Consider the following 56,080-nt stretch of genomic DNA (forward strand, 5'->3'; position numbering starts at 1 on the left):
AGATTCCTTAAGAATACCTTAAGAAATTCGCATTGAATGCTAATTGTCGATCATTCACAGGAGTTATGATCGCAAAACAGTCACAATACAGAACATCGCGCTTATGAAACTGAATACCCAAATTACATTCCCCACACTTATTCTAGGACTGGTCATTGTGGCGATCCCGTTCACTGCGAACTGGAATCTTCCGCTGCTTAACGGCACTGTCGTCAGATGGATCGAAAATGGGCAGGCGCTATGGCTACTGTTTGGTGCCGTATTTACCCTTGGCTATATCCGGCCTTTATCACGCCCTGAAGGCGAGAAGCAATTTTGGCTTTGGGCAGCCGTGTGGTGGTTGGTATTGCTGGGGAGAAGCACCAGTTGGGGCCGTGACTATTTCCCGGAGCAGCCTAAACTTCTGTTCAGAGCTATCTCTGTTGTAATGATTTCCATGATTATTCTGCCGGTGCTGTTGTCGAAGCGCTTACGCCTGGATATTGTCCGACGCGTGCGTAATGAACCGCTACCGCTCTGGCTGCTGGCGATCACCGCCTGCGCATTTTTGATTTCCGATACGGTAGAGCATCATCGTCTGCTGGCTCCCATCTTCCTGCACAATGTCCAATATGGCGATATGATTGAAGAATTGTACGAACTGCCGTTTATGGCTGGCCTGTTTCTGATGAACCTCGGTTTTATGCAGCGGGATATGCAGGAGGAATCTGCCTCCATCCGCTTCAGTGAACCACACCTGGTAAAGTAATGAGATAAAACCTGAGTCTGGGTATCCAGACTCAGGTGGCGATGCTGGGGAATTACGCAATGGCCTCACATAAGCGCGATTTCATGTCGCTATACGATTGAGCGGCATACTTTTCAGCCCATCTCTGATCGCTAATGTGCTCGATATTTACGGCACAATATTTGGTTTCCGGCGTTTTCGAGATTGGATCGAGGTTATCCTGGGTCAACTCGTTGCATGCACCAATCCACCATTGATAGGTCATATACACCGTTCCGGAATTGATACGCTCGGATACATCCGCACGGCTGATGACCTTACCCCGACGCGAGCTGACCCACACCAGATCACGATGACGGATACCGAGTTTTTCGGCATCATGGGTATTGATTTGCACATATCCTGGTTCATCAGCCAACGCTTGTAACGCTGCGCAGTTACCGGTCATCGAGCGACAGGAGTAATGCCCAACTTCACGCACGGTACACAGTACCAGCGGATAATTGTCATCCGGAACTTCTGCGGGCGCTCGCCACGGTGCGGCAAACAGTTTGCCTTTGCCGTTGGCGGTATCAAACTGGCTGTGCGCGTAAAGGTACGGCGTACCAGGACTATCGAGATCGGGGCACGGCCACTGAACATGCCCCATTTCCCCCATTTTCTCATAGGTCACGCCGTAGAACAGCGGGCACAGCTCGCGCATCTCATCCCAGATTTGCTGGTTATTTTGATACTGCATTGGATAGCCCATTTCGCTGGCCAAAAGGCTGATGATCTCCCAGTCACGTTTCACATCAGCGGTGGGCTCAATCGCTTTCTCAAAACGCTGGAAGCCGCGATCGGCGCAGGTAAATACGCCGCCATGTTCGCCCCATGAGGTGGCGGGCAGGAGGACGTCGGCCATTTCCGCTGTCTTAGTCATGAAGATGTCTTGCACGACGATAAAATCGAGCGCGTTAAACCCTTCCCGAACCAGGCCCAGGTCGGCCTCGGTTTGCAGCGGATCCTCTCCCATGATGTAGTAGGCTTTTATTTTGCCTTCGAGAGCCAGATGCGGAACTTCAGTGATGCGCGTTCCAACCTTGTCATCCATCTGATTAACGTCAATGCCCCATGCGCTGGCGAATTTTTCCCTGACGGCGGAATCGGTCACGTCCTGATACCCCGGGAACTGGTTAGGTAGTACCCCCATATCGCACGCACCCTGCACGTTATTTTGCCCGCGCACCGGACCAACGCCGACGTTAGGGCGACCCAGATTCCCGGTCAACAACGCCAGGCTCGACAAACCGCGAACCACATCAACGGCCTGACCAAACTGGGTGACGCCCATCCCCCACATTACGGTTGCCGATGGTGCTGCGGCAAATGTACGCATTGCCTGACGAACCTGCTGTGCGGGAACGCCGGTCAAATGTTCAACGGCTTCAGGCGCATAGTCCTTAACGGTTTCCCAGTATGTTTCCAGCCCTTCCGCATGCTTTTGCACATACTCGCGATCGTAGAGTTGCTCTTCGATAAGAACATGACCGAAGGCATTAACCAGCGCCATGTTGCAACCGTTTTTCAACTGCAAATGTTGGTCAGCAATACGGGCGGTTTCAATACGACGTGGGTCGCAGACAATGATTTTTGCGCCGTTCTGGCGAGCTTTAATTACCCGGCGGGCTACGATTGGGTGCGAGTCGGCGCAGTTATAACCAAAGATCAGCAGGCATTTTGAGTTTTCAATGTCGCTGATGGAATTGCTCATGGCGCCATTGCCTAACGTTTCTTGTAACCCGGCAACGGAAGGACCGTGACAGACGCGGGCGCAACAATCGACATTATTGGTATGAAGTACGCCACGTGCGAATTTTTGCATCACGTAGTTAGTTTCATTTCCGGTTCCCCGGGAGGAGCCGGTGGTCATGATGGCGCGAGGACCATAGGCTTTTTTGATTTCAGACAGGCGTTTTGCGGTGTAACGAATGGCTTCATCCCAGCTAACGGGCGTGAATTTGCCACCTTTTTCATAACGGATCATAGGGCGAGTCAGACGGGGAGTCAGGAGGCGAGTGTCGTTAAGAAAGTCCCAACCATAATAGCCTTTCAGGCATAACTGATTTTGGTTCGTTACACCCTCTGCGGCTTCGGCGCGGATGATTTTGTTATTTTCGACAACAAGCTTGAGCTTGCACCCGGCCCCACAGTATGGGCAAACACTGGTGATTTTTTTCATCAATAACAGACCTGTTAAATGCTGAAATAGCGCGAATTGTAGACGCAGCCGCGCGATAAGCACCGCGGACTACGATTTGTCGTAGCGACGGGTTGTTTAAGCATAAAGTGTGCCAGAAGTGAAAACCCAGCAATAACGGGGCTGACGGCAAAAGAGTTAAGCATAATGACTGACGATTCGACATTAATGACGAGGAGCGGCAAAAATTTAGCCTGCCGGTCAGCAGTCATAACCTTATGAAACATCGGAAAAAGATGAAAATATGAAGTGATGACGATCACAAATTTTAATTTTTCAGCGCTATGCTATGCTTTTATACAACGAGTGAATCGTTAATTTAAAAACATAAGTGAGGAAAATTATGGGCATTATTTCATGGGTGGTTTTCGGTCTTATCGCTGGGATTTTGGCAAAATGGATTATGCCGGGTAAAGATGGCGGTGGATTCTTTATGACCATTATCTTAGGGGTTGTCGGTGCGGTAGTGGGTGGCTGGATCAGTACCTTCTTTGGATTTGGTAAAGTTGATGGTTTCAACTTCGGCAGTTTCGTCGTAGCGGTTATCGGTGCGATTGTGGTGTTGTTTATCTACAGAAAAATCAAAAGCTAAGTAAACATACAGACAATAGGGGCCACTGATAAGTGGCCTTTATTTTGGTTACCACCACCCCAGTTCCGTGCCCAGAACCACGATGATCGCCACGCCAATCATAATAATCGTTGTTTTTTTCATCGTTATGCTCCCGGCGCAGCGTAGCCGCCAATAAAAAACCAGGATAAGAAAACGACAGCGGAAATGAAAATAATGACAGGGAAAATAATACCGAGTCGCATACGATTATCTACCAGAGTTATTTAAAGACGAGCCAGCATAGCAGGGCTTAATGTACGACAAAAGGGGTTTTATCCTGACGCTTTTTATCCTGATACATTGCGCTGTCTGCAAGATGAAGCGCACAGTTTACATCAGTCTCCAGCGGATCAATTTCCACCACACCCAGACTGGCACCAGGATAATACAGATGAATGTCACCCAGGTGGTAGTCACCGCAAATCTGCTGTTGCAGCTGATTTTTCACCTGCTGCAGACGCATAAGCTGATCAAGTTCATCTTCCGCTGACAGGCGAACGACTAAAAATTCGTCGCCGCCCAGTCGACCGAGAATGTCATTATCACTACATTCACGGAGCAGGCGCTGCCCAATCTGGATCAGGAACTGGTCACCAACCTCATGACCAAAACGGTCATTAATCAGTTTAAAATCATCCAAATCAATATAGGCAACGACGACCTTCTGCCGAAGATGTCGGGCAAGCGAAAATAGGGTTTCAACATTTTCAAAAATCGAGCGCCGGTTCGGTAACCCGGTCAGCGCATCGGTGTAGGAATGAGCAATCAGCGCGGCGTTAGCTTCGCGTAACTGAGCGACCAGCGACTCTTTTTGAATCGACTGGGCGATCAGACCGGCAAACAGATGTAATACTTGTTCTCCACGTTGGCTCAATGCCTGCTGCTGGCGACTGGTAGCGCAGAGCGTTCCGTAAAACGTTCCGTCGGGAAGATGAACGGGAGTGCTCAGAAAGGTGGTGATGTCCAGTGCGCGAGCGGCGGTACATTCCGGCCAGCGTGCGGGCACGTTGTCACTGTACAGACAGTTTTCCTCAATAGCGCGTTTGCACAGCGTTTCATCCCACGGCACGGATAGCCCTTCGGGGATCTGCATTTGGCGGCTATTACGCGCATACAGAATATGCTGCAGACGGGCATCCAGATCGACCTTGGTCAGGTAGGTCGATTCCATCTCAGTCACCATCTCCAGCATCTCCAGAAGTTGCCGAACCAGACTTTCAACAGACTGCTCCGTGGCTAAGGATTGTGAGACTCTGGCAAGGATCATGTCCGACATGAGATGTAAATGCTCCTGAGTAATGACTGGGCTGACGTTGCCCGCATGATAGAACATCGAGGTGAAAGATGAAACACGCCATCCAGCTCAGAATGTAAACATAAAATGGATAGCTGGCAGGAAAATATGGAGATAGATGGAAAGTCGGGGTAACCTGCCAGGATAAGGTTTTAAACAGGAGTAAATATGAAACTGGCATTTATTGTTTTGCCCGGCTTGCTGGTGCTGGCGGGGTGTACCACGGAATCGGAAGCGCCTGTGCCACCGAAAGTTGGCATGGCGAATCCAGCATCGGTGTATTGCGAACAAAAGGGCGGCTCGCTGATTGCGGTGCAGACTCCGCAAGGTGTTAAGTCTGACTGCAAACTACCCAACGGGGAAGTAATTGATGAATGGTCACTCTGGCGTAGAGATCATCCGGCAACGGCCAAGTAATACGCGGTCAGCATTGACGTAGCCACTCAGCGAGCACCAGTGCGTGGTTTTGCTGGGTATTTTTCGCTGCATACAGTAGCGTTAAGGTTTGCTGCTGGGCAATCTCTGCGAGGCGCTTTCCTTCCTGCTGCTGTTGGGCCAGCTCTGCGCGATATTGCTCGGAAAAGTGTGAAAAATCGATCAGTTCTGCGTGGAATGCTTTGCGCAATTCAGAAGATGGCGTCAGCGTTTTATTCCATTCGTTGAAAGCAAGGTCAGTCTTTTTTATCCCGCGTGGCCACAACCGGTCGACTAACACGCGATAACCATCGCTTTTTTCTGCCGGGTCATACACACGTTTACACTGAATCTTCATCTCTTCATCCGCTCCTTTCAGCTACCGCTCAGGTATTGCTCATCGATTTTATTATGGTTAAATAAGATCGTAAAACGTGACCATTATAGCATTTTGCCCACCCTGACTCCCAATTTAAGGGATTGTGATACCACTAAAAAGTCGGTAGGCTGAGGCTCCTTATGCTGTCCCTTATTGTCAGGACACAAGGAAAGCTTAATGGAAATTTCCCCAATTAAAGATACGCTTCGCATTGCGCTGGTGGGCGATTACAGCCCCGATATTGTGGCGCACCAGGCTATTCCCCTTGCTATCGATGATGCTGCCGCCGTCCTGGAATTGGTGGCTGATTATGACTGGCTAACTACATCTGATATCAACAGCAGTGAGGACTTGATTGGCTATGATGCCATCTGGGTCGTTCCAGGCAGTCCGTATCGCCATCTTGAAGGGGCGCTGATAGCGATACGCTACGCGCGTGAAAACAGCATCCCGTTCCTGGGGACCTGCGGCGGCTTTCAACATGCGATTCTGGAGTACGCCCGCAACGTGCTGGGCTGGAGAGATGCCGCCCACGCCGAGACGTACACCACGGGTCGGATGGTGATAGCACCATTGACCTGCTCGCTGGTAGAAAAAACGGATGATATTGAGCTGCGGGCCAATACGCTGATTGCCAAAGCCTACGGGCGGGATGTTATCACCGAGGGATATCACTGCAACTATGGCGTATCGGAGGATTTTGCCGCCGAGCTTGAAAGCGGCGATCTTCGGGTGACCGGTTGGGATGAGGCTGGTGATATTCGTGCCATTGAGCTGGTGACGCATCCATTTTATGTTGGCACGCTCTTTCAGCATGAACACGGAGCGCTGGCGGGAAAACCCGTACCGTTAGTTCAGGCGATGCTGCGCGCCGCGCGCGGATAAAAAAACGGGCAGGTTGTTCACGAACCTGCCCTGTGCATTATGCGCTCGCGATCTCCCGATTACGCCCCGCGCACAGACCAAATACCGCCATCAGCATCGCTAACACGGCGACCCCGCCAAGAGGAATCAGCCAGCTATCGTTGAGGTCGTGAATTTTCCCCATCAGCGGTGGCCCGCAGGCGGCCAGTAAATACCCAACAGATTGTGCCATGCCGGACAGGGCAGCAGCCTGATGCGCTGAGCTTGCGCGCAGGCCAATAAAGGTCAAGCCGAGGATCATCGTCGCGCCTGAGCCAAAGCCAAACAGGATGGTCCATAGCAATGCCTGGTCGGGCATTATGGCGAATCCCGCCGCGCCGACGGCGCACATTAATGAAACCAGAGCGGCGATGGCGCGCTGATCCTTAAATCTGTTCAGGACGAGAGGAATCAATAATCCCGGCGCGGCGGTCGCCAGCTGCAGTAAACCATGCAGCGAACCGGCCTGCGCCTCGCTGTAGCCATGGCTGATCAAAATGGCGGGCAGCCAGCCGATGATGACGTAGTAGATAAGCGAATTGATCCCCAGAAACAGCGTCACCTGCCAGGCGAGGCTGGAGCGCCAGATCGCGCGGGAATGCAGAGCGCGCGAGCTGCTCAAGCTGGCATTGGCCATCTGGCGGCATTGGGGTAACCAGATAATCAGTGCCAGTAGCGGAAAGGCCATCAGTACCATCAGCGCACCGCGCCAGCCAAACCCGTTCAACGCCAGCGGTACCACAATGGCGGAACCCAGTGCCGCTGCTGCGCCCATGGTCAGCGAGTATGCGCCAGTGAGTTTCGCCACATGCTGAGCAAAATCACGCTTAATCAGTCCGGGTAAAAGCACATTTCCCAATGCGATTCCGCAACCAATGATAGCGGTGCCGCTAAACAGGAACCCTGGTGAGGGCAGCGAACGTATCGCAATACCCACGCAAATCAGTAGCATAGCAACAAACAGGCTGCGTTCGATACCCCAACGGCGCGCAACGGCGGCAGCCAGAGGTGAAACCAGTGCGAAAGCCAGCAGTGGCAGGGTGGTCAGAAGCCCCGTCTGGGCGGTGCTCAGACCGTAGTCGGCGCGAATTGCATCCAGCAACGGGGCAGCACCGGTAAAGGTGACGCGCAATGTGGTGGCAATCATCAGGATCCCCGCGATCAGCAACGCTGCGTTCTTGCCACGGGAGGAAGGTGTATTTGTCATTTTTTTCTCATATCGTCAGGCGAGGCGATACCTTAGCGTTTTTACTCAATGGATGAATCAAGCTAAAATGACAGTTTATCGCTTAAATCGGACATTTTTATGTTAGGACTGAGGCTGGATGGATACGAACCCGATCTTCACCACGATGCAGCGGTGGCGTTTTGTATTCAGGCCCGGGAAGATGAACTTTTCAGTCCGTTGCATCAGCACCGTAAAGGCCAGTTGATTCTGGCGTTGCATGGCGCGATCACCTGTGAGGTTGAGAATGCTATGTGGATGGTGCCCCCGCAATACGCGGTGTGGATCCCCGGTGAAATTCCACACAGCAACCACGTTACCGTTGGCGCACAATTGTGCTTTTTGTTTATTGAGCCGCAGGCCGTCGTGATGCCCGATCGTTGCTGCACGCTGAAAATTGCTCCGTTGTGCCGGGAGCTTATTCTGTCGCTGGCATCCAAAACGGATGCCCAACGGCTGGAGCCGGCAATCCAGCGGCTGACGCAAGTGTTGTTTGATGAACTGCCGCAGCAACCCCAGGAGCAAATGCAGTTGCCGGTTTCCGATCACCCGAAAATTCGCAGAATGGTCGCAACGATGGCGAGAGAGCCTGCACAATGGCAGACGTTGGGGCAATGGGCCAGCGTATTTGCGATGAGTGAACGTAACCTTGCTCGCCTGGTCGTCAAAGAAACGGGGTTAAGTTTTCGCCGCTGGCGTCACCAGCTCCAGCTGATTCTGGCGCTGCAGGCGTTAATTGATGGTCGCAATGTACAACAGGTCGCGCAAATGCTCGGGTACGATTCGACCACGGCATTTATCACTATGTTCAAAAAAGGCCTGGGACAGACGCCAGGCCGTTATCTGAACGGGCTGGCTACTGCTTCCCAACAATCAATGAGACCAGACCTGCCGCAATAAGCGGCCCCACTGGCACACCGCGAAACAGCGCCACGCCCAGTACCGTGCCCACCAGTAAACCAGCAACAAGCTGAGGCTGGCTACCCATTAGCGTAACGCCGCGTCCGCCAAGCCAGGAGACAAATACCCCAACGGCAATAGCAACCAGTGATTTCCAGTTCACAAAGGAGTGGATGAGCGTGGAGGGCGGTAGCGTTCCGCTGGCGATCGGCGCCATGACGCCAATGGTCAGAATTATAATCCCGACGGTCAGGCCCTGTTTTTCAATCCAGGGAAAGAAGGTATTCAGTGGGGTAACACGGACTATTATCAGCACCAGAATTGAAACAGCGACAGTGGTGTTGTGGCTGACAAAGCCCAGAGCTGCCAGTCCGAGCAGGATCAGCAGAGTGACATCAAACATCGTAGTTTCCTTGCCAAAAGAAAAAATAAGCCTGCTTACTGTACGCGTAAATGCGTGACGGAACAGGCTTTTTTTAATGATTATGATTTTTTTTGGGCTAACGCACGAAGCGATGTTTTTTACTGCTAACTTGTGCAGTTATTGTTCTCTGCGGAACGGGATTAATTCCGGTTGCGCGATGCGCAGGTAATCTGCGGTATCCATGATCACAGATTTTTCCAGCATTCCGGCATTGAACGCAATTTCATTAAAACGCTCAAACAACAGTGGGTCGGCGACCAGCTTGAGGTTCGGATGAAAACTGAACGGTGGGATAGCGCCAAATACGCAGCCAGTCAGTTCATCCACCTCCGCCGGGCTGGCAAGTGACGCTCTCAACCCGCCAATATGGCTGGCCAACAGGCTCAGGTCGGCCTGCTGATCGGCAGAGAGGATCGCCAGAACATGCTGATTGACGCCGTTGCCTTTTACTTTGCAGACCAGCGCTTTTGCACCCTGACCCAGTGCGGTACCGCGAATTTCAGAGACAGCTTCACATTTGCCTACGGCTTCATGGCTGACTACGCGGTAGGTCGCACCGTGTTCTGACAACAGGGAGATTAAACGCTGGTGCGTTGCGTTACCTTTGTTTACTTCCGTCATGACTTACTCCTGGTACAACAATGAAAATCCTGTCAGAAAAATAATTACGCATCGGTGCGTTTTTTCTGTTTGTTCAGGTAGAGCTGTGCATCAGATGCTTTGTAGGCATCATCAATGGTGTCGTTTGGCTGCATATTATAAATCCCGACAGAGAAGCTGATTGATCTATCTTGCGCAATAATTTGTAAGTTATAGCGAATCCTCTCCAGCAGGCGGGGCGTTAATTCACTGGGGTGATCGATGAGGATAATGCAAAACTCATCGCCGCCGAGGCGGATGGCATAGTCGCTTTTGCGAATGGACGTTTGAATAGCTTTGGCCAAAATGGTGATAATGCGATCGCCTTCCTTATGCCCCAACGTATCATTAATAACTTTTAGTTTGTCGCAATCAATGGCGATAAAGGTCACGAGCGTTCCTGTGTTCACCAACTGTTGCAAACGCTGCTCAAGCGCTGGCGTTAAAATTTTACGGTTGTAGAGCCCTGTCATCGCATCACTGACATTTTCCCGTGTGACGTTGTGATACAAGCGAAAATGCGTTCTGACCATATTCAGCAGCAATATCGTTGCCAGTAGATAGAAGGCGAATATCTTCCAGGACGAGACAATAAAGTACATAACATCAAGTGAGAGGGTGATACGTATACCGCCAGGTATGTCCTTCTCATAGTGAACATAGCGGAACAGATCGGTTTCACTTTTGTGAACGAGGATCTCTTTACCTGAACTGGTGTCAGAGACCGTTACGTTAAGATAACGCCAGACGAGAGGGCGGTCGCTGGTATAGAAAATATTCTGTAAATTCTCTTTATTAATATCCACCATCACCACGCCTTTTAGCTTATTGGCGTAGTAAACCGGTGTTAAAAAGCTCATCACCTTTTTCTCGGTCAGGTTATCTTCATAAATACTGGAGATCACCGTGCGGCCAGTAAAAATACCGTCAATATCATTCTGGTCGATTCCCAACGTACCTTTTTGCAAAAACGACCAGTTGTGTATCGCAAATTTCCGCGAGTCGATCACATCATAGAAATAAACGTAGTTATTTTTGAGATCGACGTAATATCGAAATTTATACTCCAGCGTCCCTAATCCCTGACCGTAATCTTTCTGCTGGCGATTAACATTGACCGCCCGGTCAAAAGAGGGCAGCAGAAAAATGTCATCAAGCTGTTCGCTACATTTTGTTGAGGTGGTCTGCAACGTACCGTGTAATGGCAGATAGTTGCGCTTAGTGAGATTGAGCCCATGAGTGCCGTTAACGCTGTCGAAAGCGTTGCAAAGTACTTTTTGCTGTTCGAGAGAAGCAGGCCCCTGAGGGGACGAAAATGTGCGCATCAGATGGGCTGCGATGCTCTGATTTGTGTACTTATCATAGAGAAACGAGGAGTCGGCTTTCTCATTGATATAGCGCATGTACGCATTCATTGCTTTATCACTAGCAATGAGCTCATAAACCAAAAAAGAAGATGTCAAAACAATTACGCTGACGGAGATAAAGATCCTGAGCGCTTTATGATGCAATTTCATAATGATTTACAGCCCTGTAAGTCTGATGCTTCAGTCTATCACACGGCATACATCCGCTCTAACGCTACGGAAAAGGACATTTTGAAATAAAAATCATTCGCGTACTTCACCTTTAACTCTCAATGTTGTATTTATAATGCAACTTATAGAAAGGAGACAGGCCAATGAGCGCGACTGAAAAAGCGGGTCATACATTTTTAGCCAGCCTGGGCAAAACCCGTCTGCGTCCGGGCGGCGTTGAAGCAACAGAATGGTTGTTTAGCCAGTCACAGCTGACGCCCGGCAGCCAGGTACTTGAAGTGGCGTGCAACATGGCCACGACGGCGATAGAGTTAGTTCAACGCTATGGCTGTACCGTATACGCCATTGATATGGATAAAACCGCACTGTCAAATGCAAGGAATAACGTAGCGGCAAATGGTCTGGAAAATCATATTCATGTGATGGCTGCTAACGCCAACACTCTTCCTTTTGCGGATAACAGTTTCGATGTTGTGATTAACGAAGCCATGCTGACAATGTATGCCGATAAAGCGAAGGCGAAGTTAATTGCCGAATATTATCGCGTGTTGAAGCCCGGTGGGCGTCTGCTCACCCACGATATTATGTTCACCGCCCAAAAACTGGGCGCGGGCGATCAGGGCCAGCTTGTCGATGTGGTGAAATCAAACGTTAGCCCAATGACCAGACAAGGCTGGCGTGATTTGTTTCTTAACTGCGGGTTCGAACAGGTCCTGCAGCAGAATGGCAACATGTCGCTGATGTCGCCACGCGGATTAGTTCGTGATGAAGGGCTTACGGGGGCGGTAAAAATTGTGTTTAACGGCTTACGCACGAGCGAAAATCGTCGTCGTTTCCTGAAAATGTTTCGCTTCTTCCGTTCGCAACGTCATCAACTCAATTACATTGCCTGCTGCTCTGTAAAGGGAAAATAAAAAGGATAAACGGATGAATATTGATAAGATGAAAAAACAGCACCCGTAAAAAATCAGCCAGAGAAGATAACCTCTGGCTGATTTGTTTAGGTGGTTAACTATTGCTGGTCGTACTTTGTTTATGAAACAGTTCGCGGAATACCGGGTAAATATCATCCTGGTCGCGAATATGTTGCATCGCAAAGTTATCAAAAGTTGATTGCAGATGTTCGTATTCACGCCACAAGGTTTGGTGAGCGCGGCGAGTGATTTCGATATAGCTGTAATAGCGGACCACTGGCAGCAGTTTTTTCGCCAAAATCTCATGACACAGCGGTGAATCATCAGCCCAGTTATCACCGTCCGATGCCTGTGCAGCATAGATGTTCCACTGGGCAGGGTTGTAGCGCTCTTTCACCACTTCATCCATTAACTTCAGCGCACTGGAGACAATGGTTCCCCCGGTTTCCTGAGAGTAGAAGAACTCATGCTCATCCACTTCCTTCGCCTGGGTATGGTGGCGAATATAAACCACCTCCACGTTCTTATAGGTCCGGCTTAAGAACAGATACAGCAGGATATAAAAACGTTTAGCCATATCTTTGGTCGACTGATCCATTGAACCAGAAACGTCCATCAGGCAGAACATTACCGCCTGGCTGGAAGGGTCGGGGCGTTTTTCATAATTCTTGTAGCGTAAATCAAAGGTGTCGATAAATGGCACGCGTTCGATTTTTGCCCGTAGTTCGGCAATCTCTTTGCGTAACCGTTCCTCTTCCAGCAACTGTGCTGGTTCGCTTTTCGCGATGGTTTCCAGATCCGCTTCGAGAGCATGCAGTTCGCGACGCTTACCCGCTGTCATCGCCGTGCGGCGCGCCAGTGAGTTTTGCAGGGATCGCACCACGCTGATGTTGGCAGGCACACCGTTAGAGGTAAAACCTGCCCGGTGCGTTTTGTACTCCGTTAGCTGACGCTGCTGATTCTGCTTCAGGTTAGGAAGTGCTAAATCTTCGAACAACAGATCGAGATATTCATCTTTAGAGATCTGAAAGACGAACTCATCCTGACCCTCACCATCCTGGCTGGCCTGGCCTTGTCCGCTTCCTGAACCGCCACCGCCGCCCTGTGGGCGTTCAATGCGGTCATTCTGCACAAAATGGTCGTTACCCGGATGCACGCGATGGCGCAGGCCACCACGTCCCTGATGAAACATTGGTTCGCTAATATCATCAGTCGGAATAGAGACAGATTCGCCGCTATCCACATCAGTCACCGAACGCTTGTTAATGGCCTCGGAGATCGACTGTTTAATTTGCGATTTATAACGGCGTAAGAAGCGCTGGCGGTTTACCGTGCTCTTGTTTTTGCCGTTAAGACGCCGGTCAATAAACCAGGTCATAAGCCCCCCGTACTGCCAACTGTTCGCCATGTCTGTAAGTGCCGGATGGCGCTAGCGCTATCCGGCCTACGGAACATTGTTTTGCAAGCCCGGTAAGCGCATGCGCCACCGGGCACTTATGTTAAGACGATTTACGTACGCGCAAATACCATTCGCACAGTAAACGCACCTGTTTACGCGTGTAGCCTTTTTCCATCATACGGTCGACAAAATCGTCGTGTTTTTTCTGCTCGTCAGTCGAGGTTTTAGCATTGAACGAAATGACCGGCAGCAGCTCCTCGGTATTGGAGAACATTTTCTTCTCAATGACCGTGCGCAGTTTTTCGTAACTGGTCCAGTTTGGATTGCGACCGCTGTTATTCGCTCTGGCACGCAGAACAAAGTTGACGATCTCGTTACGAAAATCTTTCGGGTTACTGATACCCGCCGGTTTCTCAATTTTCTCCAGTTCTGAGTTCAGTGACTCGCGGTCAAACAGCTGACCGGTATCCGGGTCGCGATACTCCTGATCCTGAATCCAGAAATCCGCATAAGTGACATAACGGTCGAAAATGTTCTGTCCGTACTCGGAATAGGATTCGAGATAAGCCGTCTGGATCTCTTTGCCGATGAATTCAGCATATTTCGGGATCAAATAGCCTTTCAGGAACTCAAGATAACGCTCAGCTTGCTCCTGCGGGAACTGTTCACGTTCGATTTGCTGCTCCAGTACGTAAAACAGATGTACCGGGTTAGCTGCCACTTCGGCATGGTCAAAGTTAAAGACGCGAGAGAGGATCTTAAACGCGAAACGCGTGGAAAGACCGTTCATTCCCTCATCAACCCCGGCGTAATCCCGATACTCCTGATAGGATTTCGCTTTCGGATCGGTATCTTTCAGGCTTTCGCCATCGTAAACGCGCATCTTCGAGTAAATGCTCGAGTTCTCAGGTTCTTTCAGGCGAGAAAGAATGGTAAAGCGAGAGAGCGTTTCCAGTGTGCCCGGTGCGCAAGGCGCATGGGTCAGCTCACTGTGGTTAAGCAGTTTTTCGTAAATTTTGATCTCTTCAGAGATACGCAGGCAATAAGGCACTTTGACGATGTAAACACGGTCAAGGAACGCCTCATTGTTTTTGTTATTACGGAACGTTACCCATTCGGACTCGTTCGAGTGGGCAAGAATAATCCCGTTAAACGGCAGGGCAGAGATACCTTCTGTCCCGTTGTAGTTTCCTTCCTGGGTGGCGGTCAGCAGAGGATGCAGCACTTTAATCGGTGCTTTAAACATCTCAACGAACTCCATAATCCCTTGGTTTGAGCGGCACAGTGCACCCGAATAACCGTAGGCATCAGGATCGTTCTGGGCGTGGTGTTCGAGTTTACGAATATCCACTTTCCCGACCAGCGCAGAAATATCCTGGTTGTTTTCATCACCAGGCTCCGTTTTGGCGATTGCGATCTGCTCCAGAATAGACGGCCAGACTTTGACGACGCGGAATTTTGTAATGTCCCCGCCGAAATCGTGCAGACGTTTCGCAGCCCAGGGCGACATGATCGTACCGAGATAGCGACGCGGGATCCCATACTCTTTTTCCAGGATCTGCGCGTCTTCCTGCGGATTAAACAGGCATAACGGATGATCGTTGACCGGGCTACGTTCGCCATTGGCACTCAGGACATAAATCGGTACTCTCTGCATCAGCGACTTCAGTCGCTCAGCAAGAGATGATTTCCCCCCTCCCACAGGCCCCAGCAGATACAGGATCTGCTTCTTCTCTTCCAGACCCTGAGCCGCATGTTTCAAATAAGAAACAATTTGCTCAATGGCATCTTCCATGCCGTAAAACTCTTCAAAGGCGGGATAGCGTGCAATTACCCGATTCGAAAAGAGTCGAGAAAGTCGAGGTTCGTGGGCAGTGTCGACCATGACAGGCTCACCAATAGCCATTAATAGCCGCTCTGCCGCGTTGGCATAAGCACTGCGATCTTGCCGACAAGTGGTAAGAAACTCCTGCAGCGTGAACTCTTCGTCCTTGGCAGCTTCATAACGCTGGCGATAGTGATCGAATATATTCATGGTATGCCGTCCTTTCGTTTTTTAGCACATGTTAAGAGCCGTTCATATGAATAGTAGAGGCCCCTGAAGAGGTAAACTGAACGACGTCGCTGCTGAAGAAATAAGCAACTCTCATGCCATTTTGGTGGTCAGGAGATCAACGTATTCGGTGATACACCTTCTAAAATTAAGCGTAGATGGCATTTGCAAAACTTGCCTGTGTGCGCAAATGAATTTCAATGGCATATCAATAACTCATCAGCAAAAAAAGCACATCTTATGTAAAGAATTGGAGCGGGATTCATGCGGTGTTCACCGTCCTGCAAGCAAAATGTCATCACTCGCTGAGAAATTAGGGGGTTACATTCTGGGGCGAATACGTAAAATAGTTGGGCTGAAGCGTATTGGCGGTTACACTTTGACCGCTACACATTTGAATAAGGAATTATGGATTGTGACCAAACTCAAACTTCTGGCACTTGGCGTCCTTGCCGCAACCGCAGTTAGCACCGCACAGGCGGAAAGTCAGTGGACTGTTGGCGCGGGTGTCGGCGTGATTAACAGCCCGTACAAACAGTATGACCGCGATGTTTACCCTGTTCCGGTTGTCACCTATGAAGGCGATAATGTCTGGTTCCACGGCTTGGGTGGCGGCTACTATCTGTGGAATGACACGGCAGATAAGCTTTCCATCATGGCGTACTATGATCCGACGCATTTCAAGCCGGGTGATAGCGATAGCCATGCTTTGCGCCAACTCGACAAGCGTAAAAGCAGCTTGATGGCTGGCCTCTCGTATGTACATAACACCCAGTATGGTTTCCTGCGTACTGCACTGGCGGGTGATACTCTGGATAACAGCAACGGCTTTATCTGGGATCTGGCCTGGCTCTACCGTTACACTAATGGTGGGCTGACTCTGACGCCGGGTATCGGTGTGCAGTACAGCAGCGAAAACTACAACGACTATTATTATGGCGTGTCCAATCACGAGTCTCGCCGCAGTGGTCTGAAAAGCTACAACGCTGACGATGGATGGGATCCGTACCTGGAGTTGACCGCGAGCTATAACTTCATTGGAAACTGGAACGTATACGGAACTGGCCGTTATGTGCGCTTGAGTGATGAAGTGAAGGACAGTCCGATGGTCGATAAGTCCTGGTCTGGCATCTTCTCGGTGGGTGTAACCTACAAGTTCTGATGCTACTGCGCGTCAAACACTAGCCCGCATCAGTGCGGGCTTTTTAGTGCGCTACCGATATGAATATTGATCTAAAACATGAGATTTCATCTTTTGTGCTGATTTGACATTCTGTCAGGCTACAACGAATTTTTAACGTATTATTCCTGTCGCTGTTACTAAAAATAAACCTGCTATTTTATTAGCCTGTTATCTATTCATTTTTGAATGAAATAAAGTCGTGAAGGTTTAGCAAGTCATTGTCATGAGGTAATGGTTTTTAGCTATACAATGCGTTGATAATACTAGGGCTTACGATCGAGGTAAGTGTTATTTTCTTATTGTTAAGCACAATGAAAATTATTGATAACTCTTTTAGCATGTTTATCTCATGGTGAAAGTTAACTTTCATGTGAAAAAAACAAAAATTAATCGATTGATTTTAATTTTACATCTTTAGGTATTTATCTGAAAAAATTAAAATTGACATTAAATATCCCATTGCAGATATTAATTAAACTTTAAAGTATCGACAGCAACTCTTCATGGCATTAAATATAATTCGCCATGTGGATTTTTTGAGAATAAACCTGGTATATATAATGAAAAAGTTAATCATGATAGCTGTGATGGGCGGGATTCTGGCTGGTTGTTCCACCGAGGCTTCACGCATGAATGCTTGCGAAAGCAAGGGTGTGAGCCGTGATGCCTGTTATGTTGCGGAGCAAAACCGTCAGGCGACAATCAATGCTGCCGCTGAAAAACAGGCTATGGAAAACGCGCAAAACTTGTATGGCACAAATGATACAAATTCCAGTCACCACCACAAACACGATAAATATTAAGGTTTAACTAATGAAGAAATTAATTATTATCGCTGCGTTGGTGGCTTTCTCTGCTGCGCCTGCGTATGCCATCAGTGAGGCTTATCGTCAACAGTTACAGCATGAACATAAAACCATGGTCAGTGACACGAATGCCCCGGTACACGCCAGTAAAATCATGCCCGTGCATGTGAATAAACTTGGAGTGGACTTTAAACGTGGTGCTGATGGCATTGCTTATATTAATGGCAAACCTGCGGCAAATGATGAGAATAGTGCTGAAGCTCAGTCTTATAGCGCAGGTTTGATTTCCGTCATCGTCTATAAAAACGGAAAAATCAACGCTATGAAAGAGGGAAAATATTTGGGTCGGTTGAAATAACCACTTCGTAGATAAGATTTTGTATTTTTTCGGCCCGGGAACATCTGCTGTTCCCGGGCTTTTTATTTCGCTCGCCTTAACGATCGGTTTCCAATCCATGATGGTGCAATTTGTGCACCCTAACAGGACACATGCACGTTGTTTTGCTTTACTGTGGTGCATTAACACAGGAGGGTGCGATGACAGCGAAACAGGTGACGTTTACAAACCAGGTATCGCTTCCTGCTATTGGGCAGGGAACATGGTACATGGGCGAGGATCCAAGCCGACGCCGGGATGAAGTGTCTGCGCTGCAGGCCGGACTGGATCTCGGCCTGCGATTGATTGATACAGCAGAAATGTACGCTGATGGTGCAGCGGAAGAGGTGGTGGGTGAAGCATTAACGGGACGGCGTGATAGCGCTTTTTTAGTCTCGAAAGTTTACCCATGGAATGCCGGTGGACAGAAAGCCATTGCCGCCTGCGAAGCGAGTCTGCGTCGACTGAAAACTGATTATCTGGATCTCTATTTGCTGCACTGGATGGGCGATTTTTCATTTGCAGAGACCATCGATGCCATGGAAACACTGATTGCGCAGGGGAAAATCCGCCGTTGGGGCGTCTCAAATCTCGATTATGATGATATGCAGGCGTTATGGCAGGTACCCGGTGGACGAGAGTGTGCGACTAACCAGGTGCTTTATCATTTAGCCTCGCGCGGTATTGAATATGATTTACTGCCGTGGTGCCAGCAGCAGCAGATGCCGGTCATGGCTTACAGTCCGTTGGCCCAGGCGGGACGACTGCGTGGCGATTTGCTTTCTAACTCTGTGGTGAGTGACATCGCGCGCGCGCACAATGTTAGCGCTGCGCAGATTTTGCTGGCGTGGGTGATTCGTCAGTCGGGTGTAATAGCCATTCCGAAAGCCGCAAGCGTAGCGCATGTCGAACAAAATGCCGCCGCGCTGGAGATAACGCTCTCTGTAGATGAGTTGAAGCAGTTAGATAAGGCGTATCCGGCGCCAAACGGTAAAACCGCGCTGGATATGGCCTGATTTGCCAAATGCCGATGTTCCCGCAGCTTATCAGGCCTACGGCTGTATGTAGTTTGTAGGCCGGATGAGGCATTAGCCGCATCCGGCACGGTGCGCGGAACTGCCTGATGGCGCTGTGCTTATCAGGCCTATGGCTGCATGTAGTGTGTAGGCCGGATAAGGCGTCAGCCGCATCCGGCACGGTGCGCGGAACTGCCTGATGGCGCTGTGCTAATCAGGCCTACGGCTGCATGTAGTTTGTAGGCCGGATAAGGCGTCAGCCGCATCCGGCACGGTGCGCGGAACTGCCTGATGCGCTGTGCTTATCAGGCCTACGGCTGCGTGTAGTTTGTAGGCCGGATAAGGCGTTGGCAGCATCCAGGCACGGTGCGCGGAACTGCCTGATGGCGCTGCCCTTATCAGGCCTACGGCTGTATGTAATTTGTCGGCCGGATAAGGCGTTGGCAGCATCCAGGCACGGTGCGCGGAACTGCCTGATGGCGCTGTGCTTATCAGGCCTGCGGCTGTATGTAATTTGTCGGCCGGATAAGGCGTTGGCAGCATCCAGGCACGGTGCGCGGAACTGCCTGATGGCGCTGTGCTTATCAGGCCTGCGGCAGCGTGTAGTTTGTAGGCCGGATAAGGCGTCAGCCGCATCCGGCACGGTGCGCGGAACTGCCTGACGCGCTGTGCTTATCAGGCCTATGGCTGCGTGTAGTTTGTAGGCCGGATAAGGCGTTAGCCGCATCCGGCATGGTGCGCAGAGCTGTGTTAGCGTTTAGCTACACGAATAGTTTGCGCGAGGCGAGATGGTTTTTCTTCGGTGGTTTTCTGCGGAGCGGTCGCGTAAGCCGTTTCTACACAAACAAACGTTTTGTAGCCATCATCCGGCATGTCGCCCATGCTGACGGACAGCGCCGGGCCAGGGTTCCAGCCCACGACATTCAGGTGGTGGTGATGGACAACATCTATATTGCGATTCAACGCATCATCATGAATCACACTGCACGCTTCCGGATTCAGATAAACGCGATCGGTGCGGTCTGGGAAGGTCTGGATACCATCAGCCAGCACATCTTCTTTAGCATCATTCACTTTATCGATCAGGCGATCGCCAAGACCACTGACTTTCACTGCCGCAATGTCACCAACGTTGAAATAGGTATGCAGTGCCGAGGTGGTTTCAAACTCACCATGAGCTTCCAGCTCCATCTCACAGGTGGCTCCCACTTTGAAGCGGGCCAGCAGGCAGAACTCGTGTGGCCATAGCTGACGCGTTTCAGCGTTGCTCTGCAGTTCAAACGTCAGCACCACGCCATTGTCGTCTTCGTTGTGCGCTTTCAGCGTCCATGGCAGGTTGCGGGCAAAACCATGCGGAGGCAGGCCCTGCTTAGCAGCCGGACCAAACCACGGCCAGCAAATTGGTACGCCGCCACGCAGCGCTACGCCGGTTTTAAACGGGGTATTATTACTTAACCACAGGACTTCCTCTTCACCATTTGGTTTCCAGGAAAGAAGATGTGCGCCCTGCAGTGCGAAAGAAGCTTTAACCTGTGGGTGATCGACAACAAGAACCTCAAGCTCATCAAGCTGACGGCGGGAGAGGACAGGGGTAATTTGTTCGATTACCGGAAGTGCAAAAATTTTATTAATCATTACGCAATCCTTTCTTCAGGCAAAAAAAAGAGCGACCTGAGTCGCTCTTACAGATTACTGTTTCATCTCAACTTATTTGGAGATGTGAGCAATCAGGTCCAGAACTTTGTTGGAGTAGCCGGTTTCGTTGTCGTACCAGGATACCAGTTTCACGAAGTTGTCGTTCAGTGCGATACCAGCTTTAGCATCGAACACGGAAGTGCAAACTTCACCGTTGAAATCGGTAGATACTACGTCGTCTTCGGTGTAACCCAGAACGCCTTTCATCGGGCCTTCGGAAGCAGCTTTGATTGCTTTCTTAATTTCTTCGTAAGAAGCAGCTTTTTCCAGACGAACGGTCAGGTCAACAACGGATACGTTCGGGGTAGGAACGCGGAACGCCATACCAGTCAGTTTGCCGTTCAGTTCTGGCAGTACTTTACCTACAGCTTTAGCTGCACCGGTAGAGGACGGGATGATGTTCTGGGATGCGCCGCGGCCGCCGCGCCAGTCTTTGTGAGACGGGCCATCAACGGTTTTCTGAGTAGCGGTGGTCGCGTGAACAGTAGTCATCAGACCTTCGATGATGCCGAAGTTGTCGTTGATAACTTTAGCCAGCGGAGCCAGGCAGTTAGTGGTGCAGGAAGCGTTAGAAACGATGTCCTGACCTTCGTATTTGTCAAAGTTAGCGCCTTTAACAAACATCGGAGTGTTATCTTTGGACGGACCAGTCAGAACCACTTTTTTCGCGCCAGCAGTGATGTGCTTACGAGCGGTTTCATCTGTCAGGAACAGGCCAGTAGCTTCAGCTACTACGTCAACACCAACTTCGTCCCATTTCAGGTTAGCCGGATCACGTTCAGCGGTAACACGGATTTTTTTACCGTTTACGATCAGATGACCGTCTTTCACTTCAACGGTACCGTTGAAACGGCCGTGAGTGGAGTCATATTTCAGCATGTAAGCCATGTAGTCAGCGTCTAACAGGTCGTTGATTGCAACGATCTCGATGTCAGAGCGTTCTTGAGCAGCACGGAAAACAATGCGACCGATACGGCCAAAACCGTTGATACCTACTTTGATAGTCATATATTCCACCAGCTATTTGTTAGTGAATAAAAGGTTGCCTGTAAAATTACAAAAACCTTACGCAGCGTCAAGCGGAATCGTGTCAATCATTGCGACAAATCAATCTGCTGCCTAAGCTTTGCGCAACTGACTCGCCTCACTCTTCCTTTGGGCTTGAAACCACATGGGGTCGGCGGCCCGAATTTTAAAGGGCAATCAAGATAAAAACGTGATTCTGATCACGAATTACAGGCTGCCATTTCGCAAGGATCAAGTTTAGAACAAAAGTTCGCACTCCGGTGTTAATGTTTTGTTAGAATCTGTCTCGCGATGTGAGTTTAGATAAAGCGAGATGTGAGCAAATGGCTAATCAACCTTCTCCAGAAGAACTGAAAAAAAATTTAACCGAAATGCAGTTCTATGTGACGCAGAATCACGGGACAGAACCGCCATTTACCGGACGTTTGCTACATAACAAACGTGACGGCATCTACCACTGTTTGATCTGCGATAATCCGCTATTTCGTTCCGAGACAAAATATGACTCTGGCTGCGGTTGGCCCAGCTTTTACGAGCCTGTCAGCGATGAGGCTATCCGTTACATAAAAGATACGTCACACGGCATGCAGCGCATTGAAATCCGCTGCGGAAACTGTGATGCACACCTGGGACACGTCTTCCCGGATGGCCCGAAACCTACCGGTGAACGGTACTGCGTTAACTCAGCGTCTTTGAACTTCACCGATGGTGAAAACGGTGAGCAAACCAAGGGTTGAAGAAACGATTCAGCAAATTATTCTACGGAGAGTGGATTTAACATGAATCTTGATGAGATGATCAACAGCATGACGCCGGAAGTTTATCAGCGCTTATCGACTGCCGTTGAACTCGGAAAATGGCCGGATGGCGTAGCGCTAACGGCAGAACAAAAAGAGAATAGCTTACAGCTGGTGATGTTATGGCAGGCGCGAAACAATATTGACGCGCAGCATATGACGATTGATACCAACGGTGAGATGGTGATGAAGAGCAAGCAGCAGTTGAAGGTTGAGTTTGGTATTACGCCAGAACCGATTGCGACGTTTAAATCCTGATTACCCAGGCCCGGCAAATATCTGTGTCGGGCCTGCAGTTGATGTTATTTCTTGTTCATCATCGCCTTCAGATCGGCGAACGGGTTGTATTTCGCTTCGCCTACGGCCTTTTGCGCATCTTCTCCTGCAACCACCGTTGAACCATACTGGTCCGCTTCCGTATATTTGGAATGCTCGTGATCGTGGCAGTACAGGCACAACATTTCCCAGTTGCTACCATCTTCCGGGTTATTCGAGTGATCGTGATCGATATGGTGTACCGTCAACTCGCGCAAATTTGAATACACGAACTCACGGGAACAGCGTCCGCAGACCCAGGGAAAGAGTTTAAGCGCCTTTTCCCGGTAACCGACTTCCAGACGGGCGTAATTTTTAGGGATAAAAGCCATAAAAGCGCATGCCTCCAGTAGAAATGAAGAGCTGCGCCAAAAGCTGGCGCAGCGGAATGCGCTAATCATAACCTATTGTGTCAGGCGTTGGGATCAGTGTTTGATGCCTAACGAATCGGCTAACTGCTTCGCCAACTGATTATTGTCATCTGCGCCATACTCCCAGAACATAGCGCCTGCCAACCCTTTGCTTTTGATGTAGTCGGCTTTGATCGCCACCGAACGCGGGTTTTCATAGGAGAGGGCAAAGAGTTTTTTTCCATCCGCAGATTGTACCGACAGCCACGGCACTTTCGCTTCATCATCCCAATGTTGGCTAAAGCGTTTTTGCGGATCGTTGATCAACTTCGCCACGATATCGTTGTACTTCACGTAGGTGTCTTTGCTCAGGTCGACGCCCAGTGATTTGAACAACTCAATTTGAGCTGACTCGAAATAGGGCTGGGTAGCCGGGTTTTTCTGCGCGTCAGGTTTGCTCCAGTCAATACCTGGCTCAACGGCGCGTTTTGGTACCCGTCCATAAAAGCCAATGCCCAGATTCATTTGACTCGGTTTCAGACCGGCGGCGAGATAGTTATTGACCACAAAATCGGCGCTGTACTTATCCGCCGTGGCGACCGTCGGCCATTGCGTCGAATCATACAGGTTCGAGTTGAAATATTGGGTGCCGTAAGCCATGTCATAGGTCATCAGGTTGATGTAGTCGAGCGATGGGGCAATGGCTTTTACATCCACCCAGCTTTTCGGACTTTCCGCATTCGCGCCCACGGCGATGGTCAGCAGTTTTTTATGCCCCAATGCGGCGCGCAGTTCTGTTAGCAGCGCGGTGAAGTTAGCGCGGTCAGCCGGTTGACTTTCAACCAGTCCCCAGGCGCCGTTAACCGGATATTCCCAGTCGAGATCGATGCCATCCAGACCATATTTCGCAATTATCTCCTGCGCAGACTGAATAAACACTGCGCGTGTTTCCTTCGTTGCTGCCGCGCCAGAGAATCCACGCGCTCCCCAACCGCCGACGGAAAGCAAAACTTTTAGGTTTGGATTTTGTTTACGCAGCTGTGGAATTTTCAGCAAATCATCCTGCACTTTCTGTGAAAGCCAAATCTGATGCAGTTTGCTGGCGTCTTTTAAGGCGTCATTGGTCTCGTCTTTTTCGTTGTTGTAGACAAGGCCAAACGAATAGTTGAGATGGGTTATCTGGCGAACATCCAGTTTATTGATGTCGCCACCGGGACCGGCAGTGACGTCGCCACCACCATTAAAGTAGCCAACTGACATCAGTGAACTGGCGGAAACAACGCTGGCGCAGAGCAGGGGTAATGCTGCCAACAAAGGCAATAGTTTCATCGGTGTTCCTCTTTGACATTTAAACAAGCAAACACGCCACGGAAATGGCGTGGCGAAAAAAACAGCACCCGCAGGTTAACAGTTTCATAACAGGAAAAATGCGAAGGGGTTCACGCCATGCTGGCGCAGCGGCAAACCAATTTTGGTAGGTTGTATTGGTTAGAGGAGTGCTGGTTGAAAGGGAGATGCGTATTAATCCGGCCTATAAATTTGCAAAAATGTGCAGTTTCAATCGACCGGATATAACGTTTTAAAGCATTAGCGCTGGGTTTCCAGCCAGTCGTCCAACGTATACAGCGTTGCGCCCGCAGCCGCCATTTCCATAAAGGCGTTTGCACTGTCCTGGGGGTGAATATTAACGCCACGGCAGCCGTCGGTTATAACGCTGACGGTGTAGCCAAGATCGAGCGCATCCAGTACGGTGAATTTGACGCAATAGTCGGTAGCCAGACCCATGATGATGAGCTCGGCAATGCGGTGTTCGAGTAGCCATGCATTCAGCGCGGTTGCCTGACGACGACCGTTATCAAAAAAAGCACTGTAGCTATCGACCAGCGGGTTCTCACCTTTAGTGAACGTTTGAGTTATCGCACGCTGGTTCAGCAGCGGATGCAGGGCAGCACCTTCGCTGTTTTGTACGCAATGATCGGGCCAGAACGTCTGCGCCAGGCCATCGAGTTGTCCCAGGCTGTAGGGCTCGACCTGATGCTGGCTGGCAAAACTACCGTGATTCTCCGGGTGCCAGTCCAGACTGGCAACGACCGTGTCGCCGCGTATGGCACACCAGTCAATCAGGCGGTTGGCGATATCGATCGTGCTGTCACCTTGTGGGACCGCGAGGGCACCACCGGCACAAAAGTCATTTTGTAAATCGACCAACAGTAAGGCTCGGGCCATGGGCATAGACTCCTTTAATCGTCAGGCGTGAGCTCACCACGCAGATTTTGCGTCATTGCTTCACGAATTGTCTGCGTATCCAGTCCCTGACTCAGCAAATAGTGCAGTTTGGTGAGAGTGGCTTCGACGGTCATATCCGCGCCGCCAATCACGCCAGCATGCGCCAGCGCATTCCCTGTCGCGTAGCCCCCCATGTTCACCTTGCCGGACATACACTGCGTAAGGTTCACCACCACAATGCCACGCGAGCTCGCATCTTCAAGTTCTTTCAGGAACTCTTTATTCTGCGGCGCATTGCCCACGCCGTAGGAGCGCAAAATTAATGCTTTTACCGGCTGGCGCAGGAAGTTGCGTACTACATCAGCGGAGATCCCAGGATAAATAGTGACCACGCCAATCGGTTGCGGAGTGATAGGATGGACAATCAACTCACCTGTGCCGTGAGGTGCGGGCGGTGTTCCCAGCCGACGAATGTGGATCCCGGCTTCCAGCAGTGGTGCAAGGTTGGGTGAGGCAAACGCGTCAAAACCATCAGCATGCGCTTTAGTGGTCCGGTTACCGCGAAACAGTCGGTTGTTGAAAAACAGGGTCACTTCATTGATCGGATAATTTGCTGCAACGTACAACGCATTCAGCAAATTGATTTGTCCGTCAGAACGTAGCTCTGCTAATGGGATTTGTGACCCTGTCACAATGACTGGCTTGCCCAGATTCTCCAGCATAAATGAGAGCGCCGAAGCCGTAAACGCCATGGTGTCAGTGCCGTGCAGAATGACAAAACCATCGTAATCGTCGTAGTGCGCTTTAATGTCTTCAGCAATATGCTGCCAGTCTTCTGGCGTCATGTCTGAGGAATCCATCAGCGGGACGTATTCGTGGATGGTGAAGTCTGGCATCTCTGGGCGGTGGAATTCAGGCATTAGTGCCAGCTGACGCTGGAGATGACCGGAAACAGGAATATAACCCTGTTCTGAGCGCTGCATACCAATGGTACCGCCGGTATAGGCAACGTAAATCGATTTCTTTTGCATGGGCGTCACAGGTTAAGTTGTGCATAAACAGGCGCAGTATAAAGTCCCCCCTGAAAAAATACAGTGCAAATGACGCATACCTGCCATCCGATCAATATGTCATTTATGTTCAGTGCCTTGTCCCGTTTGTTCAGTGTGGTTTTGCACCCTCGGCCCTACAGTAGCAGCCTTGCTTTTTGGATATAGCGATTGCCGTTATCATGTTTCGTCCTAATGACAATACGCATGGAGCCTGAAGTGAAGAAAGACCTGAGAATTTTTCAGACAGGCGAGTGGGCGGATGGAGACATCATTACGGCTATCGATGCGAGTCAGACAGAGACACCGCGCAGACCACAGTTGAATGTCGGCATTCTTCTGTGGCCGGAATTTCCTCTGCTGGCGCTGGCGGGGTTAACCGATGCGTTACGTCATGCGGCGGATATGGGGGATGATAGCCAGAAAATTCGCTGCTCCTGGCGTCTGATGAGCGCTACACCAGACCGACCTGTTCTAAGCAGTTCAGGAATGGCGATGATGCCGGATAGCGCATTCGTTGCACCGGAACAATTTGATTATGTGGTGGTGATTGGCGGCTTGCTGCGCAGTATGGCGAAAGCCGATCGGGCCGCGCGACGTTACCTGCATCTTGCGCATCAGCTCAACATTCCGCTGGTAGGTATCTGCACGGGCAGCTTTGTTCTGGCGCAAGAAGGTTTCCTCAATGGGCTGATGGCGGCGATTCATCCCTGGCATCTGAATGATTTTAAAACGCAATTTCCTCAGCTGGCTGCCCGTAGCGGGGTCGATTTTGTTGAGGAAAAAGGGATTCTGACATGTCCGGGGGGCATTTCGACGATAGGGCTGGCAACAGAGCTTATTCGCCGCCACTGTGGTCCCGACAGGGCGACAAAAGCCATCTTCCAGATGTCCGTCCCCAACCGCATAGACAGCACGTCAGTGGCGGTCTCCAGAGCGATAGGTTTTACCCACGTGAGCGACAGTCGGTTACGCAAAGCGGTCTTTTTAATTGAGCAAGGACTGGTAAAGCCCATTTCGACCCGTTGGCTGGCCGCTGAAGTCAACCTGAGCCCGCGACAGCTTACCCGGTTGTTTAACGCCGAGTTCGCCCAATCGCCGGGAGAGTTTATCCGACGTGCGCGTTTGCGTTATGCCCACTGGCTGCTAATGAATTCTGGAGAGAGCGTCACGGAGATTGCGCTGCGTCTGGGATTTAGCGACTGTGCGCACTTTATTCGTTTGTTTAGTCGGGAGTTTGGCTGTACGCCTGGAGATTGTCGCAGTACGCGACATCAGAATGCATAAAAAATGCTGCCCCGACTTGGGGCAGCATTGGCAGATTAGCGAACGTTGGCGCAGGTCAGGCAAAACGCATAGCGGTTTTGCGGATCGTTAAACGCGGCCAGCTTATCGCTCTCCGCTTTAACCGTACTCGCCGCAGAAGCGAGCGGCGCCGGGAGCATCGCCTGGATAGCTTCAGGCAGCATGGCACGAACGGAACCGGACATGCTATCCATCACCATATCAACGAATGTCGGTTCGTCCTGATAATACTCAATGTGCCATTGCTTCAGTTTGGCCAGCTCAGCCGCTTTCGCCACGGCGTCATCAAAATCACCCAGACTGTCTACCAGACCGTTGGCTTTCGCATCCTGGCCGGTCCAGACGTGGCCCTGCGCGATTTTGTCAATCTGCTCAGGTGTTGTCTTACGCGCATCGGCGACCAGCGTGATAAAGCGCTTATAGCCGTTCTCGATGCTCAGTTGCATCATTTGCTGCACTTCAGGTGGTAACGCTTTGGTGATGGAGATATCCGCCAGTGGGGATGTCGCCACGCCGTCGGTGTGTACACCAATGGAATCCAGACTGTTTTCCACAGTGTTGATCACACCAAAGATCCCGATTGAACCGGTCAGCGTGCTGGGGTTCGCCACAATGTAGCTTGCTGGGGTGGAGATCCAGTACCCGCCGGATGCCGCCATGCCCCCCATGGACACGACAACCGGCTTGCCTGCCGCTTTTGCCGCAGCCAGCTCAGCGCGAATGACTTCGGAAGCGCTGACGCTGCCGCCAGGGCTGTTCACGCGCAGCACAATTGCTTTCACTTTCGGATCAAGACGCGCTTCGCGGATCTGCGCGGCAGTCGTGTCACCGCCCACATTCCCAGGGGTTTCTTCACCGTCCATAATTGCGCCATTCGCGAAGACGACGCCAATGCTGTCCCCAGTATCCGCTGGCGTTTTCAGCGAGTAATCGTAATAGCTGACGGCGCGATAATTTTTATCCGCTTTGCTCCAGCCAAACTGTTTGGTCAGCATTTTTTCGACTTCGGCGCTGGAGGCCAGTGCATCCACCAGTTTGTTGTCGAGCGCATATTTCGCGGTATCACCATCGACTTTTGTCAAACCGTCCAGCATGGCCTGTGCGCCCGGGAACACCTGCTGAGCAGGGATCTGGCGGTTGGCAGCGACCGTGTCGAGATAGTTCTGCCACAGCTCGCCGATCCAGCGGCTGTCGGCCTCGCGCGCGGCAGGAGACATATCATCACGAATGAACGGTTCTACTGCAGACTTATAAGTCCCGACACGGAACACGTGCGTGGAAACTTTCAGCTTGTCGAGCAGGGACTTGTAGTACAAACCGTTGGTGGCAAAGCCGTGCAGATCAACGGAACCCTGCGGAGAGAGATAAATTTTATTGGCGAAACTGGCGAGGTAGTACTGCCCCTGGCTGAAGTTATCGCCCACGGCAAAGACCGGTTTGCCGCTGTCGCGGAATTCCCGCAGCGCTTTACCGATATACTGCATGGAAGGCTGGTCGGCCCCGGCAAAATTTTTCAGATCCATCACAATGCCGGTGATGTTGCGATCATCTTTTGCCTGGCGAATAGTATTCACGATATCGAACAGGGAGTTTTCCTGCAGACGATCGGAACTGGCGCCAAACAGCTGACGACCAATAACGCTTAAGCGACTGGTGCTCGAAGGCTTATCGACAATCACCCCCGAGATATCCAGCAGCAGTGCGCCTCGCTCAGCGTGTTCACTGGTATTGCTGCTGCTGACCTGCATCCAGATGCCCACGCCCACCAGCACCAAGAAGATGAAGAACAGGTTAAGCACAAATTCACGGACGAAATTGAGTAATCGCCATGTCCATTTAAAAAATCCGGCAATAAATCGCCACAGGGTTCGCATGTATTCTCCCTACCGATTAACAACACGCCATCCCGAAATTCCGGAGAAAGGCGATAAGATGAGGCTATCGTAATGACCCGACAGGCACTTGTCAGCAGGAATCACCGCCTGTGCTGTAACAAAATCCGCTCACGTGTTAATTTTGTGAACAAATCTCATTGTTGGAGTTAAGCAAATGGATGCACTCGAATTACTGATTACCCGTCGTAGCGCCTCTCGTCTCGTCGAGCCAGCCCCGACAGGAGAGCAGCTGCAAAACATTCTGCGTGCGGGAATGCGCGCGCCAGACCACAAAACGCTGCAACCGTGGCAATTCTTTGTCATTGAGGGCGAAGGGCGTGAGCGTTTTAGCGCGGTGCTTGAAAAAGGGGCGATTGCCGCAGGCAGTGACGAGAAAGCCCAGGAAAAAGCGCGCAGCGCACCGTTTCGCGCGCCGTTGATTATTACCGTGGTGGCGAAATGTGAAGAAAACGACAAGGTTCCTCTGTGGGAACAAGAAATGTCTGCCGGTTGTGCGGTGATGGCTATGCAGATGGCCGCAATTGCCCAGGGCTTTGGCGGTATCTGGCGCAGTGGTGCATTAACCGAAAGTGCGGTCGTTCGCGAAGCATTCGACTGTCGCCCGCAAGATAAAATCGTCGGTTTTCTCTATCTGGGCACACCGCAGCTAAAAGCATCCACGACGATTAACCTTGCCGATCCGAGCGCATTCGTCCGTTATTTCTGATATCAACGGCAAAACTGTCTGGATTCTGAGCAAAGACACCCGAATTCAGACAGTCACTCTTACCACATCATGGAATGAGCGCTACCATATCCGGATTGCAATGACAGGAGATGTCCATGAGCGAGCAAGCTATTCGTTTAACGCAATACAGCCACGGAGCCGGTTGCGGTTGTAAAATTTCCCCAAAAGTGCTGGAAACCATCCTGCACAGCGAGCAGGCGAAGTTTGTTGATCCGAACTTACTGGTGGGTAATGAAACCCGCGACGACGCGGCCGTATACGATCTGGGAAACGGCACCAGCGTTATCAGCACCACCGATTTCTTTATGCCGATTGTCGATAATCCGTTTGATTTTGGACGCATCGCCGCGACTAACGCCATCAGCGATATTTTCGCCATGGGCGGCAAACCGATTATGGCAATTGCTATTCTGGGCTGGCCGCTGGATAAACTGGCACCGGAAATCGCCCGCGAAGTCACCGAAGGCGGACGCTTTGCCTGCCGTCAGGCGGGTATTGCGCTGGCGGGCGGCCACTCTATTGATGCCCCAGAGCCTATCTTCGGCCTTGCGGTAACCGGCGTTGTGCCGACCGAACGCGTGAAGAAAAACAGCACCGCTGAGGCAGGGTGTAAGTTGTTCCTGACCAAGCCTCTGGGCATAGGTGTTCTGACAACCGCAGAGAAAAAATCACTGCTTAAGGAAGAACATAAAGGACTGGCGACAGAAGTGATGTGCCGGATGAACATTGCCGGTGCGGCATTCGCCGATATTGACGGCGTGAAAGCCATGACCGATGTTACCGGTTTTGGTCTGCTGGGGCATCTGAGTGAGATGTGCCAGGGCGCAGGCGTTCAGGCACAGATCGTCTACCAGGATATTCCTAAGCTGCCTGGCGTTGAAGAATACATCGCGCAGGGCGCGGTGCCGGGTGGTACCCAACGTAACTTTGCCAGCTACGGACACCTGATGGGTGAAATGCCGCAATCGGTACGTGATCTGCTGTGCGATCCGCAAACTTCCGGTGGTCTACTGCTGGCGGTAACGCCGGAAGCTGAAGCCGAAGTGAAAGCGGCAGCGGCGCAGTTCGGTATCGATCTCACCGCCATTGGTGAGTTAGTGGAAGCTCGTGGCGGTCGCGCCATGGTTGAGATTCGTTAACTCGATGCGGTTGTTTATTGCCGAAAAACCAAGTCTGGCGCGTGCTATCGCCGATGTGCTGCCGAAGCCGCATCGCAAAGGCGATGGTTTTATCGAATGCGGAAATGGACAAGTGGTGACCTGGTGTATTGGTCACCTGCTTGAACAGGCGCAGCCGGATGCCTACGACAGTCGTTATGCTCGCTGGAGTCTGGTCGATCTGCCGATTGTCCCTGAAAAGTGGCAACTGCAACCGCGCCCCTCGGTGACCAAACAGCTCAACGTCATTAAGCGCTTTTTGCATGAAGCCAGCGAAGTTATTCACGCCGGTGACCCCGATCGTGAAGGGCAACTGCTGGTGGATGAAGTGCTGGATTACCTGCAACTGGCGCCTGAAAAGCGCCAGAAGGTGCAGCGTTGCCTGATTAACGACCTCAACCCGCAGGCCGTTGAGCGGGCTATTGAGCGGTTGCGCGCCAACAGTGAGTTTATCCCGCTGTGCGTGTCGGCACTGGCGCGAGCGCGTGCGGACTGGTTGTACGGTATCAATATGACGCGCGCTTACACCATTCTTGGACGTAACGCGGGCTATCAGGGCGTACTTTCGGTCGGGCGCGTACAAACGCCGGTGCTTGGGCTGGTTGTGCGTCGCGATGAAGAGATAGAGAACTTCGTCGCCAAAGACTTCTTCGAAGTGAAAGCGCATATCGTAACGCCCGCCGATGAGCGGTTTACCGCTATCTGGCAGCCGAGCGAAGCGTGTGAGCCGTATCAGGATGAAGAAGGGCGCTTGCTGAACCGCACGCTGGCTGAACACGTGGTGAACCGCATTAACGGTCAACCGGCGATAGTCACCAGCTATAACGATAAACGGGAATCAGAATCCGCGCCGTTGCCGTTCTCGCTGTCTGCGTTGCAGATTGAAGCGGCGAAGCGCTTCGGTTTAAGTGCGCAAAACGTTCTGGATATCTGCCAGAAGCTGTATGAAACTCATAAGTTGATTACCTATCCGCGTTCGGATAGCCGTTATCTGCCGGAAGAACACTTTGCCGGACGTCATGCGGTACTGAACGCGATTAGCGTCCATGCGCCGGATCTGCTCCCGCAGCCGGCGGTCAATCCCGATACGCGAAATCGCTGTTGGGACGACAAAAAAGTGGATGCGCACCACGCCATCATTCCTACCGCGCGCAGTTCGTCCATCAATCTGAATGACAACGAAGCGAAAATTTACAACCTGATTGCCCGTCAGTATCTGATGCAATTTTGCGCAGATGCGGTATTCAGGAAGTGCGTCATTGAGCTGGACATCGCCAAAGGCAAGTTTGTCGCCAAAGCGCGTTTTCTGGCGGAAGCCGGATGGCGCACGCTGCTCGGCAACAAAGAGCGCGACGAAGATAATGACGGGACGCCGCTGCCGGTGGTGGCAAAAGATGACGAACTGCTATGCGAAAAAGGCGAAGTAGTTGAACGTCAGACCCAGCCCCCGCGGCACTTTACTGATGCAACTCTGCTGTCAGCGATGACCGGGATTGCGCGATTCGTGCAGGATAAAGATCTGAAAAAGATCCTGCGCGCAACGGATGGTTTAGGTACGGAAGCGACGCGCGCCGGAATTATCGAGCTGCTATTTAAGCGCGGGTTCCTGGTGAAAAAAGGACGTTATATCCATTCGACTGACGCGGGAAAAGCGCTGTTCCACTCGTTGCCAGAAATGGCGACGCGCCCGGACATGACAGCGCACTGGGAATCTATCCTGACCCAAATCAGCGAAAAGCAGTGTCGCTATCAGGATTTCATGCAGCCGCTGGTGGGGACGCTGTATCAGCTTATCGATCAGGCGCGCAGCACACCGGTACGACGCTTTCGTGGAATTGCTGCACCTGGCGGTAGTGGTAGCGATAAGAAAAAAAGCGCGCCGCGTAAACGTCCGGCGAAAAAAAGCCCGCCATCTGAAGAGGCGGGTCTGTAAGTTTGTAGGCCTGATAAGCATAGCGCATCAGGCTTAGCCGGATGCGGCACCTGTGCCTAATCCGGCCTACTGGCCTGCAGAGACAATATTAAATCACGCCCTGACCCAGCATCGCGTCGGCAACCTTCACGAAGCCCGCGATGTTGGCGCCACGTACGTAGTTGGTCTGCTTGCTTTCGCCGCCGTATTCAACGCAGGCATGGTGAATATCCAGCATGATGTGGTGCAGGCGCGCATCCACTTTCTCCGCTTTCCAGCCCAGACGAGCGGCGTTTTGCGCCATTTCCAAACCGGATGTCGCTACGCCACCGGCGTTGGCGGCTTTACCCGGTGCGAACAGTACGCCCGCTTCGAGGAACAGATCGGTGGCCTCGATAGTGGTCGGCATGTTTGCCCCTTCGGCGACAGCTTTCACGCCGTTGGCGATCAGTACGCGCGCTGCATCGACATCCAGTTCATTCTGAGTGGCGCACGGCAGGGCGATATCGACCGGAACCGACCACGGCTGTTTGCCTTCCAGATAGGTCAGGCCAAACTCACGGGCGTAATCCGCCACGCGACCGTCACGGCTGTCTTTGATCGCGCACAGACGCGCCAGTTTTTCTTTGGTAAATCCGCTTTCGTCAACTACGGTACCGCTGGAATCGGAGGCGGTAACTACTCGCGCGCCAAACTCCATGGCTTTCTCTATGGCGAATTGCGCTACGTTGCCGGAGCCAGAAACCGCCACGCGCATGCCTTCAAAGCCCAGACCATGGCGTTTGAGCATTGCTTCGGTGAAGTACACCAGACCGTAGCCGGTGGCTTCCGGGCGGATCAGGCTGCCGCCAAAAGAGAGACCTTTACCGGTAAAGACGCAGGCGCTGTTGTTGGACAGTTTTTTCATCATCCCGGCCATAAAGCCGACTTCACGACCACCCACGCCGATATCGCCCGCCGGGACGTCGGTATCAGGACCTAAATGGCGGAACAGTTCGGTCATCAGTGCCTGGCAGAAACGCATGATTTCGCCTTCGCTTTTACCTTTCGGATCGAAATCGCTCCCGCCTTTACCTCCGCCCATTGGCAGCGTGGTGAGGGCGTTCTTAAAGGTCTGCTCGAAACCCAGGAATTTCAGGATCGACAGGTTCACGGAAGGGTGGAAACGCATACCGCCTTTGTACGGGCCAATGGCAGAGCTAAACTGTACGCGCCACGCGCGGTTTACCTGCACCTGATTGCGATCGTCCAGCCAAACTACGCGGAACTGGATCACGCGCTCCGGTTCAACCAGACGTTCCAGCAACGACATCTGACGATAACGCGGGTTCTGCTCAAGAAAGGGCCACAGCGTCGTCATTACCTCACGAACGGCTTGCGCGAACTCGGTTTGATTCGGGTCGCGCTTTTGCACATGGTTGAGAAATGACTCCAGAGAACATGTCTGATCCATAGATATAAGAACCTCTTATGTATTGATATGGTTATATTTTTGATATTTATGTTATGTGTTGTGCAGTTTTTGACTATACCATCAGCAGTGTGACGTGACGCAAGAAAAAATTAACCCCGCTAAGTAAATTAATATTGCGCCGTGGGTCATAACCAAAAGCGATGATGGAAGGGACTAAAGTTTCTGCCGATTTATACCGTTATACTGAGCATAAATGTCAGTTAAAAAGGAAAGACAATGCGCCGTTTAATCATGGCAGGAGCGTTGGTACTGGTGTCCAGCGCGACGCTGGCAAATCAGCTTTATCGCCCGGATGTGCAGGTGAATGTACCGCCGGAAGTGTTCAGTTCCAGCGGTCAGCGGGCTCAGCCCTGTAGCCAGTGCTGTATTTATCAGGATCAAAACTACTCTGAAGGGGCGGTGATTAAAGCCGATGGCGTTCTGTTGCAGTGCCAGCGCGATGATAAAACGATCAGCACGAATCCGCTGGTCTGGCGGCGCGTAAAAGGATAAACGCCTCTAACAGCGGGATATCGGCGGGTGCCAGTGGATAACGCAGCGCCTCTTCAGGTGAGCACCAGACGATATCCTGATGTTCATGCGCTCTAAGTTCCCCTTGATACGAAGGCACATGCCAGGCATGCAGGTGAATCAATCGGCCTGAAACCTCGCGTTGATGACTGGCAATGTAGCGCCCCACGACCGCCTCAATACCCAACTCTTCACGCAGTTCGCGGATCAGCGCCTCGGGCTGACTTTCGCCCAGCTCAACCTTACCGCCGGCAAACTCCCACATGCCTGACTGATCCGCATGCAGCGGACGCTGAGCCAGTAAAATTTTGCCATCACGTTCAATGATAGCGGCGACCACGTCGAGGGTTTTCATCATATTCATCAAGATCTAACAGCAGAAAATGACATACTATCGTTATCTTTGTTTTATCTAAAGTATTCAGGAGTCACCGTTGAACGAACCTCAGTCGTGGGTAAAGCCGTTAACGCGTATCCCTTCCAGTTTAAAACCGCTCGTTGCCACGCAGAAAAAACATTATGGCGATGTGCTGCATCCAACGCGCTGGTGGGGGCGGATGCCGTTTCTGTTCTGGCTGGTGGCGCTGTTTGTCGGGTTTCTGGAGCGTAAAAAGGCGCGCTTAACGCCGGTGATGCGCGCGCTGTTGATGACCCGCGTTTCTCAGGTCTGCCACTGCGCTTTCTGTATTGATGCGAATAGTTTACGGCTGGCAGAACGCTGTGGCGCGCTGGATAAAGTCATGCAGGTTGCCAACTGGCAAGATTCGACGCTGTTTAGCGTTGAAGAACGCGTAGCGCTGGCCTATGCCGATGCGGTTACCGCAACGCCTCCACAGGTTGACGATGCGCTGAAAGTGCAGATGAAGCAGCATTTTACCGATGATGCCATTACGGAAATGACCGCGCTGATTGCGTTTCAAAATCTCTCGGCGCGTTTTAATGCCGCTCTCGATATTCCCTCGCAGGGACTGTGCGACAGTTTTAAAGGACGCCCGCATGCTTGACCGCCATCTTCATCCACGATTAAAACCGCTGTTGCATCGGTGCGTAGGTATTATTGATAAACCGGCGATTACCCCGGACGGACTTACGCTGGTTGGATTTGCCATTGGCGTGCTGGCGTTGCCATTTCTGGCGTTAGGCTGGTATCTGGCGGCGCTGGTGGCCATTGTGCTCAATCGGTTGTTTGACGGACTGGATGGGGCGCTGGCACGGCGCAGAGGGCTCTCCGACGCGGGGGGATTTCTCGATATCTCGCTCGATTTTTTATTTTACGCCCTTGTGCCGTTTGGTTTTATTCTTGCCGCTCCGGCGCAGAATGCGCTGGCAGGCAGTTGGCTGTTGTTCGCGTTTATTGGCACCGGTAGCAGCTTTCTGGCCTTCGCCGCACTGGCAGCGAAACATCAGATCGATAACCCCGGTTACGCGCATAAATCGTTTTATTATCTTGGCGGGCTGACCGAAGGAACTGAGACAATTTTGCTGTTTGTGTTGGGGTGTCTGTTCCCGGACTATTTTGCCGTGCTGGCGTGGGTCTTTGGCGCGCTGTGCTGGATGACAACGTTCACCCGGATCTGGAGCGGATATCTGACGCTGAAAACCGTTCAGCGTCAGGCGTAAGGTAATGCGTTGCCGGATGCGCTTCGCTTATCCGGCTTACAACGATGATATATCCAGGCTGGGTAAAGCGTTCTCGCCGCATCCGGCAATAATGCCAGTCTTACTTGCTGGCGTCCGGACCCCGTTCACCGCTGGCGACCGGGTTTTTCGGATTGCTGCTCCACTCGTACCAGCCACCATCGTAAACAGAGACGTTTTTCCAGCCCATCGCGCGGGCATACATAAACGTTTCTGAAGCACGCCAGCCGGTACCGCAATAGAAAGAGACCTGTTGATTCGGCAGGATATTCCATTGCTTCCACATGGCGGCGATGTCATCCGCGCTGCGCATGGTGCCATCCGGGTTATGGAAATCTTCCATGTGGGTGGAGTCGCTGCCCGCGTGGCCCCAACGCGCGCCTGCGATCTCACCTTTTGGCTTAATGTAGCTGTAACCGCTGGTGGTACCGACAAATTCCGGCCATGAACGAATGCTCACCAAAGATGCATCCTGGCGATGCAGCAGACCGCGCGCCTGTTCCATATCCAGCATAAGCTGCGGCTGGGCAGGGATTTTCACGCCGAAATCAGGCTCTGGTTTCACCGTTGGCGGAGTGCCGCGTTCGACCGGTAAACCTGAGTCGGACCAGGTTTGCCAACCGCCGTCGAGCAGACGAACGTCTTTCACGCCTGCGTACAGCATAATTTGCGCCACGCGAGCGGCGGCATAGACATCGCGGCCGTATAAAATTACCGTGGTGTCGTGGCGGATACCGTGTTTCGCCAGCATCGCTTTAAGCTGCTCGTCGGAAACTTTATTCCACAGCGGTTCGCTTTCAACTTCATTGGTATCAATGTAGCCCGCGCCGGGGATGTGGCTGAGCAGATACAACTTCGGCGCGCCCCAGGCGGCTTCAATCACTTTCCAGTTACCCGCAGGTTTGGCAGTCACGTCTTTACCCTGCTGAAGATTGTGCAGCCACTGTGGGTAGACCAACTGTTCGAAGTGCGGCAGACGTTGCAGACGCGCAGGATCTGTCAGCGCATCGCTGAGGGTTGAAATCTGGTTAAAGCCAACTTTTTGCAGACGGGATTTAACGGCCTGCATGTCGTTATCACTGCCATACAGCGCCACCGGAGCGTCGGTCTTAAGTTGATGTGACTTAACCCAGGCGCTGAGTTGTTCATCATTCATCTTGTCGAGCCAGGCGGCAGACAGGTTCAGTGCGGAAGGTTCGTGTCCTGAAGGACCATTGAGCGATTGTGGCCAGCCGTTGTAAAAAGCGCTCTGACGGGTATCGATCGCCGCGCCTTGCTTTTGCTGTAACTGGTTGAGGGTGAGCGTCTGTGCTGTTTCAGCAGCCCAGGAAGAAGCGCAAGCGAGCCCTAAAGCCAGTGCCAGCGCGGTCATTTGAGAAACACGTTTCATCGAATAGCCCGACGTTGAAAAAAAGAAGACGACATTCTGTGCCGCCAGTTACGTAAAAACCTTGCGTTAACGCAGCATATCGCCACATTCACGCCCAGTTTTCCATCTGAAATACGTGGCCTGCAGGCGGAACGTCCTGCGCGTCATGGGTCACCTGTACCACCGGGATCCCCAGCTTACGCACCTCGGTGAAGACCCATTGGCGAAAGTTATCGCGTAGCGACGCATCCAGCCTGCTAAAGGGTTCATCAAGTAACAGCGCCTGGGGCTGCGCCAGTAGTGCGCGGAGCAGGGCGACACGTGAGCGTTGTCCGCCGGAGAGTGACGCCGGATCGCGCGAATAAAAACCTGCCAGGTCAGCGCGCGCGAGAGCGCATTCAATCTCATGGCGTCTGGCGGGACCTTGCAGGCTGGCGGGTAAGGCTAGCAGTAAATTCTGCCCAACGCTGAAATGGTCAAACAGCAGCGCATCCTGGAACAAAATGCCAATCTGGCGCTGCGTGGTAGGTAACGTATCGATGCGTCGTTCATTAAGCCAAAGTTTGCCTGAGGCCTGGAACTGGGGAGATAACGCCCCGATCATCCATGAAAACAGCGAAGATTTCCCGCTGCCGGAAGGCCCCATAATTGTGACAATGTCACTTTTGTTAACCTGAAAATTAACGTCTTTCACCAGCGCTTTCGCGCCCTGGTACAACGAAACGCCTCGTACGGTAAGCATTAGCGGAGTCCTTGTCGAAAGCGGCCGATCCACGCGGCGAGAAAGGCTGCAAGTGCGAAAACGAGCAGTGGTAAAAGCAGCTGCCACAACGCTTGTGTTGCCAGAATCGCACTGCTACCGCCGCTGCTTAATGCCACCGCTTCGGTGGTTAACGTGGGATAGCGTCCGGCACCTAGCCACAGCGTTGGCATATACTGGGCGATACTAACCGAGAAGCCAACCGCGAAGGCAATCAATGCCGGGCGCGCCAGCTGCGGGCATTTCACCAGCCAGAATATCCGCCACCGCGTCCAGCCCAGGGTTTGCGCAATCAAAATTAATCGTTGGTCAATGCGCTGCCACGCCGGTTTAAGCACAAATAGCATCCAGGGCATCACCCACAGCAGGTGGCCCCAGATAATGGTCGTCATCAGTCCATCTTGTTCGGCATATAACGCCAGCAGATATTGTCCGGTTACCAGCGGTAGCGCAGGCAAAATGAGCGGTAGCCAGACCCAGCGGTGTCCGGTTTGTGGACCCCATTCCAGCCAGGCAAAAAGTATCAGAAGCGCCAGCACGCTGGAAAGGAGCCCCAGTTGCAGGCTGTTGCTGAGCGCCTCGCTGTTTAGCGAGGAATAGCTGGCGATAAGCGCCAGCACCAGCGCGCATACCACACCGCTGACGGGCAAAATCTGTACCAGCGGGCGTACGATTGTCATAGATGAAAAATGCTGGCGTTCACCGTTTACTGCCGGAATAGTATGTCGCCAGGTACGCCAGAGCAGATAACCCACCAGCGCGCTAACAAGGAGTAACAGCACCAGCAACAGACTGGCAAGTGCGCCTTTCGCCTGCTGTTCGACGTCGCCCTGACTGAGCCACTGCCAGCTCAATACGGCAAGCGTTGGCGGATTGCCGGGGCCAAGAACGATTGCCACATCAACAACGGAGAGTGACCAGGCAACAATCGCCAGCATAGCTTTACCTAATGCCGGACCAATAGCGGGCAGAACCAGCCAGTTCAGGCATTGCAGTCGGCTGTAACCCAGCGAATCCAATACGATAACCTGCTGAGAAAGTTGTTTTTCACTCAGCAGGGCCGAGAGAATCCATAACAAAAAAGCGCTCTCTTTCACCGCCAGCGTTACGCCAAGTCCAATGCCGTAGCGGTCCGGCTGTGGGCTGAGGAGCGGGAGCCATTGCCAAAGTATGCCGCCTTCAGCAAAAACCAACAGCACGCTCGTGGCGAAGGCAACGTGTGGAATTGCCAGCAGCCACGGAAGACGCGTATACAGACGTACCCAGCCTGCGCCGGGCCACAAGGCGAGGATCGCCAGCAGCGCGATAATCAGCGCGCCCCCAGCCGCGAGGCCGACGGAAACCAGCGTTGCCAGTAACGCCTGCGGGAGTTGAGGATCGGCAAAGAGCGCCAGCCAGTGTGTGGTACTAAGCGCCAGTGTTATCAGAGACCATGCCGCTGGCGCCAACGGCAGATAAACTGCCGCCATGATGGCCCAGAGTAGCAGAATTAATGCGTACCGTAGCGGCGTAGCCATTCTTGTTCCAGAGCGTTTACCCAGGCTGCATGCGGTTCTGGCAACACGGCAGGGAGCCCCTGTGGGATCCGCGCCAGCAGCGCATCACGCTGTTCGTCAGGCAATTTTTGTGGATCAAGCACCGAAGGATCTCCCCAGATAGCCGGGTCAGCTTTGCGCAGTTGTGCTTCAGGAGAAAGCAGGAAGTTTGCCACGACTTTTGCTCCGGCACTGGAGTGGGCATTCGCCGGAATGGCAACAAAGTGCACGTTGCCGAGCATGCCCTGTGAGAAACCAAAACTGTAGCTGCTTTTAGGCAATTCGCCGCTCGCCACTTTTTGCTGCGCGTGGGCAGGGTTAAAGGTCAATGATAAACACAGGGTGCCGCTATTGAGCAGTGCATCCATTCGTGCTGGCGTGGGAGGAAAATCTTTGCCTTCACGCCAAAGTACAGGATGCAAGGTATCAAGATACTGCCACAATGGCGCGGTAACTTCGGCAAATGTCGCTGCATCTGGCGCAACTTTCAATGCCTGTGGTTTGGTGGTGAGCGAAATTAGCAACTGCTCAAGAAAAGCAGTTCCGGTAAAGTCTGGCGGGCGTGGATAGGTCACCGTGCCAGGGTGCGCCTGCGCAAATTCAAGAAGTGCCTGCGGAGATAACGGCGGCTGCGCGGTGAGATCGCGCCGGGCAATAAAGGTGAGTTGGGCACCGCCCCACGGTGATTCAGCCCCATCTGTTGGAACGGAGAAATCTTCGGTCACCGGTTTTTGTGTATCAACATAGCGCCAGTTAGGCAGCGATTGTGCCCACTGGGTTTGCAGCAGCCCGGCTTCTTTTAGCGTACGGAAGTTTTCGCCGTTAACCCACAGTAAATCGACAGAGCCGCCGGTTTTTCGCCCGGATGCCGCTTCCGTCTGGATGCGTTTTACGGCATCGGCGGCGTCTGCCAGGCGCACGATTTTCAGGTTAATGTCGTAGTGCGTTTTCATCTCGCCGCTAACCCAGTCGAGATACTGGTTAACTGCATTGTCGCCACCCCAGGCGTTGAACCACACCGTTTGACCACGGGCGTCATTTTTGATTTGTTGCCAGCTGGCGTCCTGGGCAAACGTCGCCAGCGGGCAGAGCAACAAACTCAGACACAATAAGCAGTAACGCATAATATCTCCATGGCTAAAAATGGGGGAAGGTCTCAGCTTTTTTTCCGTTGGCGCTCAAGATAAAGGCTTCTCGCTATCGATATCACCACGCTTAGGGCAAACAGGACAAACAGACCCGTCACAAACCAAAATGTGCCGCCGGTTAACAGGCTTCCCGCCCATGAGTAGACGATAGTGGCGGGTAACTGTCCGATGCCGGTGGCGATGAAAAAATGGCGAAAACGAATTGAGGTCAGGCCAGCCGCGTAGCTTACCGGGTCGAACGGCACAAAAGGTAACAGGCGGCAGACCAGAATAGTGTGCTTACCATAGCGCTCGAAAAAAGCGTCCATATTGTTCAGCACCGTTTTTCCGGTCAGCTTTTCCACCGCACCGCGACCTAAAATGCGGGCAATAAAAAAGCACAGCGCCGCACCTGCCATTGCGCTGCTCCAGGATAGTACGCCGCCCCAAAATGCGCCAAACAGCGAGGCATTGGCAAACGTGATCACAAACGCAGGAAGCGGTGCAACGATGGCCTGTAAGATCATCAGGAAGAACGACACCACTGCCGCCTGGGTTCCATAAGAACGAATAAAGTTCTCAAGAGCATGCTGATCGAGTGTGGTAAATGCTGCCAGGCTGCCGTGGAGAAAATCACTCACGCCAGGTATCCATGCCCATGCCATTAGCCCGAGCAGTAGCAGAGCAATCAAACCCGCCCGGTAATAGCGAGTCAGCCGCGCTTTATTCCGTTTTATCATTTACCCGTACACTCATGGTTGGCTGACGGATCGGTATGCTTATATCGGGCCCAGGCTTTGGCTGCCTGAACGAGGGTGAATAACGCCAGCCCTGCCACGCTGAGCTTACCGATGAATACCAGGGTAATGCCTTCGCTGGCGAGTTCATGCGACATCAGCGTATAGATAAAGATGCCGGGTAAGGTGGTAAGTGCCGATATTACGGTAAATGACCAGAACGGAATGGCCGTCAGCCCATAGGCGTAATTTTGAATATTATAGGGGAACAGCGGCACGAGCCGGGTCAGGATTAGAAAGTCTACTCCGCTATGGGCAATGCCTTTTTCGATAGCCTGAAACGTTGCCGTGTGCCCAACGTATTTCAGTAGTAGATCCCGTCCAAGCCATCGAGCCAGCAAAAACGACAGCGCTGAGGCCACGGTTGCTGCCACTAACGAGATAAGCGTCCCAGCCACGGGGCCAAACAGCACACCGCCGACGATCACCAGGATGCTGCCGGGGATCAGACACAGCGCAGCAACAATAAACAGCAGGATATAAAGCGTATAGCCGAACATACCGCTTTGGCGGATGACGTCTTGTAAATGATGGAAATTGGTTATCAGGTCGCTCAGACCATAATGATGGAAAACTCCCGCCAGAACGCAGAACAGGACCGCGACAATCAGCAGCCGGTATTCTGCTTTATGCGAACTTCTTTTTCATGGGGTTTCTCCTGTAAAACCGAGTGCAATGGAGCATTTTCGTCAGCGAAAAGCGCGCGCGAAGATATAATAAATTCCCGGCCGTAACAATGTATTACCGTCACTTTATTGATTTTGCACAGAATAAACAGACTCTCCAGGCCGGGCCTGGAGAGTAAAAAGACGCAGAAGGTCAGACGCGGAATTTAGCCCATACAGGCGCATGGTCGGACGGTTTTTCCATGCTGCGAATTTCATAGTCGATGCCGGTTTCTTCGCAGCGTTCCGCCAGCGGGTTGCTCGCCAGCAGCAGATCGATACGCAGGCCGCGGTTATCGTCAAAGCCTTTTGAGCGATAATCAAACCATGAGAACTGGTCATTCTTTTCAGGATTTGCGTGACGGAAGGTATCCACCAGACCCCAGCCCAGCAGGCGTTCCATCCACTCACGCTCCTCCGGCAGGAAGGAACATTTACCGGTACGCAGCCAGCGTTTACGGTTTTCTTCGCCGATGCCGATATCGAGATCGGTTGGGCTGATATTCATATCGCCCATAATCAATACCGGATTGTCGCGTTTCAGTTCAGTCTCCAGATAGTTTTGCAGGTTCTGATAAAACGCGGCCTTGGCCGGGAATTTGGTTTCATGGTCACGGCTTTCTCCTTGCGGGAAGTAGCCGTTGATCACCGTGATGCTGCCCAGAGGGGACGGAATTTCTGCCATGATGATCCGACGCTGCGCTTCTTCGTCATCGCCCGGGAAGCCACGACGTACCGCAATTGGCGTTTCTTTCGTTAACAGCGCCACGCCGTAATGACCTTTCTGGCCGTGATAAAAGACGTTGTAACCGAGCTTTGCTACCTCTTCGAGAGGGAACATATCGTCGTGGACTTTTGTCTCCTGTAAGCCAATAACATCCGGTTGGTGTTTTTCGACAATGGCTGCCAGTTGATGGGGACGGGCACGCAGGCCGTTGATATTAAAAGAGACAAATTTCATAGTCGCTGCCACTTTGCAAGATGAATAGTGCAAGGATGGTAGCAGAATTTCTGCAGGCTGACTGCTTCTTGTCACCTGATTCCAACAATGATTGCTAATGGTGTTAACGATGGAGCAAAAACTGCACCGTTTTGGCGCGAAGTGCGTCGGAATGGAGCAATAATTTCCGAAAAATTTCGTATACGATCACAATTCCAGAATTATATTTGGCGACTGAATAAAACTGCGTTTTTTCCTCTGTTTAGTCGCCTGATGCGCAAACATATTCACTTTATATGCACATGCAGTGAATATCGCCACGTTGTAACCTGTTGATATTTCGTCATCGACCTCCGTTTATGCACTTTTTTCGCTGGCTGGCACGAACCCTGCAATCTACATTTACACCGCAAACACTATATTTATTAACATATAAGTAACCTTTTATTTACCGTTGAGGTCGCTATGTCTCTGTCAATTACGCGTGAAAATTTTGATGAATGGATGATGCCCGTATATGCTCCGGCCCCTTTTATTCCGGTGCGGGGTGAAGGTTCACGTCTGTGGGATCAGCAGGGTAAAGAGTATATCGATTTCGCGGGAGGCATTGCGGTTAACGCGCTGGGTCACGCCCACCCGGCATTGCGCGAGGCATTAAACGACCAGGCGAGCAAATTCTGGCATACGGGAAATGGCTACACCAACGAGCCGGTACTGCGTCTGGCGAAAAAGCTGATTGACGCCACCTTCGCCGAGCGCATTTTCTTCTGTAACTCCGGTGCAGAAGCCAACGAAGCGGCACTAAAACTGGCGCGTAAATATGCCCACGATCGTTTTGGCAGTCAGAAGAGCGGGATTGTAGCGTTTAAAAATGCTTTCCATGGACGCACGCTGTTTACCGTCAGCGCCGGAGGACAGCCTGCCTACTCACAGGATTTCGCGCCGCTGCCGCCGGATATCCGTCATGCCGTATACAACGATCTCGATTCTGCCAGCCAACTGATTGATGACACTACTTGTGCGGTTATCGTGGAGCCTGTGCAGGGTGAAGGCGGTGTGGTACCGGCAACAAAAGCCTTTTTGCAGGGGCTACGTGAGTTATGCGATCGCCATAATGCGCTGCTGATTTTTGATGAAGTTCAGACCGGCGTTGGCCGTACCGGGGAACTGTATGCCTATATGCACTACGCCGTGACGCCGGATCTTCTGACGACAGCAAAAGCGCTGGGCGGTGGTTTCCCCATCGGCGCACTGCTGGCGACAGAGCGTTGCGCCAGTGTGATGACGGTTGGTACACACGGTACAACGTACGGCGGAAACCCGCTGGCGACGGCGGTGGCAGGTAAATTGCTGGAAATTGTGAATACACCGGAAGTGCTCAACGGAGTAAAACAGCGCCACGACTGGTTTGTGGAGCGTATAAACGCCATTAACGAACGTTTTGGACTGTTTAGTGAAATTCGTGGACTCGGACTGCTGATCGGCTGCGTGCTGAACGCGGAATTTGCCGGGAAAGCGAAACTCATCTCGCAAGAAGCGGCTGTTGCCGGGGTGATGGTACTGATCGCTGGCGCTAACGTGGTGCGTTTTGCGCCAGCGCTCAACGTCAGCGAAGAAGAAGTCGCCACCGGACTGGATCGCTTTGCGCTGGCCTGCGAACGCATTAAAGCAGGAGGTTCATCATGATGGTGATTCGTCCCATTGAACGCGCGGATATCACCGCGTTGATGCAGCTTGCCAGTAAGACCGGCGGCGGGTTGACCTCGCTACCGGCGAATGAAGCTACGCTGATGGCGCGTATCGAACGTTCACTCCAAACCTGGCGCGGTGAGTTGCCAAAAAGTGAGCAGGGATATGTGTTTGTGCTTGAAGACAGCGCCAGCGGAACCGTGGCGGGAATTTGCGCCATCGAGGTGGCGGTGGGGCTTAACGACCCCTGGTACAACTACCGGGTCGGTACTCTGGTGCACGCGTCGAAAGAGCTGAACGTGTACAACGCGCTGCCGACGCTGTTTCTGAGTAACGATCACACGGGTAGCAGCGAGCTTTGCACGCTGTTTCTCGATCCGGACTGGCGTAAAGAGGGCAACGGTTATTTGCTGTCGAAGTCGCGTTTTATGTTTATGGCGGCCTTTCGCGATCGATTTAATGAGAAGGTCGTGGCCGAGATGCGCGGCGTGATCGATGAGCATGGCTACTCTCCGTTCTGGCAAAGCCTCGGCAAACGATTTTTCTCGATGGAGTTTAGCCGGGCGGATTTTCTCTGCGGAACAGGACAGAAAGCCTTTATTGCTGAACTGATGCCCAAGCATCCTATTTATACCCATTTTCTGTCTGATGAAGCGCAAGGCGTGATTGGTCAGGTGCATCCGCAAACGGCCCCGGCGCGGGCGGTGCTGGAGAAAGAAGGATTTCGCTACCGCAACTATGTCGATATTTTCGACGGCGGGCCAACGCTGGAATGCGATATCGACCGGGTTCGGGCTATTCGTAAAAGCAGGCTGGTGGAAGTGGCGGAAGGTCAGCCAGCAACCGGTGATTATCCGGCCTGTCTGGTTGCCAATGAAAACTATCAAAACTTCCGCGTCATGCTGGTTCGCGCAGACCCGGATACCCAACGTCTGGTACTGACGGCGGCGCAACTGGATGCCCTGAAATGCCACGCGGGCGACCATGTACGTTTTGTACGTCTTTGTGCAGAGGAGAAAACAGCATGACACTATGGATAAACGGTGACTGGGTGACGGGGCTGGGCGAGCGTCGGGTGAAAAGCAACCCGGTAAGCGGTGATGTGCTGTGGCACGGTAATGATGCAGATGCAATGCAGGTGACGCAAGCGTGCCTGGCCGCACGCGCGGCCTTTGTCGGTTGGGCTAAACAGCCTTTCAGCGCACGCCAGACTATTGTTGAAAAGTTTGCTTTATTGCTGGAAAGCAATAAAGCCGAGCTAACTCAGATTATCGCCAAGGAAACCGGAAAACCTCATTGGGAAGCCGCGACTGAACTGACGGCGATGATCAATAAAATCGCCATCTCCGTCAAAGCTTATCATGCCCGTACCGGTGAGCAGCACAGCGAACTACCGGATGGTGCGGCAACGTTGCGCCATCGCCCACACGGCGTGCTGGCGGTTTTTGGTCCGTATAACTTCCCCGGTCATTTACCCAATGGTCATATTGTTCCGGCATTGCTGGCAGGCAATACGTTGATTTTCAAACCCAGCGAGTTGACGCCGTGGACCGGTGAAGCAGTAACAAAACTGTGGGAGCAGGCGGGGTTGCCGCCGGGCGTGCTGAATCTGGTGCAGGGCGGACGTGAAACGGGACAGGCGCTGAGTGCGCTGGAAGACCTTGATGGCCTGCTGTTTACCGGCAGTGCGAATACCGGTTATCAGCTGCATAAGCAGTTATCCGGCCAGCCGGAAAAAATCCTTGCCCTGGAGATGGGGGGCAACAACCCGCTGATTATTGAGAATCCGGAGGATATTGATGCCGCGGTGCATCTGACTATTCAATCCGCATTTGTCACCGCCGGACAGCGCTGTACCTGTGCCCGCCGCCTGCTCGTAAAAAAAGGCGCGCAGGGTGATGCGTTCCTGAAGCGTCTGGTGGAGGTTAGTCAGCGTTTAATGCCCGGCAACTGGGATGCACAACCGCAGCCATTTATGGGTGGACTAATTTCCGAACAGGCAGCGCAACACGTCTATGATGCCTGGCAGCGTCTGGCGTCGTTGGGTGGCCGTACGCTGTTAGCGCCACGTCTGTTAAATGCCGGAACGTCACTGTTGACCCCTGGAATCATCGAACTGACCGGGGCGGGGAACGTACCTGATGAAGAGGTTTTCGGTCCGCTGCTCGGCGTCTGGCGTTATGACAGCTTTGATGATGCGATTCGTATGGCGAACAATACCCGCTTTGGACTGTCGTGTGGGTTAGTTTCGCCCGATCGCGGCCAGTTTGAACAGCTACTGTTGGAGGCGCGGGCAGGGATCGTCAACTGGAATAAGCCGTTAACCGGCGCTGCCAGTACCGCACCGTTTGGCGGTGTAGGCGCTTCCGGGAACCATCGCGCCAGCGCGTGGTATGCCGCAGATTATTGCGCCTGGCCGATGGCAAGTCTGGAATCCCCGGCCTTAACGCTGCCAACGGCGCTTAGCCCGGGACTGGATTTTTCTCGCGAGGATAAGCTATGAAAGCCCGTGAGGTAAATTTTGATGGTTTGGTGGGGCTAACTCACCACTATGCTGGATTGTCATTTGGTAATGAGGCCTCAACCAAACATCGATTTCAGGTGTCGAACCCGCGTCTGGCGGCAAAGCAAGGTCTGCTAAAGATGAAAGCACTGGCGGATGCAGGATTTCCTCAGGCGGTGATCCCGCCCCACGAGCGGCCTTATATTCCGGTTCTGCGTCAGTTGGGTTTTAGCGGCAGTGACGAACAGGTGCTGGAGAAAGTGTCGCGTCAGGCGCCTCACTGGCTCTCCAGTGCCAGCTCCGCATCGCCTATGTGGGTAGCGAATGCGGCGACGGTTTGCCCTTCGGCAGACTCGCTGGACGGGAAAGTGCATCTAACGGTGGCGAATCTGAATAATAAGTTCCACCGTTCACTGGAAGCGCCTACTACCGAAGCATTGTTACGGGCGATTTTCCGTGATGAGAATAGCTTTGCGGTCCACGGTGCGTTACCCCAGGTTGCGCTTTTTGGCGATGAAGGGGCGGCAAACCATAACCGCCTCGGTGGCGATTACGGTGACCCCGGCGTACAGCTGTTTGTTTACGGTCGTGAAGAAGGCAATGCATCCCAACCGAAGCGCTATCCGGCAAGGCAATCCCGTGAGGCCAGCGAGGCGGTCGCGCGACTGAATCAGGTCAACCCACATCAGCGCATTTTTGCTCAGCAAAACCCGGACGTTATCGATCTTGGCGTGTTCCATAACGATGTGATTGCGGTATCGAATCGCCAGGTGCTGTTTTGTCATCAGCAGGCGTTTGTCAGACAGCAGGCATTGTTAGAGCAGTTGCGCAGTCAGGTGGCAGGTTTTACCCCGCTGGAAGTCCCGACAGCGGAAGTGTCGGTGCAGGATGCCGTGACCACTTATCTGTTTAACAGTCAGTTGCTGAGTCGTAGTGACGGTTCGATGATGCTGGTCCTGCCGCAGGAGTGTCGGGAGCATGCTGGCGTGTGGCGGTATTTGAACCGGCTTCTCGAGGAAGACAATCCGATCGATGACCTGCGGGTATTCGATCTGCGTGAAAGTATGTCCAACGGCGGTGGTCCGGCATGCTTGCGCCTGAGAGTGGTGCTCACTCCGCAGGAACAGCAGGCGGTGAATCCGGCGGTTATCATGAACGACACGCTGTTTAACACGTTGAATAACTGGGTTGACCGTTACTATCGCGATCGTCTTACCGCTGCCGACCTTGCCGACCCACAGCTGTTGCGCGAGGGGCGTGAAGCGCTGGATACGCTGACGCAATTGCTCAACCTCGGCTCAGTGTATCCTTTCCAGCAGGAGGGGATGCACCATGGATAACTTTCTGGCGATCACGCTCGCAGGCGCCACTCCAGAGAAAACGCAAGGAACCACTCATGGTTTTGACTGGCAGTGGATCGGTCACGGAATTCTGGAACTGACGCCGCTTGCACCCGTTGAACATTCACTGGTGCTGTCTGCGGGGATCCATGGCAATGAAACCGCGCCGGTAGAGATACTCGATTCATTGCTTTCCAGTCTGTTTAGCGGCGAGCTGACACTGACATGGCGGCTGCTGGTGATTCTGGGAAACCCGCAGGCGCTGGCTGCGGGAAAACGATATTGTCATAGCGACCTGAATCGTATGTTTGGCGGCCGGTGGCAGATTTTTACCGCGAGTGAAGAAACGCACCGAGCCCACGAGCTTGAGCTGTGTCTTGAAGATTTTTATTCGCGCGCAAAGGAGCCTGTGCGCTGGCATTTGGATCTGCACACCGCGATCCGCGGTTCACAGCATCTGCGCTTTGGCGTATTGCCACAACGCAACGTTGCCTGGGACGAGGATTTTCTTGAATGGCTGGGGGATGCGGGACTGGAAGCGCTGGTTTTCCATCAGACGCCTGGCGGCACGTTCACCCATTTTAGCGGGGAACATTTTGGTGCGTTGGCCTGTACGTTGGAACTGGGTAAAGCGCTGCCATTTGGACAAAACGACCTCACCCAGTTTGCACAAACGGCAGACGCACTGGAGAAACTGCTGCGGGGTGAACGAGGGGCGACGAGAGAAATATCCCCGCTGCGTTATCGCGTGGTGTCGCAAATCACGCGTCGTAGCAATGATTTTATTCTCCACATGGATAACCAGACGCTAAACTTTACCCCCTTTAAAGAAGGCACCTTGCTGGCGCAGGACGGAGATGAACGTTTTATCGTCACCCATGATGTTGAATACGTTCTCTTTCCCAACCCTAACGTGGCCTGTGGTTTACGTGCCGGATTGATGCTCGAAAAGTTGTGATCAATATATTCGCCCTGCAGGATTATCCTTTAGGGCTTATTTTTGCGTGCTGTTTTTATTTATTACGGATTATTCCTGGTGAATTGCTTTCTTAATAAACAGGGTTCAGGTATAGTTCTTCATAATCCGTTCAAAATCATCCTGTTGTAATTTTTTATTGCAACTCTCCGCAATTTATTCTTTTTTTCTTCATAATTGATGAAAGTTTGTTTTTTACACTTTCACTGTTTTACCGTTGCTCTGATTAATTGACGCTTAAGCCGGTAAAGTTAATCTCGTCAACACGACATCACATTGCATAAGAGTCGCATGAGTGTCGTAAAAATAACTGAAAGAAAGGATAGAAATTATGCGTAAACTGACTGCTCTGTTTGTTGCCTCTACTCTGGCGCTGGGTGCTGCGAACCTGGCTCATGCTGCTGACACTACAACAGCTGCACCAGCGGATGCTAAACCGATGATGCACCACAACGGCAAATTTGCCCCGCATCACGACATGATGTTTAAAGACCTGAATCTGACTGACGCTCAGAAACAGCAGATTCGCGAGATCATGAAAGGCCAGCGCGATCAGATGAAACGTCCGCCGCTGGAAGAACGCCGTGCAATGCACGATATCATCGCCAGCGATAGCTTCGATAAAGCGAAAGCCGAAGCGCAGATTGCGAAGATGGAAGAACAGCGCAAAGCCAACATGCTGGCGCATATGGAAACCCAGAACAAAATTTACAACATTCTGACCCCGGAACAGAAAAAGCAGTTTAATGCCAATTTTGAGAAGCGTCTGACAGAACGTGCAGCGCAGAAAGGTAAAATGCCGGAAGCTGCCGAGTAATCGATCAGAGTCTACACTAAATCATTCACACTGTGTCGCGCTGATTGCCGCACAGTGTGAAACCAAACTCAAGACCGCCGCTCTTGTCCACAACACGTATAACGATGTGGGCAGGATCGGCGGTTTTTTCATTTCTGCCTATTGCACCGGACGCACGACACGCTATTCTCCTGAAGCCCGCGAAAATTCTACCTGGATCAGCGCGTTATTCTTTTTTGCAAAATGCCGGGTTCATCGCTAAGGCAAATCAACTCTGCTGCCGATAACAATAATCTGCAGGGTGAACATAATAATGATGATTTATGGCTGTCTGTTTACGGCAGGCTGCCATGCTGCTCCTTTCTGGAGGGATGATGGAATACTTTGATATCCGCAAAATGCCGGTTAATCTCTGGCGGAATGGTGCGGGAGAAACGCGTGAGATTTGCTGTTTTCCGCCAGCAACACGAGATTTTCACTGGCGGGCGAGTATCGCCTCCATTGCAGCAAACGGTGAATTTTCACTTTTCCCGGGTGTAGAGCGCGTGATTACGCTGCTGGAGGGAGGGGAAGTCACTCTGGAAGAAGCGAACATCTTTACGCATACCCTGAAACAGCATCAACCTTTTACCTTTGCCGGTGACAAGGTGGTAAAAGCAAAGCTGACGGAAGGGCAGATGTCGATGGATTTTAATATCATGACCCGACGAGATGTTTGCCAGGCAAAAGTCAGAGTGGCCGATCGCACCTTTACGACCTTTGGTTCACGCGGCGGCGTGGTGTTTGTTATCAGTGGTGCATGGCAACTGGGCGATAAACTGCTGACGGCCGACCAGGGTGCGAGCTGGCATGACGGCAAACACACATTACGACTGCTGGAACGCGAGGGAAAATTGCTGTTCAGCGAGATTAACTGGATGCCGGGACATTCTCCGGATGCAGTTCAATAATGTCATATTGACCAGACAGAACTGGCCGGCAGAGAATTTTGTAGCCATCATGGTCAAAGCCTGCTGGCATACGCGCCAGGGTAGTCGCTTCATCCAGCGTTGAAACGGCTCCCAGCCACAGCCAGTTGTTGATGATATGGTACTGTGTCATTTCGGCACCGGTTTCTTGCAAGGCAATGGCATTGCTCCATGGCCAGCAAATCACTCTCACTCTTTCCAGCGCCTCTAGCAGGCGCGAGTGATGCGCTTCATGACTCTCTTTCCCGCAGCACGCTCCGGCGCAGCGTTTAAGCGCGGAGCGAAAACAGGCACGCCCGCGACTCAGGGGTTCCAGCCCCAACAGGCCGTAGCACAGCTGCTGTTCATCCGCGAGGTTTTGCAACGCTTGTAGCGCTGCGCGACGATGGGCAAACAGGCCAAACAGATTGGGTGCATGGGAGAAATCAATATCTCGTGCATAGACAACCTGAACAGTTCGGTCGGTAAGCTGCAAGGCGCAAAGCTGACGATTGCGCCGCAGTCGTTTATTAAACAACGGCTGTTGTTCTTTGATCAACCGCGCTTCCAGCAGCAGGGCACCAATTTCTCCCGCCGTACAAATCCAGCTAATGCGTTTGGCCTGACGCAGCATTGCCGCTTCGTCTGCGGTACGCAGGTGTGCCAGCACGCGGCTGCGAATATTGACGCTTTTACCAATGTAGAGCGGCATAGTGTCGCTTTCACTGTGAAACAGATAGACGCCTGGCGCGGTGGGAAGCGCACTCAAAAATGGACGCAGGTGTTCAGGATATTCATAGATTGCCGCTGCCTCAAATGTCAGGCGTGGGGCTGATTGACGCCGTACCACTTCTCACTCCGGATGCTGGTTATTCATCCAGTGTAGCAGTTTGAAACCGATTAAAAAAGCGGCATCAGACAAGGAAGAGTGGCCGGACAGCGGTGATCCCAGTGCGATCCGGCAATATGTGACTAAAAAAATTACGCTTTTTTCCAGAAGTCATCAAACACCGTAATCGGTGTGCGACGTTTGTGTTCGGTCTTCAGATACCAGCCTTCAATTTTTTTCGCGATGTCGGCAGCCAGCGTTTTTCCTTCCAGATAATCGTCGATGTTGTCATAGGTGACGCCTAATGCGGCTTCATCCGGCAGAGAAGGGCGATCGTCTTCGAGGTCGGCGGTTGGCGCTTTCTTATATAAATGTTCCGGGCAACCCAGTGCGGCAAGCAGCTGCTTACCCTGACGCTTGTTCAGGCGGAAAATAGGGTTAATGTCAGTACCGCCATCGCCGTATTTGGTGAAAAATCCGGTGATGGCTTCTGCTGCATGATCGGTACCCACGACAACACCGCTGGTCATTCCGGCGATACTGTACTGGGCCTTCATACGTTCACGGGCTTTTTCATTGCCACGGACAAAATCGCTCAGTTCAATACCCGCTTCACGCAGGGCCTGTTCACTGGCCAGTACCGCACCCTTAATATTTACTGTGAGCACGCGGTCAGGTTGGATAAAGGCGATGGCATCCTGACAGTCCTGTTCATCAGCCTGAACGCCATACGGCAGACGTACGGCAATAAACTGCAGCGCGTCATTCCCCGTTTCTTCGCGAAGCTCGGAAATAGCCATCTGGCAAAGTTTTCCCGCGAGCGTTGAGTCCTGTCCGCCGCTTATCCCTAATACCAGTGATTTCAGAAAAGGGTAGGTTTGCAGGTAGGATTTCAAGAAATCCACGCTGCGGCGAATTTCTTCTTCTGCATTAATTTGCGGTTTTGCGCCAAGCGCCTGGATTATCTCTTGCTGCAGAGTCATTTAACCCCCTCCGAAAAATGAAATGATCAAAAAAATGATGTGTTAAAGCTAACGCGTTGGGACCCAAACGACAAGGGATGCAGGCCTGATCTAACATCATTTTGTTTTAATAGAATTTTCCGAAACGACCTAAGTATCATCTGATTGCTTGAAAAATGTGTTGTTGTGCTCCAGGCTTATATAACACGCTGAAATACAAGAGGACGGAATATGAACAAGAACCTAACAGGAATTCTAAGCGCAGCGGCTGTTTTGACTATGCTGGCAGGATGTACGGCCTACGATCGCACCAAAGACCAATTTGTTCAGCCCGTGGTGAAAGATGTGAAGAAAGGGATGAGCAGGGCGCAGGTGGCGCAGATTGCCGGTAAACCTTCTTCTGAAGTCAGTATGATTCATGCGCGCGGGACATGCCAGACCTACATCCTGGGTCAACGAGATGGTAAAGCTGAAACCTATTTTGTTGCTTTAGACGACACCGGACATGTGATTAACTCCGGTTACCAGACCTGCGCAGAGTACGACACTGACCCGCAGGCGGCGAAGAAGTAACAACTGCTTATTGCCTGAGCATTCAGAAGAACCGGCCATCGCGCCGGTTTTTTTGTGCCGAACGATCTTATTTATTGCTGCGAATTATTTGCCCGAAATGTGAGGGGGGTCATAACGACAGGTCAAGGAGAGACAATTTAGTTGGTCAAGGAAATACCATCCACCGGTGCAATCCCGTATACTCATTTCAGCCACCTAAAAAAGTAATTTAGCTGACGCAAGTTACCCAGAGCATGGATGCAGGTTATGGCTTGCGGAGTGTCTGGTTGACAGATAATCGCACATGAGGATCGTTTTAATGGAAAAGAAACACATTTATCTGTTTTGTTCTGCGGGCATGTCGACTTCATTGTTGGTTTCGAAGATGCGTGCTCAGGCCGAAAAATACGAAGTACCGGTTATTATTGAAGCATTTCCTGAAACGCTGGCCGGAGAAAAAGGTCCTGTCGCCGATGTCGTGTTATTAGGTCCACAAATTGCTTATATGTTGCCCGAAATTCAGCGTTTGTTACCCAACAAGCCTGTGGAAGTGATTGACTCGCTGCTGTATGGCAAAGTCGATGGTTTAGGCGTGCTTAAGGCTGCTGTTGCAGCAATTAAAAAAGCCGCAGCAAATTAATTATTTTATTTTAATTTTTCCCGTCAAAGAGTTATTTCATTAACATTCACCGCAATTTTTAATTGCGGTATTTAAGGGTATTTTTCTATGAGTAACGCTATTGCTTCACTTGAAAAGGTACTCCTTCCTTTTGCTGTAAAAATTGGAAAGCAGCCACACGTTAATGCAATCAAGAACGGCTTTATTCGTTTAATGCCGTTAACCCTCGCAGGGGCCATGTTTGTATTAATCAATAACGTTTTCCTGAGCTTTGGGGAGGGGTCGTTTTTTTATTCAATGGGCATTCGACTTGATGCTTCAACTATTGAAACTTTGAATAGCTTGAAAGGCATTGGTGGAAACGTCTATAACGGTACGCTGGGTATCATGTCATTGATGGCACCGTTCTTTATCGGCATGGCGCTGGCAGAAGAACGTAAAGTCGACTCACTGGCTGCCGGGCTGTTATCCGTCGCCGCGTTTATGACCGTAACGCCTTATAGCGTGGGTGAAGCCTATGCCGTTGGCGCGAACTGGCTCGGCGGTGCCAATATTA

General features: G+C 51.9%; 57 protein-coding genes and 1 pseudogene (1 of these 58 running past the window's edge). 29 read left to right on the top strand and 29 right to left on the bottom strand.

Annotated features, from left to right (window positions below; all coding sequences use genetic code 11):
- Window positions 1-103 precede the first annotated feature (103 nt).
- Entirely contained in the window at window positions 104-748 is a 645-nt protein-coding gene (locus OGY67_RS13495) for a hypothetical protein (protein WP_103285073.1), read from the top strand.
- 52 nt (window positions 749-800) lie between these two features.
- On the opposite strand, the gene fdhF is transcribed toward OGY67_RS13495, so the two are convergent.
- On the bottom strand, window positions 801-2,948 hold the full coding sequence (fdhF, locus tag OGY67_RS13500; RefSeq protein WP_103285074.1) for a formate dehydrogenase subunit alpha: 2,148 nt from the start codon (window positions 2,946-2,948) through the stop codon (window positions 801-803).
- Between the two features lie 361 nt (window positions 2,949-3,309).
- Here fdhF and OGY67_RS13505 point away from each other — a divergent pair, with 361 nt between their 5' ends.
- Window positions 3,310-3,558, top strand: coding sequence for a GlsB/YeaQ/YmgE family stress response membrane protein (locus OGY67_RS13505; RefSeq protein ID WP_003832440.1), 249 nt, complete (start codon window positions 3,310-3,312; stop codon window positions 3,556-3,558).
- Window positions 3,559-3,606: 48 nt separating this feature from the next.
- Here OGY67_RS13505 and yoaJ read toward each other — a convergent pair whose 3' ends face one another.
- Genes yoaJ through OGY67_RS13520 form a run of 3 tightly spaced genes read right to left on the bottom strand, consistent with a single transcriptional unit; the run spans window position 3,607 to window position 4,855 of the window.
- Window positions 3,607-3,681 carry a protein YoaJ gene (gene yoaJ / locus OGY67_RS13510; protein WP_095533175.1) on the bottom strand — a complete coding sequence of 25 codons (75 nt, stop codon included), beginning with the start codon at window positions 3,679-3,681 and terminating at the stop codon, window positions 3,607-3,609.
- A 2-nt stretch (window positions 3,682-3,683) separates the two neighbouring features.
- A complete protein-coding gene (locus OGY67_RS13515) occupies window positions 3,684-3,782 on the bottom strand; it encodes a YoaK family small membrane protein (protein WP_032941789.1) in 99 nt (32 codons plus the stop codon).
- 47 nt (window positions 3,783-3,829) lie between these two features.
- Complete coding sequence (locus OGY67_RS13520) at window positions 3,830-4,855, bottom strand: sensor domain-containing diguanylate cyclase (RefSeq protein ID WP_286574051.1); 1,026 nt, start codon at window positions 4,853-4,855, stop codon at window positions 3,830-3,832.
- Between the two features lie 186 nt (window positions 4,856-5,041).
- Between OGY67_RS13520 and OGY67_RS13525 the strand changes: the two genes are divergently transcribed.
- Window positions 5,042-5,290 carry a putative hemolysin gene (locus OGY67_RS13525; protein WP_267445693.1) on the top strand — a complete coding sequence of 83 codons (249 nt, stop codon included), beginning with the start codon at window positions 5,042-5,044 and terminating at the stop codon, window positions 5,288-5,290.
- Between the two features lie 7 nt (window positions 5,291-5,297).
- Here the strand turns inward: OGY67_RS13525 and OGY67_RS13530 are convergent, their stop codons facing one another.
- Entirely contained in the window at window positions 5,298-5,645 is a 348-nt protein-coding gene (locus tag OGY67_RS13530; protein ID WP_008784512.1) for a DUF488 domain-containing protein, read from the bottom strand.
- Window positions 5,646-5,843: 198 nt separating this feature from the next.
- Here OGY67_RS13530 and OGY67_RS13535 point away from each other — a divergent pair, with 198 nt between their 5' ends.
- Window positions 5,844-6,551, top strand: coding sequence for a CTP synthase C-terminal region-related (seleno)protein (locus tag OGY67_RS13535; RefSeq protein WP_286574052.1), 708 nt, complete (start codon window positions 5,844-5,846; stop codon window positions 6,549-6,551).
- A 37-nt stretch (window positions 6,552-6,588) separates the two neighbouring features.
- Here OGY67_RS13535 and OGY67_RS13540 read toward each other — a convergent pair whose 3' ends face one another.
- Window positions 6,589-7,776, bottom strand: a complete 1,188-nt coding sequence (locus OGY67_RS13540; RefSeq protein ID WP_008784514.1) for a CynX/NimT family MFS transporter — start codon at window positions 7,774-7,776, stop codon at window positions 6,589-6,591.
- Window positions 7,777-7,875: 99 nt separating this feature from the next.
- On the opposite strand from OGY67_RS13540, the pseudogene OGY67_RS13545 reads away from it, so the two are divergent.
- Window positions 7,876-8,674: pseudogene (locus OGY67_RS13545) on the top strand (AraC family transcriptional regulator).
- On the opposite strand, the gene OGY67_RS13550 reads toward OGY67_RS13545, so the two are convergent.
- From OGY67_RS13550 to dgcJ, 3 genes are all read right to left on the bottom strand, one after another.
- On the bottom strand, window positions 8,651-9,097 hold the full coding sequence (locus OGY67_RS13550) for a DUF441 domain-containing protein (RefSeq protein WP_003832453.1): 447 nt from the start codon (window positions 9,095-9,097) through the stop codon (window positions 8,651-8,653). The pseudogene OGY67_RS13545 and the gene OGY67_RS13550 sit on opposite strands and share 24 nt — an antisense overlap.
- Before the next feature lie 138 nt (window positions 9,098-9,235).
- Window positions 9,236-9,739, bottom strand: coding sequence for a YbaK/prolyl-tRNA synthetase associated domain-containing protein (locus OGY67_RS13555; protein WP_032943105.1), 504 nt, complete (start codon window positions 9,737-9,739; stop codon window positions 9,236-9,238).
- 44 nt (window positions 9,740-9,783) lie between these two features.
- Complete coding sequence (gene dgcJ / locus OGY67_RS13560) at window positions 9,784-11,274, bottom strand: diguanylate cyclase DgcJ (protein ID WP_008784517.1); 1,491 nt, start codon at window positions 11,272-11,274, stop codon at window positions 9,784-9,786.
- A 164-nt stretch (window positions 11,275-11,438) separates the two neighbouring features.
- Here dgcJ and OGY67_RS13565 point away from each other — a divergent pair, with 164 nt between their 5' ends.
- Entirely contained in the window at window positions 11,439-12,209 is a 771-nt protein-coding gene (locus OGY67_RS13565) for a class I SAM-dependent methyltransferase (RefSeq protein WP_008784518.1), read from the top strand.
- 94 nt (window positions 12,210-12,303) lie between these two features.
- On the opposite strand, the gene OGY67_RS13570 is transcribed toward OGY67_RS13565, so the two are convergent.
- Window positions 12,304-13,587 (bottom strand): YeaH/YhbH family protein, encoded by a 1,284-nt coding sequence (locus tag OGY67_RS13570; RefSeq protein ID WP_008784519.1) that lies wholly within the window; start codon window positions 13,585-13,587, stop codon window positions 12,304-12,306.
- 121 nt (window positions 13,588-13,708) lie between these two features.
- Complete coding sequence (yeaG, locus tag OGY67_RS13575; protein ID WP_003030707.1) at window positions 13,709-15,643, bottom strand: protein kinase YeaG; 1,935 nt, start codon at window positions 15,641-15,643, stop codon at window positions 13,709-13,711.
- 433 nt (window positions 15,644-16,076) lie between these two features.
- On the opposite strand from yeaG, the gene OGY67_RS13580 reads away from it, so the two are divergent.
- From OGY67_RS13580 to OGY67_RS13595, 4 genes are all read left to right on the top strand, one after another.
- On the top strand, window positions 16,077-16,823 hold the full coding sequence (locus OGY67_RS13580) for a MipA/OmpV family protein (protein ID WP_008784520.1): 747 nt from the start codon (window positions 16,077-16,079) through the stop codon (window positions 16,821-16,823).
- 581 nt (window positions 16,824-17,404) lie between these two features.
- Complete coding sequence (locus tag OGY67_RS13585; protein WP_071444724.1) at window positions 17,405-17,647, top strand: hypothetical protein; 243 nt, start codon at window positions 17,405-17,407, stop codon at window positions 17,645-17,647.
- Between the two features lie 10 nt (window positions 17,648-17,657).
- On the top strand, window positions 17,658-18,008 hold the full coding sequence (locus tag OGY67_RS13590; protein WP_174770364.1) for a hypothetical protein: 351 nt from the start codon (window positions 17,658-17,660) through the stop codon (window positions 18,006-18,008).
- A 179-nt stretch (window positions 18,009-18,187) separates the two neighbouring features.
- The gene (locus tag OGY67_RS13595; RefSeq protein WP_174770363.1) at window positions 18,188-19,042 is read left to right on the top strand and encodes an aldo/keto reductase; all 855 of its coding nucleotides are present in this window, start codon (window positions 18,188-18,190) and stop codon (window positions 19,040-19,042) included.
- A 750-nt stretch (window positions 19,043-19,792) separates the two neighbouring features.
- Here OGY67_RS13595 and OGY67_RS13600 read toward each other — a convergent pair.
- Window positions 19,793-20,677, bottom strand: a complete 885-nt coding sequence (locus tag OGY67_RS13600) for a D-hexose-6-phosphate mutarotase (RefSeq protein ID WP_286574053.1) — start codon at window positions 20,675-20,677, stop codon at window positions 19,793-19,795.
- A gap of 72 nt (window positions 20,678-20,749) precedes the next feature.
- On the bottom strand, window positions 20,750-21,745 hold the full coding sequence (gene gapA, locus OGY67_RS13605; protein WP_003030697.1) for a glyceraldehyde-3-phosphate dehydrogenase: 996 nt from the start codon (window positions 21,743-21,745) through the stop codon (window positions 20,750-20,752).
- A 341-nt stretch (window positions 21,746-22,086) separates the two neighbouring features.
- On the opposite strand from gapA, the gene msrB reads away from it, so the two are divergent.
- Together msrB and OGY67_RS13615 are read left to right on the top strand one after the other, a co-directional pair.
- Complete coding sequence (gene msrB, locus OGY67_RS13610) at window positions 22,087-22,500, top strand: peptide-methionine (R)-S-oxide reductase MsrB (protein WP_003832475.1); 414 nt, start codon at window positions 22,087-22,089, stop codon at window positions 22,498-22,500.
- 42 nt (window positions 22,501-22,542) lie between these two features.
- The gene (locus OGY67_RS13615) at window positions 22,543-22,818 is read left to right on the top strand and encodes a YeaC family protein (protein ID WP_003030693.1); all 276 of its coding nucleotides are present in this window, start codon (window positions 22,543-22,545) and stop codon (window positions 22,816-22,818) included.
- 44 nt (window positions 22,819-22,862) lie between these two features.
- Here OGY67_RS13615 and yajD read toward each other — a convergent pair whose 3' ends face one another.
- The 4 genes from yajD to ansA all read right to left on the bottom strand — a co-directional run bounded on the left by yajD (window position 22,863) and on the right by ansA (window position 26,482).
- Window positions 22,863-23,207 (bottom strand): HNH nuclease YajD, encoded by a 345-nt coding sequence (gene yajD, locus OGY67_RS13620; RefSeq protein ID WP_003832478.1) that lies wholly within the window; start codon window positions 23,205-23,207, stop codon window positions 22,863-22,865.
- 93 nt (window positions 23,208-23,300) lie between these two features.
- The gene (gene chiD, locus OGY67_RS13625; protein ID WP_286574054.1) at window positions 23,301-24,554 is read right to left on the bottom strand and encodes a chitinase ChiD; all 1,254 of its coding nucleotides are present in this window, start codon (window positions 24,552-24,554) and stop codon (window positions 23,301-23,303) included.
- A gap of 258 nt (window positions 24,555-24,812) precedes the next feature.
- Complete coding sequence (gene pncA, locus OGY67_RS13630) at window positions 24,813-25,451, bottom strand: bifunctional nicotinamidase/pyrazinamidase (RefSeq protein WP_462561880.1); 639 nt, start codon at window positions 25,449-25,451, stop codon at window positions 24,813-24,815.
- 14 nt (window positions 25,452-25,465) lie between these two features.
- Window positions 25,466-26,482: an asparaginase gene (gene ansA, locus OGY67_RS13635; protein WP_003832492.1), complete on the bottom strand. Its 1,017-nt coding sequence runs from the start codon at window positions 26,480-26,482 to the stop codon at window positions 25,466-25,468.
- 237 nt (window positions 26,483-26,719) lie between these two features.
- Between ansA and OGY67_RS13640 the strand changes: the two genes are divergently transcribed.
- Window positions 26,720-27,787 carry a GlxA family transcriptional regulator gene (locus tag OGY67_RS13640; protein ID WP_286574056.1) on the top strand — a complete coding sequence of 356 codons (1,068 nt, stop codon included), beginning with the start codon at window positions 26,720-26,722 and terminating at the stop codon, window positions 27,785-27,787.
- A 35-nt stretch (window positions 27,788-27,822) separates the two neighbouring features.
- Here OGY67_RS13640 and sppA read toward each other — a convergent pair whose 3' ends face one another.
- Window positions 27,823-29,679 (bottom strand): signal peptide peptidase SppA, encoded by a 1,857-nt coding sequence (gene sppA / locus OGY67_RS13645; RefSeq protein WP_008784539.1) that lies wholly within the window; start codon window positions 29,677-29,679, stop codon window positions 27,823-27,825.
- A 175-nt stretch (window positions 29,680-29,854) separates the two neighbouring features.
- On the opposite strand from sppA, the gene OGY67_RS13650 reads away from it, so the two are divergent.
- The 3 genes from OGY67_RS13650 (at window position 29,855) to topB (ending at window position 33,517) form a co-directional block, all read left to right on the top strand.
- Window positions 29,855-30,406, top strand: coding sequence for an NAD(P)H nitroreductase (locus tag OGY67_RS13650; protein ID WP_008784540.1), 552 nt, complete (start codon window positions 29,855-29,857; stop codon window positions 30,404-30,406).
- Between the two features lie 116 nt (window positions 30,407-30,522).
- Complete coding sequence (gene selD / locus OGY67_RS13655) at window positions 30,523-31,566, top strand: selenide, water dikinase SelD (protein WP_003832497.1); 1,044 nt, start codon at window positions 30,523-30,525, stop codon at window positions 31,564-31,566.
- A 4-nt stretch (window positions 31,567-31,570) separates the two neighbouring features.
- On the top strand, window positions 31,571-33,517 hold the full coding sequence (gene topB, locus OGY67_RS13660) for a DNA topoisomerase III (RefSeq protein WP_032934436.1): 1,947 nt from the start codon (window positions 31,571-31,573) through the stop codon (window positions 33,515-33,517).
- 88 nt (window positions 33,518-33,605) lie between these two features.
- On the opposite strand, the gene gdhA is transcribed toward topB, so the two are convergent.
- The gene (gdhA, locus tag OGY67_RS13665; RefSeq protein ID WP_003832501.1) at window positions 33,606-34,949 is read right to left on the bottom strand and encodes an NADP-specific glutamate dehydrogenase; all 1,344 of its coding nucleotides are present in this window, start codon (window positions 34,947-34,949) and stop codon (window positions 33,606-33,608) included.
- A 252-nt stretch (window positions 34,950-35,201) separates the two neighbouring features.
- Here gdhA and OGY67_RS13670 point away from each other — a divergent pair, with 252 nt between their 5' ends.
- Complete coding sequence (locus OGY67_RS13670) at window positions 35,202-35,462, top strand: YnjH family protein (RefSeq protein ID WP_170974251.1); 261 nt, start codon at window positions 35,202-35,204, stop codon at window positions 35,460-35,462.
- On the opposite strand, the gene OGY67_RS13675 is transcribed toward OGY67_RS13670, so the two are convergent.
- On the bottom strand, window positions 35,422-35,835 hold the full coding sequence (locus OGY67_RS13675) for a pyrimidine (deoxy)nucleoside triphosphate diphosphatase (RefSeq protein ID WP_286574070.1): 414 nt from the start codon (window positions 35,833-35,835) through the stop codon (window positions 35,422-35,424). The two genes, OGY67_RS13670 and OGY67_RS13675, sit on opposite strands and share 41 nt — an antisense overlap.
- Window positions 35,836-35,914: 79 nt before the next feature.
- Between OGY67_RS13675 and OGY67_RS13680 the strand changes: the two genes are divergently transcribed.
- Complete coding sequence (locus OGY67_RS13680; protein ID WP_286574057.1) at window positions 35,915-36,484, top strand: carboxymuconolactone decarboxylase family protein; 570 nt, start codon at window positions 35,915-35,917, stop codon at window positions 36,482-36,484.
- Window positions 36,477-37,100, top strand: a complete 624-nt coding sequence (locus OGY67_RS13685) for a CDP-alcohol phosphatidyltransferase family protein (RefSeq protein ID WP_008784544.1) — start codon at window positions 36,477-36,479, stop codon at window positions 37,098-37,100. Before OGY67_RS13680 ends, OGY67_RS13685 begins: the two co-directional genes overlap by 8 nt.
- 100 nt (window positions 37,101-37,200) lie before the next feature.
- Here OGY67_RS13685 and OGY67_RS13690 read toward each other — a convergent pair whose 3' ends face one another.
- The 7 genes from OGY67_RS13690 to xthA all read right to left on the bottom strand — a co-directional run bounded on the left by OGY67_RS13690 (window position 37,201) and on the right by xthA (window position 44,332).
- Entirely contained in the window at window positions 37,201-38,508 is a 1,308-nt protein-coding gene (locus tag OGY67_RS13690) for a sulfurtransferase (protein ID WP_286574058.1), read from the bottom strand.
- An 88-nt stretch (window positions 38,509-38,596) separates the two neighbouring features.
- Complete coding sequence (locus OGY67_RS13695) at window positions 38,597-39,229, bottom strand: ATP-binding cassette domain-containing protein (protein ID WP_286574059.1); 633 nt, start codon at window positions 39,227-39,229, stop codon at window positions 38,597-38,599.
- Window positions 39,229-40,764, bottom strand: a complete 1,536-nt coding sequence (locus tag OGY67_RS13700) for an ABC transporter permease family protein (protein WP_286574060.1) — start codon at window positions 40,762-40,764, stop codon at window positions 39,229-39,231. Before OGY67_RS13700 ends, OGY67_RS13695 begins: the two co-directional genes overlap by 1 nt.
- The gene (locus OGY67_RS13705; RefSeq protein WP_286574061.1) at window positions 40,737-41,906 is read right to left on the bottom strand and encodes an ABC transporter substrate-binding protein; all 1,170 of its coding nucleotides are present in this window, start codon (window positions 41,904-41,906) and stop codon (window positions 40,737-40,739) included. The genes OGY67_RS13700 and OGY67_RS13705 overlap by 28 nt, the downstream gene beginning before the upstream one ends.
- Window positions 41,907-41,938: 32 nt before the next feature.
- Window positions 41,939-42,649, bottom strand: a complete 711-nt coding sequence (locus OGY67_RS13710) for a TVP38/TMEM64 family protein (RefSeq protein WP_103014593.1) — start codon at window positions 42,647-42,649, stop codon at window positions 41,939-41,941.
- A complete protein-coding gene (locus OGY67_RS13715) occupies window positions 42,646-43,302 on the bottom strand; it encodes a TVP38/TMEM64 family protein (protein ID WP_286574071.1) in 657 nt (218 codons plus the stop codon). Before OGY67_RS13715 ends, OGY67_RS13710 begins: the two co-directional genes overlap by 4 nt.
- 223 nt (window positions 43,303-43,525) lie before the next feature.
- Window positions 43,526-44,332: an exodeoxyribonuclease III gene (xthA, locus tag OGY67_RS13720; RefSeq protein ID WP_048214346.1), complete on the bottom strand. Its 807-nt coding sequence runs from the start codon at window positions 44,330-44,332 to the stop codon at window positions 43,526-43,528.
- 444 nt (window positions 44,333-44,776) lie between these two features.
- On the opposite strand from xthA, the gene astC reads away from it, so the two are divergent.
- The 7 genes from astC (at window position 44,777) to ves (ending at window position 52,565) form a co-directional block, all read left to right on the top strand.
- Window positions 44,777-45,997, top strand: a complete 1,221-nt coding sequence (astC, locus tag OGY67_RS13725; RefSeq protein ID WP_048235516.1) for a succinylornithine/acetylornithine transaminase — start codon at window positions 44,777-44,779, stop codon at window positions 45,995-45,997.
- Window positions 45,994-47,028 (top strand): arginine N-succinyltransferase, encoded by a 1,035-nt coding sequence (astA, locus tag OGY67_RS13730; RefSeq protein ID WP_048214344.1) that lies wholly within the window; start codon window positions 45,994-45,996, stop codon window positions 47,026-47,028. Before astC ends, astA begins: the two co-directional genes overlap by 4 nt.
- Complete coding sequence (gene astD / locus OGY67_RS13735; protein WP_286574062.1) at window positions 47,025-48,503, top strand: succinylglutamate-semialdehyde dehydrogenase; 1,479 nt, start codon at window positions 47,025-47,027, stop codon at window positions 48,501-48,503. The genes astA and astD overlap by 4 nt, the downstream gene beginning before the upstream one ends.
- Window positions 48,500-49,843 carry an N-succinylarginine dihydrolase gene (gene astB / locus OGY67_RS13740; RefSeq protein WP_008784556.1) on the top strand — a complete coding sequence of 448 codons (1,344 nt, stop codon included), beginning with the start codon at window positions 48,500-48,502 and terminating at the stop codon, window positions 49,841-49,843. Before astD ends, astB begins: the two co-directional genes overlap by 4 nt.
- The gene (gene astE, locus OGY67_RS13745; protein WP_125362991.1) at window positions 49,836-50,801 is read left to right on the top strand and encodes a succinylglutamate desuccinylase; all 966 of its coding nucleotides are present in this window, start codon (window positions 49,836-49,838) and stop codon (window positions 50,799-50,801) included. The genes astB and astE overlap by 8 nt, the downstream gene beginning before the upstream one ends.
- 349 nt (window positions 50,802-51,150) lie before the next feature.
- A complete protein-coding gene (spy, locus tag OGY67_RS13750; protein ID WP_003832537.1) occupies window positions 51,151-51,636 on the top strand; it encodes an ATP-independent periplasmic protein-refolding chaperone Spy in 486 nt (161 codons plus the stop codon).
- Between the two features lie 353 nt (window positions 51,637-51,989).
- Window positions 51,990-52,565, top strand: coding sequence for an environmental stress-induced protein Ves (ves, locus tag OGY67_RS13755; RefSeq protein WP_032943147.1), 576 nt, complete (start codon window positions 51,990-51,992; stop codon window positions 52,563-52,565).
- Here ves and cho read toward each other — a convergent pair.
- Entirely contained in the window at window positions 52,525-53,412 is an 888-nt protein-coding gene (cho, locus tag OGY67_RS13760) for an excinuclease Cho (protein WP_286574063.1), read from the bottom strand. The two genes, ves and cho, sit on opposite strands and share 41 nt — an antisense overlap.
- A gap of 131 nt (window positions 53,413-53,543) precedes the next feature.
- Window positions 53,544-54,374 (bottom strand): NAD(+) synthase, encoded by an 831-nt coding sequence (gene nadE, locus OGY67_RS13765; protein WP_032943150.1) that lies wholly within the window; start codon window positions 54,372-54,374, stop codon window positions 53,544-53,546.
- 210 nt (window positions 54,375-54,584) lie between these two features.
- On the opposite strand from nadE, the gene osmE reads away from it, so the two are divergent.
- From osmE to chbC, 3 genes are all read left to right on the top strand, one after another.
- A complete protein-coding gene (gene osmE, locus OGY67_RS13770; RefSeq protein WP_003030621.1) occupies window positions 54,585-54,926 on the top strand; it encodes an osmotically-inducible lipoprotein OsmE in 342 nt (113 codons plus the stop codon).
- A gap of 298 nt (window positions 54,927-55,224) precedes the next feature.
- On the top strand, window positions 55,225-55,545 hold the full coding sequence (chbB, locus tag OGY67_RS13775) for a PTS N,N'-diacetylchitobiose transporter subunit IIB (protein WP_003832547.1): 321 nt from the start codon (window positions 55,225-55,227) through the stop codon (window positions 55,543-55,545).
- Window positions 55,546-55,632: 87 nt separating this feature from the next.
- Window positions 55,633-56,080, top strand: partial view of a PTS N,N'-diacetylchitobiose transporter subunit IIC gene (gene chbC, locus OGY67_RS13780; protein WP_286574064.1) — the 5' end (the start) only. 911 nt of this gene lie beyond the right edge of the window; 448 of the gene's 1,359 nt are visible here — the first part of the coding sequence; its start codon is at window positions 55,633-55,635; the stop codon falls past the right edge of the window.

It is taken from the genome of Citrobacter sp. Cpo015 (assembly GCF_030333035.1).
GTDB classification, from domain to species: domain Bacteria; phylum Pseudomonadota; class Gammaproteobacteria; order Enterobacterales; family Enterobacteriaceae; genus Citrobacter; species Citrobacter portucalensis.

Excerpts from the sequence above, each read along its gene's own strand:
- OGY67_RS13495 (WP_103285073.1), top strand. The coding sequence starts at position 104 with ATGAAACTGAATACCCAAATTACATTCCCCACACTTATTCTAGGACTG.
- fdhF (WP_103285074.1), bottom strand. The coding sequence starts at position 2,948 with ATGAAAAAAATCACCAGTGTTTGCCCATACTGTGGGGCCGGGTGCAAG.
- OGY67_RS13505 (WP_003832440.1), top strand. The coding sequence starts at position 3,310 with ATGGGCATTATTTCATGGGTGGTTTTCGGTCTTATCGCTGGGATTTTG.
- OGY67_RS13515 (WP_032941789.1), bottom strand. The coding sequence starts at position 3,782 with ATGCGACTCGGTATTATTTTCCCTGTCATTATTTTCATTTCCGCTGTC.
- OGY67_RS13520 (WP_286574051.1), bottom strand. The coding sequence starts at position 4,855 with ATGTCGGACATGATCCTTGCCAGAGTCTCACAATCCTTAGCCACGGAG.
- OGY67_RS13525 (WP_267445693.1), top strand. The coding sequence starts at position 5,042 with ATGAAACTGGCATTTATTGTTTTGCCCGGCTTGCTGGTGCTGGCGGGG.
- OGY67_RS13530 (WP_008784512.1), bottom strand. The coding sequence starts at position 5,645 with ATGAAGATTCAGTGTAAACGTGTGTATGACCCGGCAGAAAAAAGCGAT.
- OGY67_RS13535 (WP_286574052.1), top strand. The coding sequence starts at position 5,844 with ATGGAAATTTCCCCAATTAAAGATACGCTTCGCATTGCGCTGGTGGGC.
- OGY67_RS13540 (WP_008784514.1), bottom strand. The coding sequence starts at position 7,776 with ATGACAAATACACCTTCCTCCCGTGGCAAGAACGCAGCGTTGCTGATC.
- OGY67_RS13550 (WP_003832453.1), bottom strand. The coding sequence starts at position 9,097 with ATGTTTGATGTCACTCTGCTGATCCTGCTCGGACTGGCAGCTCTGGGC.
- OGY67_RS13555 (WP_032943105.1), bottom strand. The coding sequence starts at position 9,739 with ATGACGGAAGTAAACAAAGGTAACGCAACGCACCAGCGTTTAATCTCC.
- dgcJ (WP_008784517.1), bottom strand. The coding sequence starts at position 11,274 with ATGAAATTGCATCATAAAGCGCTCAGGATCTTTATCTCCGTCAGCGTA.
- OGY67_RS13565 (WP_008784518.1), top strand. The coding sequence starts at position 11,439 with ATGAGCGCGACTGAAAAAGCGGGTCATACATTTTTAGCCAGCCTGGGC.
- OGY67_RS13570 (WP_008784519.1), bottom strand. The coding sequence starts at position 13,587 with ATGACCTGGTTTATTGACCGGCGTCTTAACGGCAAAAACAAGAGCACG.
- yeaG (WP_003030707.1), bottom strand. The coding sequence starts at position 15,643 with ATGAATATATTCGATCACTATCGCCAGCGTTATGAAGCTGCCAAGGAC.
- OGY67_RS13585 (WP_071444724.1), top strand. The coding sequence starts at position 17,405 with ATGAAAAAGTTAATCATGATAGCTGTGATGGGCGGGATTCTGGCTGGT.
- OGY67_RS13590 (WP_174770364.1), top strand. The coding sequence starts at position 17,658 with ATGAAGAAATTAATTATTATCGCTGCGTTGGTGGCTTTCTCTGCTGCG.
- OGY67_RS13595 (WP_174770363.1), top strand. The coding sequence starts at position 18,188 with ATGACAGCGAAACAGGTGACGTTTACAAACCAGGTATCGCTTCCTGCT.
- OGY67_RS13600 (WP_286574053.1), bottom strand. The coding sequence starts at position 20,677 with ATGATTAATAAAATTTTTGCACTTCCGGTAATCGAACAAATTACCCCT.
- gapA (WP_003030697.1), bottom strand. The coding sequence starts at position 21,745 with ATGACTATCAAAGTAGGTATCAACGGTTTTGGCCGTATCGGTCGCATT.
- msrB (WP_003832475.1), top strand. The coding sequence starts at position 22,087 with ATGGCTAATCAACCTTCTCCAGAAGAACTGAAAAAAAATTTAACCGAA.
- OGY67_RS13615 (WP_003030693.1), top strand. The coding sequence starts at position 22,543 with ATGAATCTTGATGAGATGATCAACAGCATGACGCCGGAAGTTTATCAG.
- yajD (WP_003832478.1), bottom strand. The coding sequence starts at position 23,207 with ATGGCTTTTATCCCTAAAAATTACGCCCGTCTGGAAGTCGGTTACCGG.
- chiD (WP_286574054.1), bottom strand. The coding sequence starts at position 24,554 with ATGAAACTATTGCCTTTGTTGGCAGCATTACCCCTGCTCTGCGCCAGC.
- pncA (WP_462561880.1), bottom strand. The coding sequence starts at position 25,451 with ATGGCCCGAGCCTTACTGTTGGTCGATTTACAAAATGACTTTTGTGCC.
- ansA (WP_003832492.1), bottom strand. The coding sequence starts at position 26,482 with ATGCAAAAGAAATCGATTTACGTTGCCTATACCGGCGGTACCATTGGT.
- sppA (WP_008784539.1), bottom strand. The coding sequence starts at position 29,679 with ATGCGAACCCTGTGGCGATTTATTGCCGGATTTTTTAAATGGACATGG.
- OGY67_RS13650 (WP_008784540.1), top strand. The coding sequence starts at position 29,855 with ATGGATGCACTCGAATTACTGATTACCCGTCGTAGCGCCTCTCGTCTC.
- selD (WP_003832497.1), top strand. The coding sequence starts at position 30,523 with ATGAGCGAGCAAGCTATTCGTTTAACGCAATACAGCCACGGAGCCGGT.
- topB (WP_032934436.1), top strand. The coding sequence starts at position 31,571 with ATGCGGTTGTTTATTGCCGAAAAACCAAGTCTGGCGCGTGCTATCGCC.
- gdhA (WP_003832501.1), bottom strand. The coding sequence starts at position 34,949 with ATGGATCAGACATGTTCTCTGGAGTCATTTCTCAACCATGTGCAAAAG.
- OGY67_RS13670 (WP_170974251.1), top strand. The coding sequence starts at position 35,202 with ATGGCAGGAGCGTTGGTACTGGTGTCCAGCGCGACGCTGGCAAATCAG.
- OGY67_RS13675 (WP_286574070.1), bottom strand. The coding sequence starts at position 35,835 with ATGAAAACCCTCGACGTGGTCGCCGCTATCATTGAACGTGATGGCAAA.
- OGY67_RS13685 (WP_008784544.1), top strand. The coding sequence starts at position 36,477 with ATGCTTGACCGCCATCTTCATCCACGATTAAAACCGCTGTTGCATCGG.
- OGY67_RS13690 (WP_286574058.1), bottom strand. The coding sequence starts at position 38,508 with ATGAAACGTGTTTCTCAAATGACCGCGCTGGCACTGGCTTTAGGGCTC.
- OGY67_RS13695 (WP_286574059.1), bottom strand. The coding sequence starts at position 39,229 with ATGCTTACCGTACGAGGCGTTTCGTTGTACCAGGGCGCGAAAGCGCTG.
- OGY67_RS13700 (WP_286574060.1), bottom strand. The coding sequence starts at position 40,764 with ATGGCTACGCCGCTACGGTACGCATTAATTCTGCTACTCTGGGCCATC.
- OGY67_RS13705 (WP_286574061.1), bottom strand. The coding sequence starts at position 41,906 with ATGCGTTACTGCTTATTGTGTCTGAGTTTGTTGCTCTGCCCGCTGGCG.
- OGY67_RS13710 (WP_103014593.1), bottom strand. The coding sequence starts at position 42,649 with ATGATAAAACGGAATAAAGCGCGGCTGACTCGCTATTACCGGGCGGGT.
- xthA (WP_048214346.1), bottom strand. The coding sequence starts at position 44,332 with ATGAAATTTGTCTCTTTTAATATCAACGGCCTGCGTGCCCGTCCCCAT.
- astC (WP_048235516.1), top strand. The coding sequence starts at position 44,777 with ATGTCTCTGTCAATTACGCGTGAAAATTTTGATGAATGGATGATGCCC.
- astA (WP_048214344.1), top strand. The coding sequence starts at position 45,994 with ATGATGGTGATTCGTCCCATTGAACGCGCGGATATCACCGCGTTGATG.
- astD (WP_286574062.1), top strand. The coding sequence starts at position 47,025 with ATGACACTATGGATAAACGGTGACTGGGTGACGGGGCTGGGCGAGCGT.
- astB (WP_008784556.1), top strand. The coding sequence starts at position 48,500 with ATGAAAGCCCGTGAGGTAAATTTTGATGGTTTGGTGGGGCTAACTCAC.
- astE (WP_125362991.1), top strand. The coding sequence starts at position 49,836 with ATGGATAACTTTCTGGCGATCACGCTCGCAGGCGCCACTCCAGAGAAA.
- spy (WP_003832537.1), top strand. The coding sequence starts at position 51,151 with ATGCGTAAACTGACTGCTCTGTTTGTTGCCTCTACTCTGGCGCTGGGT.
- ves (WP_032943147.1), top strand. The coding sequence starts at position 51,990 with ATGGAATACTTTGATATCCGCAAAATGCCGGTTAATCTCTGGCGGAAT.
- nadE (WP_032943150.1), bottom strand. The coding sequence starts at position 54,374 with ATGACTCTGCAGCAAGAGATAATCCAGGCGCTTGGCGCAAAACCGCAA.
- osmE (WP_003030621.1), top strand. The coding sequence starts at position 54,585 with ATGAACAAGAACCTAACAGGAATTCTAAGCGCAGCGGCTGTTTTGACT.
- chbB (WP_003832547.1), top strand. The coding sequence starts at position 55,225 with ATGGAAAAGAAACACATTTATCTGTTTTGTTCTGCGGGCATGTCGACT.